Raw genomic sequence first — 57,671 nt, 5'->3', positions numbered from 1 at the left:
CCGGAAACGCCCTTCCCCGTCTTCCCGGATTCCTTCCTTCAGTCGTTCACCGGCATCGGCGATGGGCTCGCCCGGGACCAGGCGATAAAACCGGTTCTGTCGGATAACGTACTGCGGGGGCTCCGCTTCGATCGAATCCGTGCTTATGCCCCCATTGGATGCACCGGTTCGACCGCGAGCATCCTCGCCACAGGCTGCCAGCAGCCATAAAGAACCCAAACCCATCAGCAGCAGAAAATTGCGCATCGTACCGTTTGATTTAGAACCTGTGTAACCTTCCAGCCTCGGGCGTTGTTTGCGCCATTTTGACCCGGCGGGCGGTAAACCGCCAAGTCTCCGGGTAATCGTAATTTTGCCCCATGTCTACCATCGGTACCGTTTCCTTCTACACCCTGGGCTGTAAGCTAAATTACAGCGAAACCTCCGCCATCGGCCGTCAGTTCGAGGCAGCCGGATACCGGGAGATTCCCTTCTCCGACGGGGCCGACGTCGTCGTCGTCAATACCTGCTCGGTTACGGAATTCGCCGACCGGAAGTGCCGCAATGTAGTGCGTAAAGCGTTGGGCGCGAACGCAGGTGCAAAAATCGTCGTGGTAGGCTGTTACGCCCAACTCAAACCCCAGGACATTGCCAATATCGAGGGGGTCGACCTCGTCCTGGGCGCGGCCGAGAAGTTCCGGATCCTGGACTTCATCGACGGGATCGGCGGCGGCAGCGGAAAAGGGCTGGTCCGCGCCGGCGAGGTGAAGGAAGCCGATACCTTCGTCTCCTCCTTCAGCTTCGGCGACCGCACCCGCTCCTTCCTGAAGGTGCAGGACGGCTGCAGCTATTCGTGCACCTTCTGCACCATTCCCCTCGCCCGGGGAGCGAGCCGGAGCAGTACCGTCGACCAGATCGTCCGGGACGCGGAGGCCATTGCCGCCCGCGGCGTGAAGGAGATCGTGCTGACCGGCGTCAACATCGGCGACTTCGGCAACGGCACCCAGGTGATCGAGGGCAAACGCCCCCGTAAAGAGGCCCTCTTCGTCGACCTGGCCCGTGCACTAGACCGGGTCGACGGCATCAACCGCTTCCGCATCTCCAGCATCGAACCCAACCTCTGCACCGACGAGGTGATCGATTTCGTCGCGAACAGCGAACGTTTCGCCCCCCACTTCCATATGCCCCTCCAGAGCGGCAACAACAAGCAACTGGCCCGGATGCGCCGCCGCTACCGCCGGGAACTGTACGCGGAACGGGTGGCACACATTCGCTGGGTGATGCCTCATGCCTGTATCGGGGTCGACCTGATCGTAGGCTTCCCCGGGGAAACGGAAGCAGATTTTCTAGAGACCTACCGCTTCGTGCAGGAGCTGGACGTCACCTACTTCCACGTTTTCACCTATAGCGAGCGGGCCAATACGCCCGCCGCGGACATGGACGGCATTGTCCCCCTACCGGAGCGCCGCCGCCGAAACAAAATGCTGAACATCCTCAGCGAAAAGAAACGGCGGGCCTTTTACGAGCGCCACCGGGGCGCAGTACGACCGGTCTTGCTGGAGCAGGGAAAAGAGGATGGCGTCCTGTATGGCTTCACGGACAACTACATCAAAGTTGAGTTTCCAGCCGACGACAGCTGGGTAAACCATATGGTGGAGTTGGAGCTGGACCCCAACGGCAACATCCGGGGCAAGGGCAACGCGATGACGATCGAGGCCCGGGTGCTCGAGGCAAGCTACCCGGACTAATCCCGCCAGTCTTCCAGGATACGGTCCACGTGCGGGAGTTTATCCAGCACATAGGCGGCCGTCAGAATGGAAACACAAGCCGAGCCCGCGATGGTCAGCGCTGGCAGGCTCGTACTTTCCGCCTTACCGAAAGCAACGGGATATAGGCAGGCTGTAGCCACCGCTACGAGGAAATAGAAAAGTATATCCCGTTCGCCGATGTAGCGAAGGACCGACAGCAAGGCTACCCGTACCTTCTTTTCCGACGGAGTGCGTTTCGTATTCATGTCGGGCGCGTCTTTCGTAAAAGAGTGTGATGGTTCTAAAATACGCCTTTCCCAGCTTTCCACCGCCGGGTGGCGGACCGCTGGCCTACCGGTAAGCCAAATTCACCTTATCCGCCTCTACGATGCGGAACATGTCCTCGCGGAAGTCGGCGTAGTGCGCCGGCGCCACCACGTCCTTCTTCAGCAGCAGGGTGCGGAAGATGGTGAGGCCGTTGTCGGAAGCGGTATACTCGATGGCATAATCCAGGAAATCATTACTGATCTTGATCCCTTCGGGTACTTCGACCAGGGCTTTTCCGGTGGGGTTGATGACTTCGAGGGTCTGCTCGTAGTATTCCGCCTGGAAGGTCTGCCATAGGTCGATGGGTAATTTACGCTCCTGGGTGGTGGTATACGGCGGGGCTTCCATCCGGTCGCTGAGGATCAGCGGATAGATCGTCATACCCCCGATCTTGTTGCCGGGATCGGAAGCGCGGTATTCGCTGTGGTAAGATACCTGGTTGACGGCCAGGTCGTTCAGATCCGCTCCGAACTCCAGCTTGGTCAGCTCGATTCTGGGATAGTCGCCGCTGATGGCTTCCTGCATGTACCGGAGACGGTTATCGGCGCTTTCGTTGCGGTACTGATGGCGGTAGTTGGACGCCACGGAGTTGACCACGCGGTTATCCAGCGAAAAGATCAGGTCGTTCCCTTCGAAGGTGACCTTGCCCTCCCGAATCGTAGCATTGACGCCCCGGGATGGTGGATTGATGCGCCCCGCCGTTCCGTCGAAGGCTTCCCCGCGGCGGGGAATGACCACGGCGAAGGAGTTGTTCACCGACCAGTCACCGGTACCGAAGGGGAGGTTCTCGTCGGTAAGTTCGACGTAGTAAGCCTCGCCGTCCAGTTCGACGCGGGCGATACAGTGGTTGAACCCGATGCCCGGCAGGGCCAGGGGCTGCAGGCTGCGGTCGCGGGTATTGATCAGGACCAGGTTGGCCTCGATCCCGCGCACGTCGCACATGGCTACGAACAGGGAACTCACGTCTTTGCAGTCTCCCTGACGGGTGGCGAGGGTCTTCGCGGCGCGCTGCGGAATGAAGTTCGACTGCAGGAAAGGCACGGAGATGTACCGGATCTTGCCGGCCACGAATTCGTAGATCCGCTGCACCTCCTCCCGCTTCGTTAGGTTGACGGGTGCGTCGGCGAAAAGTTCGGCGACGGCCTCCGTTACGCTTTCGTCCACCCGCACCTTAGCGTACGTCAGCTCACTGTACCAGCGGGCGATGAATTCCCAGTCTTCGATGTTGGATACCCTGACGGTGGGGAGGATGTCGTCGTAATCCGGAGAAACGGCTTCCGGCTGCAAACCGGGCCGGTCGTTCATTTGCCAGACGTACAGATCGCGGCCGTCTACTTTGGTCCGCGTAGGCTCGACGTCGGTATGCTCCATGCCGGTGACTTTCACCTGGAAGGGCGCGTCGGCGGGAACCAGGAGGCTATAGGTGGACTGTACGCTGGGCAGTCCGAAGGCAAGCGGGTGCTCGTTCCAGAATTTACCGCTGAGCCGGCCGTACTTGTAATCCTGCACCCGGTAAACGAGGTGAATGGCACCGCCGGGCTGCAGCCGGTCGAAGACTACGTCGGCCCCCGAGCGGGAGGCATCGTGGCGAGTGCCGTCCGGATTGAGTACTTCGACCTTTTCGACGTTGCCCTGCTGGCTACCGTAGATCGGTATGGTGTACTCCTTCCAGAAATCAACCCCTTCCGGATTGAGCACCTTCACCAGCAAGCTGGTCCGGCTTTCGTTGGCGCCACCTTCGTGGACTACCTGCTGCACGTCGAAGGCCAGGATCACGCTGTGGTCGTCGGGATAGGCTTCGGCACCCTTGGCGGCGGCGTATAGCCCGTAGTAATCGGTTTCGGGGAGCGCGGCAAAGGCCGATGCCGCCTCGCTGCGAAGGGTACGCAGGGCATCGCGGCTACCGTAATCGTAGGAGTTCAGGGACAGGGCTTTTTCGTAAGCCGCCTGGGCCCGCTCCTTATCACCGGCTTCGGAGTATATATCGGCCTGGCTGCTGTACAGGGACCCGCTGTACGGGGCTATGGCCAACGCCCGATCGAGCATTTCCTGGCTTTTCCCGTAGTCGGAAAGCAGGTAATACAAGCGGCTGAGGCGGGAATAGGTATTGACCGATACCGGGTCGTGCTCCAGCATCATATCAAACAGTTTGAGCACCTCGGCGGGCTCGCCCGCCTTGAAACGCAGGTCGATCAATTCCTCCACCACGCTCTCCCGGTAATGGCTTTTCAGGTACTTCTCCAGAATCTTGATGGCGTCTTTCGGGCGCTGGCGGACGCCGGAGGCGATATTCGCCAGGCCGATGGCGATCTCCGCGCTGGCGGGAAACCGATCGTAACCCGCTTCGATCAGGCTCCGCACCTTCTCGGCTTCCGACCGGCCACCGGCCAGGATGAGGTCGTGGCCCAGGGTAAGTTCGCTTTCTCCGAATTTTGCTTTGTATGTATTCAGCAGCTCGGCGTACTGTGGCCAGTCTTCCAGGTTCTGGGCGTCCTTCATCCGCCCGTTGAGCGAATGGTGGTGATCGGGCGCGTCAACTTTGAGCCGCTGTTCCAGTTCGGAGGCCTTGGTCTCGTCGTCCATCTGCCGCAGCAGGGGGATCAGCTGACTTACGATGTGGTGATTCTTCGGGTAGCGCGCGAGGGCTTCCGAAAGTACCGCCTTGGATTCTTCGTGGTAGCCGTTCAGCAGATGAAATTGGGCGAAGGCCAGATAATCGATGTACGTCGCTTTCCCGGAAGCGATGAGCGGTTCGAAGTAAGCAACGGTGGGGTTCTCGTATACGATAACCTTCTCCCCCTCCGCCGGAACGTAGCGCTGCACGTCGCGGGAGTAGGAAAGACCGGGCAGTAACGCTCCCGCCTCGTCGGTGATGCGCAGCAAAAAGTTGGATCCGGTGGAGGTGGTGGCCCCGACCTGGATTAGGATGCGGTTGTAGCCCGCGTTTAGATCGACCGCGAAACGGTAGGTATCGAGGTGGTTGTCGCGCTCGTGGAACTCGGTGAATACCAGCCGGTCGTTCACCCACACCTTGACCGATCCACTGTTTCCGAGCCGGAATACCACGGTCTGGTCCCGGTCGCTTTGGGCAAAGGTCTGAGCGTACGCCACCGCGTTTTCCGTACTCAGGTGATTCCCGAAGTGTAACCAGCCGTGGCGGTCCAACCGCTCAACGGGGAACCAGCTCACCGAAACGCCAAACTTGCTGGTGAACGGAGCACCGGCCCCGGGTTGCGCGAGTACGCCGAAGTCCTGGTCAAACCCACTCTCGGAGATATTTTCGAAGGGACCCGTTATTGACCAACCATCGACCGGACCGAGCTTTTCAAAATTAGCACGGGATTGCTTGAGGTCATCCGTAAAGTAGTAATGTTCCCCGAGGGCGTAGTACGCCAGTGGACGCAGGCGAGAATAGGGATTGCGCGTTTGCTCCTCGACGAAAGCCAGTTGTTCCGCTCCCATTTCCCCATGGCCCGCCGACCACACCGCGTCCAGGTAAGCGTTGCGCCTGGCCGCATCCCGCTCTAATTGCGCGAATTTTATGAAGGCTTCCACCGAGCCGGGCACGTTTTGTAACATGCTTTCGGCAAACGAAAGGGCCATGGCCGCCTCGCCGGCGTGGCTACCGGTCAACTGCGCGGCAAAGTAGTCCCGTGCTTCCCGCTCCCGGTTGTCCGTAAGCAGGTCGTAACCAGTTTGGAGGGGGTTGACTTGGGCGCGGAGGAATGGGCCGCTGAAGAATACCGTAAGCAGAACGGTGATAAAAGATCTCATGTCAAGCATCGGCTAAGGGAAATGCGCCAAAAAAGCGCAGTAAGGTGGTCAAGTTATTCAGTACTCGCCATTTCCCAACTTCCGTTGCTATTATATTAGCATTTCCCGCCTACGATTTAACGGGTTTACCGTACCAGTAGCAGATCGTAGTTCGCCTGGGTGCGGATATCGATACCGAAAGCCTCTTCCGATTCGGTAGCGTCCAGGTATGTTTTGAAATCCAGCGTCAGCCCCTTCTCAAAGGATTCAAGTACCAGGGGTTGCGGTGACGCGAAGTATCCGGTTTCGTTGTACGAACGCAGGCCTACGACGTAGAGGGTATCCCGGCTGAACGACCAGGTACCGGACCCGATACCCGGTACCTCCCTGACCTGTCTTTCCGTACCCGTAGTGATCGTTGCCGTGAAATTGCCGGTCGACTGCCACCGCCCGTTGTCGAGAAAGATCATTTGCAGATCACTGTCGCTAATGCGGCTTTCCCCCCGCTCGGTGACCGATTCCCCGGCAAAGGTGCCGGAAAGCTGGTAGGTATTATCGAATTCCGTGACGATCCAGGTACCCAGGATGTCGGACTCCGTAATGATTTCCTTGTCTTTCTCACAGGATGGATACACCAAAACAAGCGAAAAAAGGAGGAATGGCAAAATTTTGGACATGCAAACAGCTTTAAACCCAACGGTATTACCGAAGCAGGATTCAGTGACGTTTGTCCATGTGTTTACTACGCTTCTCAAACCTACCCTACAGCTCCGTTTAAGCGGAGTTGCAACACATAAAAAACAGAGCCCCCAACGCATTGTTTGCAAACGTTGGGGGCCCGGATAATATTCTAAGCGGTAAGCTCCTCCCGGATCTTGTTCAGGGCGCTACCCGCGGTGACCCAGCCGATCTGAGCTTGGTTGTACGTGTGGGCAACCTCAAAGCTTTCCTGGGTGCCGTCGGCGTGATCCAGTACGACAGTGAGGTTACGGTCCGGTGCCATGGAGGCGAAGTCCGAAATGGTCACTTTATCGTCCTGGCGGATTTTATCGTAATCATCGGCATTGACGAAGGTCAGGGCCAGCATGCCCTGCTTCTTCAGGTTCGTCTCGTGGATCCGCGCGAAGCTCTTTACCAGCACGGCATGCACCCCTAGCCAGCGGGGCTCCATGGCGGCGTGCTCGCGGCTCGATCCTTCCCCGTAATTCTCTTCCCCCACGACGATCTGGCCGATCTGGTTATCGCGGTAGGTCAGCGCACTGTCCGGCACGGCCATGTACTCGTTGGTGACGTAGTTGATCACCGAGTTGGTCTTGTCGTTGTAGGCGTTGATAGCGCCGATGAGGCAGTTCTGAGAGATATTCTCCAAGTGGCCACGGTAGGTCAGCCACGGGCCGGCCATCGAAATGTGGTCGGTGGTACACTTTCCCTTGGCCTTGATCAGCACGCGCATGTCGCTCACCTGTTCGGGACGTATGGGCTTAAAGGGGTCCAGCAACTGCAGGCGGTCGCTTTTGGGATCGACCACCACCTCGATCCCGCTACCGTCTTCGGCGGGGTCCTGGTAGCCGGCGTCCTCTACGGCGAATCCGTTCGGGGGCAGTTCCACACCGGTAGGCGGGTCGAGCATTACCTCCTCGCCGCGCTCGTTGATGAGGGTGTCGGTGAGGGGGTTGAACTTCATGCTACCGCTGATGGCCATGGCCGTCACGATTTCGGGGCTGGCGACGAAACCGCGCGTCTGCGGGTTGCCGTCGTTCCGCTTGGCGAAGTTACGGTTGAAGCTGGTAAGGATGGAGTTGGCGCGGTTGGGGTCATCGGTGTGCCGGGCCCACTGGCCGATACAGGGCCCGCAGGCATTGGCCAGCACGACGCCGCCGATGTCTTCAAATTCCTTCAGCTGCCCGTCGCGGTCCACGGTAAACCGGATCTGCTCCGAGCCGGGGGTGACGGTAAATTCACTCTTCACTTTCAGGCCCTTCTGCTTCGCCTGGCGCGCGAGGCTGGCGGCGCGGTCCAGGTCCTCATAGCTGGAGTTGGTACAGCTGCCGATCAGGCCCACTTCCAGTACGGGGGGGAACTCGAACTTGTCCACCGCGGCGGCGAACTCGCTGATCGGGAAGGCACGGTCCGGGGTGTAAGGACCGTTGATGTGCGGCTCGAGGGTGCTCAGGTCGATCTCGATGACGCGGTCAAAGTACTGCTCGGGGTTCGCGTAGCATGCAGCGTCGCCGGTCAGGTGCTCGGCCACCTGGTCGGCCAGCTCGGCCACTTCGGTCCGGTCGGTGGCGCGCAGGTAGCGGCTCATCGACTCGTCGTAGCCGAAGGTACTGGTCGTAGCACCGATCTCGGCGCCCATGTTGCAGATGGTTCCCTTACCGGTACAGCTGAGGTTTCGGGCACCTTCGCCGAAGTACTCGACGATGGCTCCGGTACCGCCCTTTACGGTCAGAATACCGGCCACCTTGAGGATAACGTCCTTGGAGCTGGTCCAGCCGCTCAACTTTCCGGTCAGCTTCACCCCGATGACCTTGGGCATTTTCAGTTCCCAGGGCATACCGGCCATCACGTCGACGGCGTCGGCACCACCGACCCCGATGGCGACCATTCCCAGGCCGCCGGCGTTGGGCGTGTGGCTATCGGTACCGATCATCATACCGCCGGGGAAGGCGTAGTTCTCCAGTACGATTTGGTGAATGATGCCGGCGCCCGGCTTCCAAAAACCGATCCCGTACTTATCCGAAACGGTGGAGAGGAAGTCGTAAACCTCCTTATTTTCATCATTGGCGCGAGCCAAATCTTCGGTGGCGCCCTCCTCGGCCAGGATCAGGTGATCGCAGTGGACGGTGGAGGGAACGGCTACCTTGTCGCGGCCGGCCATCATGAACTGCAGCAGCGCCATCTGGGCGGTAGCATCCTGCATGGCGACGCGGTCGGGCTGGAAGAAGACGTAATCCTTACCGCGGTTGTACTGTTGCAGGGGGCTCTCGGGGTGTAGGTGCGTATACAGGATCTTCTCGGTCAGCGTTAGCGGCTTGCCCAGTTTTTCGCGCGCCTCGGCGATTTTTCCGGGCAGGTCATCATACACTTTCTTGATCAGATCAATATCAAATGCCATAGTCAGCTGTAATTTTTAGATTCGACTTCTTCTTTTGCTTACTGGGTGAACACGCCAATCCCGCGAAAAGTCGACAAATGTAGCAGGATTGGCCCACTAATACATCGGGCAGCCGCAGTTGCCCGCCCGGCAGCCGGCCAGGAAGAGGACACAAAACAGCAGCAACAACAGGGTCAGGGTACGCAAAATCGAAGTTTGTGGCCCGCAAAATAAGGTTTGCCGGCAGCATGTGCCCCCGGACGGTGGTTTTTGCGCCGGAGCGCGGGTGCAAAACCCGACGGAACCCCGCCGGCCTACCCCAACATGCACACCGCTTCCACCGACCTGGCGGCCACGTGGGCGGCGTAAGCGTTACCCAAGTCGAGGGGCATCACTCCGTACCCCACCCCACCGACGGACACCCGCTCCGAGAGGCAGTCGATCCCGCTGGGATCCAGATAAAAACCCCGCCCGTCGGCCTTCATCACCGCCTCTTTACGGGTCCACAGCCGGAAGAATTCGGCGGCGGGTTCATCCAGCCCGGAGAGGTAAGCGTATTCCCCTTCGGTGAACACCCGCCGGAATTCCGTGATGTCCACCGCTCCGATTCGTTCTACGTCGACGCCCAGCCTGCCCATCCCAGTGGCTCCACCGCATACCACCAGGCCCGCAGTATGGGAAATATTGAAATCGAAATCGGGCATATCGGCCAGGGATGGCCGTTGGTAGGTATCGGTACGGAGCTGACTTAGGTCCGGCACCCGGCCCGTGGCCGCCTGCCCCACCCGGCGCAACAGTAGTTTACCGTAGAGACCGGCCTGGCGATCCTGCCAGCGCCAGTACCCGCTGAGCCCTTCCCGGACCCGGGCCGGCAGCCATGCGACCGCTTCCGCCCAGGCATCGACGGCCAGCTCCGTATCGTTGCAGTGGCTGGCCAGGTAGATCATGACCGACCGGATGTGACATATGCCTCGATCTTGCTGGCCACTTCCTCCACGGCGGGTGCCCGGTACATGTCTTCGTGCCCGCTGTCGATATCGCCCAGCTTCAGGCGGCCGCCCGTTACCCGTTGCCAGGCATTCACGACGTGGTCGTGGGTTTTCCACCGCCGCAGATCGCGGCTGCGCAAGAGCAATACTTCCCCGGCGTAATCCGGCCAGGCGTAGCGGTCGTAGGCATCGATAAGCCCCATCTTCAACCGCCGGGCCCGTAGCCGCAGCCGCAGTTCCTCCCCTAGCCAGGCATCGGGGAGCACATCGCCGGCGAATTGCTCGAAGGCCGTATCCCAAAGCCCGAGCCGCAGATGGCCCCAGTACCAGCGGAGCGATCCCCGCCGCCGCTTTGTCCGCCCCCCCGACTCCGCCGGGGCGTAACCGGGCGGATCGATATCCGTACCCACGATGCGGGGAGCCGGTCGCCCGGAGGCTAAGAGCAGGCGACCGATCTCCAGGCAGATGGCACCGCTGTAACAGTAAGCCACCAAATTCAGGGGGTCGGGAGCGCCCAGTTGATCGATTTCGGCCAGGTAGTGAGCCGCCATCGTTTCGATGCTTCCGTCCAATTCGGATGCACCGTCTATTCCGTTGGGCTGCAAGGCGTACACCGGTCGGTCGGGGTGCAGGTGCGCCAGTAGTTCCTGGTACATCAGCACGTTCCCCTCCCCCGCGTGAAAACAAAAGAGTGGAGGCAACTGCCCCGCCACCCGGATCGGCACGAGGTTGTTCCACCCGTCCGCTTCCCCGGTATCGCTCACCCGCTCGGCCAGCCTGCGTACGCTGCGGTGGTGCAGTAAGATGCTCGGTGATATGCGACGGCCAAAGTGCTGCTCGATGCGGTTGAAAAGCCGTAGGGCTAGAAAAGACGTCCCTCCCAAATCGAAAAAATCGTCGTCGATGCCGATGCGGTCCACCGGCAGTAACCCGGACCAGATCCGGACCAGCTCTACCTGGGTCCGGTTGGCGGGTGGAACGTAGGCCGCCACCCCAGGTCGCGCCCCCCCCCGGGGTGGCGGCCCGAGGTCTTCCCGCGACATTGCCACGGTAAAGGTCGCTCCATCCGCAAGAGCCGTGAGCCGTTCCAGCAATTGCCGGAATCCGTTCAGAAACCATTCCGCCTGCCGCTGCGTGACGCTATCGGTAAGGTGCCGCAGCACGATGGTCCACTCGTCGCGCAGCACGACCACGCAGCTAAGCGGATAGGTAGAGGTCATGTCGCCGTGGTAATCCGTCACGCGGAGGCCGCCACCGGAAAGCGCCTTCCACGGGAAATTTTGGACCGTCAGGAGGTTGTTAAAGGGTGGTGAAACCGTATCGTCGTATAATTCCTCCTCGGTGAGGTAGCTGTACGGCTGGCTCCGGCCGTTCACGAGCTGAATCTCCTGCAAAAAATCACCGGCGGGTTCGAGGTCGACGATTTTGGGGAGCACATGTACGTACATCCCGGCGACCGTCTCGAATCCGGGCATTTCGGGCGGGCGACCGCTGACCGTTGTACCGAAGCTCACCGTCGGCGTACCGAAGTACCGCCCGAGCAGACAGGCCCATACTCCCTGCACGACCGTATTCAGACTCAATCCCCTGGCCCGCGCGTACCGCTCCACCCCGGCTTTCAGGGCACCGGTAACGACCGCCCGGACCTCAACCTGCGAACCCCGTGCCGCCGGGAACAGTGTCGGCCCCCGGTGGCGGTCCAATTGCTGCCGCCAAAAAGCAGTAGCTTCTTCGGGTCGTTGCTGTTGCTTCCACCGCAAATAGTCTTTGTGGGAAGGTATCGGTGCTCCCGCCAGATCCTCGCCGGCGTAAAAACGGAGGACATCCCGCAGGACGACTTCGGCCGACCATCCATCCAGCAGGAGGTGATGGCTCGTCCAGGCGAAATAATGGGTATCCCCGTCGACTGACAGACCGGTAAGGCGGCAAGCGGGGGATTTGGAGAGTTCCAGCGGGGTATTCCGGTCGGCTGCCAGGAAGGCCTGCCATTGATCGGACGGGCTCCGCTCCTGCGCCCCGGCGCCCTCCAACCACTGAATATCTGGGGCCGCCGCCGGGTGAATGACCCACACCGGCTGGGAAATATTCTCCCAGTGCACCGAGGCCCGGAGTACGGGGTGCCGCCGAAAGGTTTGTTGCCAGGCCTCTAGGAAACGACGGCGATCAAGTAGCCCCGTCAATCGAAAATGCACCTGGATGAGCCCCTCGTCGTGAGTAGGATCGGCCCGATGGTGAAACAGCAACGCCCGTTGCAGCTCGTTGAGGGGGTAGACCGCCTCGATCTTTTTATTGGCTTGGGAAGTCATTCTACATCTAATTGGCCGAGCAATCCTTCCAGATCGTCCTGGCTGAGCGAGGCTTCCGGAAAATCGGAGGGGGTGAATTGCTGCTGTTCGCGGGATTGACAGTATTGAACGATGGTTTCCACCGCCTTTGCCAGCTCATTACATAGCGCAACGACTGTGGCACGGTGGTGCAGGGCGTGGCTAAATGACCAGGTGAAGACTAGCTCACCGTCCTCTACCCGGGCGTTAATTTCCCAAACCCGGTTGACCTCCCCCCGCGGGGAACGGAGCCCCTCCGCCACGAAGCGGGGCGGCGGGGTACCGTGCGGCTTTCCCAAACCGGCCTGCCCGAGGTAATTGAAGTACAAGGCGGGCTGCTGCCGCAGTTCCTCGTACCCGGCCAGGTAGCGCAGGACCCCGTAGCCGATGCCCTGGCTGGGAACGGCGCGGAAGGTTTCCTTTACGGCGACGATGTCCTTTCCGATGTCGGTGCCAGACAGCCGGTACGTCAAAGGGTAGGCGGTCGTGAACCAGCCAAGGGTTTCTCCCACCGCCAGGCCGCCGTCGAGGGGCTCCCGGCCGTGTCGCTCGAGGTTGATGCACTGATCCGGGCCGTCGAACCAGGGGCGGGTGACGCGTAGCATCGCCGTCATCAGCAGTTCTTCCGGCCGGGTACCGTAGGCATCGTTGGCGTTTTGGAGTAAGGCGGCGGTAACGGATGCGGATACACGGGCCTCCACGGTCTCCACGCTGGATTGCCGCACCGGCAATTGTCCGGAAAGATCGGTACGGATCGCCCCCCCTTGCTGGCTTTCCCAAAAGCCCCGCTCCCCCTCGAATTTCCCCGTTCTCGCCCAGGTAGTCAGTTGATCGGCCCAGTAATGGTAAGGGGTCCCTCCTGCGTCCCGCTGCCCGGTGAGGCTTGGCAGAATCACGTCCCACGACACCATGTCGACCACCAGGTGGTGGGCCCATACCAGTACCCGGAAAGCATCGGCGCCCTCGAAAACGATGACGCGGAAAAGGGGATCCCGGTCGAGGTCGATCCCGTCCTGAAAGCGGTGGAGTGCGTCCGCCAAATCCGGCTCGCCGACCCGACGGCGCTCGAAGGGTACCGTGACTCCGGCCGGAGCAGTGCGGGCCGTCCACTCGCCCGTTGGGCTGCGGAAAAACTGCTGCCGCAGGGCATCGTGGCGGTCGTACAGTTGCCCGACGGCTTCGCGGATGCGATCGATGGCGGTTTCCTCCACGGGTTCGATCCACCAGCCATGGTTCCAATGGTGGGGGGCGCTGCGGTGCTCGGCGAAAAACCAATGCTGGATGGGCGTCAGCGGCACCGGGCCGGAGTAATCACGGTCGGCGTCCATAGCCCGTTCCGCCTGGATAGCTACGGTGGCAAGCTCCCGGATGGTCTGCCGGTCGAAGATGGCGGTGGCGGGCAATTCGATGCCCGCCTGCCGGGCCCGCGACAGGATGCGGATACTCAGGATCGAATCGCCGCCCAGGGAGAAGAAGTTATCGGTCACGCCGATACGTTCCTGGCCGAGTACTTCGCGCCAGATGCCGAGCAGGGCTGCTTCGGTGTCGTTCGCCGGCGGCGTTTGGCCTTCGGTGACCGGCTCGTTGCGATCGGGCGCCGTTTCCGCCAATTTACGCACGTCTACCTTTCCGTTGGGCAGGCGGGGAAGCGCATCCATTACCTCAAGGCGGGAGGGCAACTGATGGGCTGGCGTGCGGTCCCGGAGCCAATCGGTCAACGCGTCGGTATCGATTGCCTCGCTCCCCACTACGTAGGCGATCAATTGGCTCCCCGCCGGGCTCACCACCACCTCGGCCTCACGCACGGCGGGGTGCTCCAGCAGTTGCCTGCCCACTTCCCCCAACTCCACCCGGTACCCCCGGATCTTCACCTGCCGGTCTTGCCGTCCGAGATACATGATTGCCCCGTCTTGCCGTTGTTGGCCGAGGTCCCCGGTCCGGTACACCCGCGGGCAACGGCCATCCGGCAAGGATAGCGTCGTGAACCGTTCCGCGGTCAGCTCCGGTCGGTTCCAGTAGCCGGCGGTCAATCCTGCGCCACCGATGACGATCTCGCCGACGACGCCTTCCGGGACGAGTTGACCGTTCCCGTCAATGAGGTAAACCTGGTAGTGGGGGATCGCCTCCCCGATGGGAACGGGGCCTTCGTTCGCCCCGGCCCGGATCCGGTGGACGGTCGCCCAGACGGTAGCTTCCGTCGGACCGTATTCATTGTACAACGAGGCGGCGGGCAACCGCTCAAAGTGCCGGGCTACGGTAGCCGGGGTACAGGCTTCCCCCGCGACGATGACGGTTGATAAGGATCCCAGCTGCCGCGGTTCGGCAAACTCCAGCAATTGCCGGTACAGGGTGGGCAACAACAGCGTATGACTGACGGACTCCCGGCGGATCAAATTACCAAGGGCCATCGGATCCTGCTCGGACCGTTCCCCGGAAATGACCAGCTTACCGCCGCCGCACAACGTCCAGAAAATTCCCGCTACCGAGCTATCAAAGGAGAAAGAGGACAACAACAGGAACGCCTGCGGCGCTCCGCCGTACACTTCCCACCGCGCGGCGTTGCTGTACGCCAGGTTCCGGTGACTGACCTGGATTCCCTTCGGCTGACCGGAGCTGCCAGAAGTGTAAATGAGGTAAGCAGGCTCGTCCGCATCACGATCGACCGTCGGCAATGGTCCGGTATCAGTCAGGTCGAGATCGGCGATGTCCGCCCCGGTCACGATAAGACTTGCGCCGCTATCCGAAATCATAAAGCGGCGCCGTGCTTCGGGATAAGCCGGATCCAGCGGCAGATAAGCGGCACCGGCCCGGAGGATACCCAGGATTCCAACGATCGCGTATACACTCCGGTCAACCTGTAAGCCGACGATGTCACCCGACCGGACGCCCCGACGGTGAAGGTGCCGGGCGAGGGCGAAGGACCGGTCGCTTAAGTCAGCATACGTGAGCGCCTGACCGCCACCACTTACAGCCACCCGCTCCGGATGCCGGGCGGCGATATCGAGGATTTGCCGGTCCACCAAATCCGGCGTAGGTAGTGCAGGCTCCGGGGCCGCCGGCCATTCCGCCGCGGTCAGCAGTTGAATGGTACCGACGGGGACGCTCGGGCTCTTCCCGACCTGCTGTACGATCCGGGCGAAGTGGCCGAGCATCCGCTCGATCCGTTCGGCGGTAAACAGGTCGGTGGCGTATTCGAAAATGTAGGTGAAGCATTCCGCCTGATCGGCTACGTAGAGCGTCAGGTCGAACTTCGTGACCCCGAGGTCGAGGGAGCGGCTTTCCAACTGCACGCCCGGCTCCAGCTCCATTGGTTCGGGCACCTTGTGCAGGATGAACATGGACTGAAACAGGGGATTGGCACCCGCCCGGCGCTCCGGATTCAGGGCCTTCACTACGGCGTCAAAGGCTACCTTTTTGTGGGCGAAGGCCTCCAGTACGGTCTTTTGCACTTCCGCCACCAAATGGGAAAACGGCATGTCGGGGCGAAGGACATTTCGAACAACCAGTGTCTCGTTGAAAAAACCGATCAGCCGCTCCTGCTCCACTGAATCGCGGTTGGAAACCGGCGTGCCGACCAGCAGATCGGCCTGACCGGAATAGCGATAGAGCAAGACCAGGTAAGCGGACAAGAGGTAGACATAAGGCGTAACCGACGCCTCCCGACTACGCTCGCGGATCGCTCTGGTCACCGCCGCGCTAAGGGATGCTTCCGCGTACTGGCCGCGGTAGGATTGCTGAGCGGGACGGGTATAATCGGTAGGCAGATCCAGCATGGCGGGCGCGTCCGCGAGTTGGCGCTGCCAGTAACGCAAGGAGGTGTCGGATACTTCCCCCAACTGCCGACTGGCGAATTGCCCGTACTGCTGCGGGATTGGCGTACCGTCAACCGGCTCACCCCGCCGCAGGGCCGTGTAGGCCGCAGCAACTTCCTCGCAGAGAATCCGCATCGACTGTTTGTCCGTAATGATGTGGTGCTGGCTTACCATCAGTAGATGATCGTCGGCATCCAGGCGAACCAACCGAATACGCGTCAGCGGTCCGTTGCGAAGATCGAAGGGACGTTTGGCCCGGGCGAGGATTTCCGCTTCCGCCAGCGGTGCGGGGTGGTACTCCCAGCTGAAACCGGGGCCGGGGGTTACGCGCTGGCGAACCCCGGACTCCGTGCCGTAGAAAGTGGTCCGCAAAATTTCGTGCCGGGCGAAAACAATCGTAAAGGACCGTTGCAGCATGGCCACGTCCACCGCTCCACGGATACGGTACTGTTCGGCGTAATGATAGAACGGGTTATCCGGGGCTAGCTCGGAAAGTACCCACAGCCGCTGTTGCCCGGCCGAGGCGGGGTAATCGCCGGTAAGGGCGGCAGATTCGGGTGGCGGATCAACGGAGGTCTTTTTCCGGTTCAGCCATTTACTTAATAAGGACGATTTGCTCATAGGGCTACTGGAAAATTCCTTTTACCCCTTCCACGATCCAGTAGACGGGAATGTTAACTTCAAAAAACCGCTCGACAAACCAGTACATCGCGATGACGATTAGGCCGATCGACCCACCGTACAACAGGTAACGGTAGAGCCAGGTCCTGCGCAGGAAAAAGAGCAGCGGAAACACGAGACAGATAATCAGTACCTGCGCCAACTCGACCCCCACGTTGAAGCCCAGCAACGACCAGGTCATAAATTCTCCGCGCAACCCTACTTCGCCGAGTACGCTGGCGAAGCCAAAACCGTGGAAGAGGCCGAAAACGAAGGCGATGATCATGCCGTCGTTCTGAAACAGCGGGCGAAGATTATGGGCCGCTGCGAGGGCGATGGAGAGGGCGATGAGCGATTCCACCAGGTAGCCGGGCAGGCTAACGAGGCCGAGGGCGGCCAGGCTCAGGGTGATCGTGTGGGCGATGGTGAAGAAGGTGACGATCTTGAGCACGTACAGGAAAGCCGGCCGGAACCGCTCCACGGGCCGCCATCCCCCACCCTCCGTGCGGTGCACCACGGCCGGCAGGAGCAGCGCGATGAGGAAGAGGATATGATCCAGGCCGATGTAGATGTGGTACATGCCGCTCACGATCATGGCCCACACCCCCTTCCAGATGGAGACATCGCTGAGGTCGAGCACTTTGGGACCATCGTCCCCCGGTGCGAATCGCAGGCTGATCATCGACTCGTTGTCGTGAATGCCCGCCTTCCAGTTGTACTCGATGAGGGCGAAGGTGCGGTGGGTCGGGTCTACGTCGTAGATTGGATTGAAACGTACGTTGAGGGCATCGGGTACGGAGGGGGTATTGCCCAGGGTAAAGCCGTTGCCGACGACGTAGCCATTCCGCAGCTCGAGGGTGATGATTTCATCGGTAAAAGTGATGGGATGCGCTCCCAGGACAGAACTGATTTCCAGTCGCTCTCGTAGGTAGTCCTGCAGGGCTGGCATATAGGGACGGAGCTCCGCTTCGGTCATGCCGTTGACCAGCCCCAGATCCAGGGCCTTGTTAACGTCCGCTACGGTCAGTTGTACCGACCCGTGGATGGAGTCCTGCAGGATCCGAAAATAAACGTAACTCTGGTTCGCCACGTGGGCGTCGGCGCGCGGGGGAACAAAAAACAGGCAAACGATGACCAACCAGGCCCATTTGACCAATTTATTTCCGGGCAATAGCCGGATCGAAAATAAGGCGGTGGTATGCATAGTGTGTGGGGTGAGGTTGAAATACGAAGAATCGGGCTAAGGGGATGCCCCCGGACGAAAGTCCGGGAGGATTTCTCTCCTACAATTTCAGATTTGCAAGTTAAACCAACTAACTTTCATGCCGTTATGCGGCTACTCCGTCACGAAATAGCCGCGTCGGAGAAATGGTTTTCGGCATCTTTTGGTGCCACCGCTCGCTTCCTCACCCTTTGAACGACACTATCCAATATGCACCCCGCCCCCACTACCCTCGTGCTCACCCGTCGGGTGGTCGAACAGACCCTGGCCCACTTTGGGCTGGATAGCGTCATGCGCCGGCTGGTAAGCCGCCTCGAAAAGACCATGATGGCCCACGATGCCGAGCGTACGGTCACCCCGACCAGGAGCGGTTTTCACTACGATACTCCCCACCCCGGATTGGTCGAATGGATGCCGATCCACGAGCGCGGACGCGACGTCACCATCAAGGTCGTCGGCTACCACCCGAAAAACCCGGAGGTCTACGGACTGCCCACCATCGTATCCACCATTTCGGCCTACGACACGGCCACCGGTCACCTGAGTTGCATCATGGACGGCGTGCTGCCAACGGCCATGCGCACGGCGGCCGCTTCGGTCATCGCCACCCGGCAGTTTGCTAATCCCGACAGCCGCACCCTGGGACTGATCGGCTGCGGAGCACAGGCCGTAGCCCACGTACACGCGCTGTCGCTGTACTACGCCTTCGACCGGATCCTGATCTACGACGTCGACGGCCAGGCAAGTGGCAGCCTGGCCGATCGCTGCCGGCACTTCGACACCGTCGCGGATATTGAGCTTTCCACCCTGCCTGACATCCTCAAGTCGGCCGACATCCTCCTGACGGCTACCTCTATCGACGTGGGAGCAGGTCCCCTCTTCGACGTTCTCCCCCACCGCCCCCACCTGCACGTGAACGCCATCGGATCCGACTTCCCCGGCAAGACCGAACTCCCGCTGAGTCTGCTGCAACACGCCTTCGTTTGTCCGGACTTCCGGCCCCAGGCCGTACTAGAGGGCGAATGCCAGCGCCTGGAGGATCGATACATCGGCGACGACATCGTAGCCGTGTGCAAGAACCCCGTGGCGTACCACCATTTGCGGGAGGAATTGACGGTATACGACTCTACGGGTTGGTCGTTGCAGGACCAGGTTGTCCTGCGCCTCTTCGCCGAAATGGCCGCCGAACTGAGCCTGGGCGAATACCTCGAGATCGAAAATATGAGCGGGGACGCCACGAATCCGTACCACTTCCTCAGTGCCGAAGCCGAAGCGATCCCCGTGCGCACCACTGCAACCGCCCGCACATGAACTACCGCCACGAACCACCCGTCAATTTTACCCTACCCCAAGCCTACCTCGATTACCGGGAAACGGTCATTGACTTTGCCCGTCGGGAGCTCCAGGACGACGTCATTACCCGCGACGCCGAGGGCACCTTCTGGCGTGAAGGCTGGCAAAAGTGCGCCGACTTCGGCATCCAGGGGCTGGCGGCCCCCGCGGCGTACGGCGGACAGCAGGACGAATTAGATGTATTCCGCTCCGTCGTGGCGATGGAAGCCCTGGGCTACGCCTGCCCCGATACCGGACTGGTCCTGGCCCTCAATGCACAAATGTGGGCGGTGCAGTCGACCATTGCCCTCTTCGGCACCGAAACCCAAAAGGCGAAATATCTGCCCGGCATGGTCAAAGGGCAGCTTTTCGGCTGTCACGCCCTGACCGAAACGGAGAGTGGGTCCGACATCTTCACGCTGACCACTACCGCCGAAAAACTCGACGGTGGCTACCGGCTGAACGGCGGCAAACGCCTCGTCACCCTCGCACCCGTGGCCGACGTGGCCGTCGTGTTCGCCAGCACCGCTCCGGAACGGGGTAAATGGGGGATCACCGCTTTTCTCGTGGACGCGGATTCAGCGGGATATACCGCCAGCCCGAACCGGAAAAAAATGGGCCTGCGTACCGCCCCCTTCGGGGAGATCACGTTCGAAAATTGCTTCGTGCCGGAAGAAAACCGCATCGGTAAGGAAGGTGCCGGCTTCAGCATCTGCAACCATTCGCTGGAGTACGACCGTTGCTGCATCCTGTCGGGCAAGCTCGGCACCATGCAACGCCAGCTGGAAGAAGCCGTAACATTTGCTAAAAAGCGGAAGCAGTTCGGCAAAGCCGTGGGGGAATTCCAATCGGTATCCAACCGCATCGCCGACATGCGGATGCGGATCGAGATTTCCCGGCTACTGCTGTACCGACTGGCCTCTCTCAAGCTAAACGGCCAGCCCAGCATGATCGAATCCAGCATGCTGAAGCTGTACCTAAGTGAGGCGTTCGTCGAGTCAAGTCTGGACGCTATCCGCATCGGCGGCGGCAACGCCTACCTGACCGACTTCGGTACCGAACGCGACCTGCGCGACGCGGTGGGCGGGGTACTCTATGCCGGCACCTCCGATATTCAGCGAAACATCATTGCTCAACTTACCGGCCTGTAGCCCGATGCACTACCTGCTCTTCCATCCGATCGACCGGCACGCTGCCGCGTCCCCCGACCGCACCGCCTTCCGCTGCGGCAAGCAGGCCATTACCTACGCGGAGCTGGCCGAACGCACCAACCGGCTCGCCCATTTGCTTCTGGCGCAGGGGGTGCAGCGCGGCGACCGGATCGGCATCTACTTACCGCGGTCGCTCGATGGGGCGGCGGCCGTGCACGGTATCCTGAAGGCGGGTGCGGCCTACGTACCGCTCGACCCGGAAGCGCCGGTGGCCCGGACCCGTCGGTTGATCGACGACTGCGGTATCAAGGTGGTATTTGTTGCTCCCGCGCTCCGGCGCAATTTTACTGCTCTTTTCGCCGCGCCTAGTCCAGTTAACCGGGTCGTTGGCGGCGACGTGGAGGGGGTAATCAGCCTGGAATGGGATGCGCTCGCTGACTATCCCGCCACGGCACCGGATCTACGCATCCTGGGCGATGACCTGGCCTACGTCATGTACACCAGCGGCTCCACCGGCGAGCCCAAGGGCATCATGCATACCCACACCTCGGGATTAGCCTACGCCCGCCTGAGCCGGGACCTTTATAACGTGCAGCCCGACGATGTGATCGGCAATCACTGCGCCCTGCACTACGACATTTCCACCTTCGGCTACTTCACCGGGCCGCTGGCGGGGGCTACGACGGTGATCGTCACGGACGCCCACACCAAATTCCCCACCAGCCTGCTGCAATTGGTCGAACAGGAGCGCATCACGATCTGGTACAGCGTGCCCCTGGCCCTGCTGCAAATGCTCCGTTCCCCCACCCTTGGCGAGCGCGACCTCTCCGCCCTGCGCTGGGTACTCTTCGGCGGCGAAGTCTTCGCGCCCCGCCACCTGCGCGCCCTCATGGAACACGCCCCGAACGCCCGGGCAAGCAACGTGTACGGACCCGCGGAAGTGAACCAATGCACTTACTTTCACCTCGCCGAGGCGCCCGATACCGACGATCCCCTACCACTGGGCCACGTGTGGAACGATACGGAGACCCTGATACTCGACCCCGATGACGGGGAAGTAGCGGAAGGGGAGATCGGCGAACTGCTGGTCCGCAGTGCCACCCGGATGAAGGGCTACTGGAACCGAGCCGACCTGACCGCCCGCGGATTCTACTACCGCGAACGCATCCCCGGCAACCGGGAAACCTTTTACCGTACCGGCGACCTCGTGTACCGCGACGCGGACGGCCTGCTGCAGTTCATGGGGCGCAAGGACCGCCAGGTGAAAATCCGCGGCCACCGCGTGGAACTGGAGGAAGTGGAGGCCGTGCTCGCCGCCCAGCCCGGCGTCGGGGAGGCGGCCGTGTACCTCCGCGAGATCGGCGATAACGAAAAAGTTATCGAAGCCCTGGTGGTTGCCGAATCCGACTGGGTGGGCAATCCCCGTACCTGGATCATCGCCATGGGCGATCAATTGCCACCCCACGCGGTACCCGTCCGCATCGACCTGCTGCCCAACCTGCCCCGGAACGACGCGGGCAAGATCGATCGCCTCGCCATCCGGGAGGCGATCACCAAAAGCATGCCCTAATTATGGAAGAACGTATCCTCACCTTTATCAAACGCGAACTCATCGATGACGACCGGATCGACCTGACGGCCGACGACGACCTGCTCGGCAGCGGGCTGATCGGCTCGATGGCCGTTTTTCGCCTCATCGACTTTCTCGAAAAAAGCTTTTCGGTGCGCATTCCGCCCGAGGAGATGACCATCGATCACTTCATGACGGTCCGTGCGATGAGCGATTACGTCCGCGAACGTCAAGCCGTGCAGAAAGTATGAGTCCCGCCGCCCTCACCCCCGCCCAGCTCGTACTATGGACCGGCCAGCACCTCGCGCCGAATTCGCCGCAGTATCACTGCATCTTCACCTTCGAACTGCGGGGCCAGCTAGATATCGATCGCTTTCGTGCGGCCTACGGTGCACTGACGGCGGAGTGCGACAATATGCGAACGGTCTTTCGTACCCACGACGGCGAGCCCCGGCAGGAGGTGCTGCCTACCGCCCTGGTTGAGCTGGCCGTCACGCCCTGGCCGGGGAGCCGCGAAGCGCTGGAAGGGGAGATCGCCGCACGGGGCCAGGAACTATTCAACCTGGACACGGCTTGCGTTGATGCCGTCCTCTGGCAACTCGCCGAAAACCACCACGTCTTCTTCCTCAACCAGCACCACCTCATCGTGGACGCCTGGGGCGTGAGCGTACAGTACCGGCGCTTGGTGGAAATCTACGCGGGCGAGCGGGGCGCGGGAGCAACGCCTTCCGACCAACTTCCTTCCTTTCAAACGTACCGCGAGCGGCTACCCTCCGAACCCGTATCCTTACCCGAATACTGGGACCGAGCCGTCGACCCCGTACCGCCCCGCCTGCTGGGGCGCGGAAATGCCGGGGGTACATCGATCGCACCGCGCATATCCCTTACCCTGGACGCCGACCGCACGAAAGCCCTGCTGGCCCTCGCCGAACGGGACGGCATTCGCCATTGGACGCGGGGCATGACCCTGTTCAATATTTTCGGCACCCTGCTTACGGCCTACGTCCACAAAATCTCCGGAGAACGTGCGATCGCATTCGGCACTCCCGCCGGCAACCGCGGCACGGCCGAAGAACGCCGCCTCCCCGCCCAGTTGATCGAAATGCTTCCGCTGTACGGCTCGGTGGCCGCCGGCGATACCTTCCTCGACTTGCTCGGCCGACTAAAGACCAGCGGCAACGACTTCCTGCGTTCGGCCCGCCCTGGCGTAATTCGTCCGCGCTTGTCCGCCTCCTTTAACGTCGTACTGAATTACATTACGGCGGAATTCGGCGCATTATCCCCCACCATTAGCTGCCGTACCCGCTGGCGCTCTCCCGGCCACGCCGATCCGGGCCACCACCTCCGCTTGCAGGTCCATGATCTGGATGCGACGGGCCGCCTGACACTCGAATTCGACCTGAACGAGGCCGTCTTCCCCGCCGCGGACCGTGATAAGGTAGCCGATCAATTCCTCCGCCTGCTCGATGCAATGACGAGCCATCCGAACCGGGCGATCGACAATATCGACATCCTCGGAAAGGCCGAACGGCAAAGGTTGTTGGCCGCCGGGCAAGGGAAAAACGTAGCGGAAAGGCCCGCTTCGGTATTGGCTGCCTTCCGACTTCAAGCCGACCGGACGCCGGACGCCATCGCCATTGAAAGCCCCGACCGGCAGCTGACCTACCGGGAGCTCGACGAAGAATCCGGCCGGCTGGCCGCTTTCCTCCGGGGCAGGCTCCGCGAGGCCGGAAAGAACGTGGCCCTCTTACTTCCCCGCTCCGCCGATCTGCTGATCGGCATACTGGGCTGCTGGAAAGCCGGGCACGCCTACCTCCCCCTGCCCACGGATAGTCCCGACGCCCGACTGGAGCACATCCTGGGCGAAACCGGATGCGCGCTGATCCTCACCGACCAGGAGCGTTATCCGCGGGTAGAAGCCTTTGCGATCCCTACGGTGCTCTTCGATGCGGACCGGCCGGCCATCCTGCGGCACGACCCCACGGTAGGCATCCACCAACCAGGTGACGCCCCCGCATATATTATGTACACTTCCGGGAGCACGGGTACGCCTAAGGGAGTGGTGGTCGGTCACGCCTCCCTGGCCAACTACATCGCCTACGCCCGCCGCCGTTACGTGACCACCGCGGCGCCGGTCTTCCCGCTGTTCACTACCGTCGGCTTCGACCTGACGGTAACCTCGCTGTTCACGCCGTTGGTGTGTGGTGGCCGGGTGATCGTGTATCCGGAACCGGCACCCGGTACGCCCGATCTGGCGGTGCTGCGGGTACTGGACGACGACCGCTGCGACGTGGTAAAACTCACCCCCTCTCACCTGGCGCTGCTGCGCGGCCGGGATTACCGTCACGCCCGGATTTCCACCCTCATCGTGGGCGGCGAACAACTATCCACCGACCTGGCACGCGAGGTGACGGCAAACTTTCCGGTGGGTGCGGAACTGATTAACGAATACGGTCCTACGGAGGCTACCGTCGGTTGCATCGAAAAAAGCTTTTCCCCGGCGAATGACCGGAGTGGGGCCGTGCCGATCGGGCGACCGATCGATAATACCGAAGCCCTTCTACTCGACGAGGGGGGGCAGCTGGTGCCCGACGGTATGGCCGGCGAATTGTACCTGGGGGGAAGCTGCCTGGCCCACGGCTACTACCGGCGGCCGGACCTGACTGCGTCCCGCTTCGTGGATCACCCTTATCGATCGGACGACCGCCTGTACCGCACCGGCGACCGGGCCCGGCGAAACGACCGCGGGGAATTGGAATTCCTGGGCCGCAACGATCGGCAGACCAAGTGGCGCGGTTACCGCATCGAACTCGAGGAGGTAGAGCACCTGCTAGCCGCCCAGCCGGGTATTGCCACCGCCGCCGTGGAGCTAGTCGACCCGACCGCCTGGTCGCAGGCACCGGTCGATCACTACTGCACCAACTGCGGACTGCCCGCCAACTACCCCAGTGCTTCTTTCGACGAGGAGGGGGTGTGCCAGTTGTGCCGGGGCTTCGAAGCCTATGAATCCAAGGCTAAGGCCTACTTCCGCACCCTCGACGACTTCCGCGCCATCTTCGCCGAGCGGCCCAGCCAGCACGGTACGGAGTACGACTGCATCATGCTGCTCAGCGGCGGAAAGGATAGTACCTACGCCCTGGGCCAGTTGGTCGAACTGGGACTGAAGCCGCTCGCCTTCACCCTCGATAACGGCTACATCTCGGAGCAGGCCCTGGATAACGTGCGGCGGGTGGCGTCCGATCTGGGCGTCGACGTCCACTTCGGCAGCACGCCAGCCATGAACGAAATTTTCGTCGACAGCCTGTACCGCCACTGTAACGTTTGCAACGGTTGCTTCAAAACGATCTATACCCTCAGCACCCAGGTGGCGCTGGAGAAGAATATCCCCTACATCGTCACCGGGCTGAGCCGCGGACAATTCTTTGAGACCCGCCTCACCGAGGAGCTCTTCTGGGAAGACCGCCACGCCGAGGGCAGCATCGACGCCGCCATCCTGGAGGCCCGGAAGATGTATCATCGTGCGGACGACGCCGTACGCAAACTCCTGGATACCTCCGCCTTCGAGACCGACGACGTCTTCGAGCGGGTGCGCTTCCTCGATTTCTACCGCTACACCGACGCCACGCTGGACGAGATGTACGCCTACCTCGACCGCCGCCTTCCCTGGGTACGCCCCACGGACACCGGCCGCTCCACCAACTGCCTGATCAACCAGGTGGGCATTTACGTCCACAAAAAAGAAAAGGGCTATAACAACTACGCCTTTCCCTACAGCTGGGACGTACGCATCGGGCACAAGCAGCGCGACGCCGCCCTGGAAGAGATCAATGAGGAGGTAGATACCGAGGCAGTACAGAAAATCATGGGCGAAATCGGGTATCATCACCCCGGGGAAAACTACGATCGCCGCCAGCTCGTAGCTTATTACACCGGAGGAGAAGACCTCACCCCCGACGCCCTGCGACAACGGTTGCAGCGCCACCTTCCCGACTACAGCATTCCCCAGCTTTTCCTTCCGCTACAGGACATGCCCCTGACGGCTTCCGGCAAGATCGACCGTTCGGCCCTGGCCGCGTTAGGCGGTCGACCCGCTACGGAGAACGTGGCCTACGAAGCTCCCGATGGGGAAATCGAGGAACTGCTCGCCAACATCTGGCGGGACGTACTCCATCTGGAGCGGGTGGGTCGCCACGATCAGTTCATCGACCTCGGCGGGCACAGCCTTACGGCCATTCGCCTGTCGGCCCGTATCGGCGACGCCTTCGCGCTGGAGGTTCCGCTGCACCGTGTTTTCGAATTGCCGACCATTGCCCTGCAGGGCGAATACCTGGAAGAAACCCTTACCCGCTTATTGGCCGAGACCGAAGGGGAGATTTAATATGCTATGAACTTACCCACATCATGACTGAACGCATCTACCTGTTTTTCCTGACCGCCTGCTTCGCTACCGGACTGACCGCACAGACGGTAGAGGGTCGCGTGCTGAGCGCCGATCGTTCCCCGATCATCGGGGCCTACATCATTCACCTCAATTCCGAGCATCACACCCATACGAATGAGCTAGGCAACTTCATGCTGGACGGGGTCGCCCCGGGGGATAGCCTGCAGGTCACCTACCTTGGTTACCGGGCGCAAAAAATCGAAGTACCCGCTGCCGACGAATTCATGGAGGTGGAGCTGGAAGAAAGTTTCTTCGACCTGGACGCCATCACCGTGCGTCCCGACCTTCGCTCGCTTAACGTCGCCACCGACATCGATTCCCGGCTGCGGCCGGTGAATTCCGCCCAGGATATCCTGCGCCGCGTACCGGGCATGATCATCGGCCAGCACGCCGGTGGCGGGAAAGCGGAGCAGATCTTCCTGCGGGGCTTCGACATCGACCACGGCACCGACGTGGCCATCTCCGTGGAGGGTATGCCGGTCAATATGGTCAGCCACGCCCACGGGCAGGGCTACGCCGATCTCCACTTCCTCATCCCGGAAACCATCGAGAAGATCGATTACGGCAAGGGGCCCTACTACGCCGACCAGGGCAACTTCGCCACCGCCGGCTACGTCGACTTCTCCCTGAAGGACAAACTCGACCGCTCGCTACTGACGGCCGAGGTCGGCTCCTTCAACACCCTGCGGGCCGTGGGCCTTTTCGACCTGCTCAACAACGAGCGCAGCAGTGCTTACCTGGCAACGGAGTACATCCTCACCGACGGTCCCTTCGAGTCCAGCCAGCACTTCAACCGCCTAAACCTCATGGGTCGCTACACCGCCGAACTTCCGGGCGGCAGTAAGCTCTCGCTCCTGGCCAGCCACTTCGAAAGCAAGTGGGATGCTTCGGGGCAGATACCGGTACGGGCGGTGGAAAGCGGATTGATCGGTCGCTTCGGAGCCATCGACGACACGGAGGGGGGCTACACCGGCCGGACCAACCTGGCGGGCGAGTTCCTGCGCGTCGTCAACCGCAGTACCTTCATTAAAACCAACGCCTATTACTCCCGCTACGACTTCGAGCTGTTCTCCAATTTCACCTTCTTCCTCGAAGACCCGGTGAACGGCGATCAGATCCGCCAGTCCGAAGACCGGGAGATCTTTGGCTTCCAGTCGGAAGTCAACCACGCCTTCACCACCGGCGGCGGCGAAGCCAGCCTCAAAGGCGGCATTGGCCTCCGCTACGACAACAACGACGACGTGGAGCTCAGCCGTACCCGCAACCGCGAAGAGCTGCTGGAACGGATCCAGTACGGCGACATCGACGAAAGCAATCTATTCGCCTACGCCGGTGCCGATTTCGAGTTCGGGGACCTGCTGATCAACCCCGCCGTTCGCCTCGACCACTTCGTCTTCAATTACGTCGATAAACTCCAACCCACCTACGACCGCCAGGAACAGCGCAAAACCGCCGTCAGCCCCAAATTGAACTTCCTGTATACCCTGAATGATCGCACCCAGCTGTTCCTGAAAACGGGCGTCGGCTTCCATGCCAACGATACCCGGGTCGTACTCGACCAGTCGGCCGCCGAAATTCTGCCCGCGGCCTACGGCGCCGATCTGGGAGGCATTTTCCGGCCCACCGGCCGTCTGTTCCTGAACGCCGCACTCTGGTACCTCTACCTGGAGCAGGAATTCGTATACGTAGGCGACGCCGGCATCGTGGAGCCCAGCGGGGAAACCCGTCGCCTCGGGGTGGACCTGAGCGCCCGCTATCAGCTGACCGACTGGCTCTTCGCCGACGCCGACCTGAACTACGCCTTCGCCCGCAGCATCGGTGAACCCGAGGGAGCTGATTACATTCCCCTGGCGCCCGACCTCACCAGTTCCGGCGGCCTGAACGTCCTCAACAGCCGGTGGACCGGCGGCGTGCGCTACCGCTACGTAGCGAACCGGCCGGCCAACGAAGACAATTCCATCGTCGCCGAGGGCTACTTCATCCTCGACGCCAATGTCAACTACGCCATCGGTCCCGTTTCCCTCGGTTTGGTCGTGGAGAACGCCCTGGATGCGGAGTGGAACGAAACCCAGTTCGCCACCGAGTCGCGGCTGTTCTCCGAAACACAGCCGGTGGAGGAGATTCACTTCACGCCGGGTGCCCCCTTCCTGCTGCGCGGAGTCGTGCGGTATAAGTTTTAGATCGCCTCCACCGCATTTCTCGCGCCAACGCTACGGAAGCGCCTACCGTCTAACCGCATGGAATAATACCACTACCCCATGCGCGCCGTCCCCCTGCTCTTGTTATGCGCACTTTTTGGATGCCAAAAGGAAGACGATGACCTCCTCCCCGCTTGCGTCGTCGAGGTGCTGACGGAGAAGGAAGTACTGCACTACATCCAGATAGAGCGCTGGGCCCTCGACGATGGGGAGTATTATTATTTTACCGCCGATTGCTGTGATTTCCCCAACCCCCTCTACAACGAGCGCTGTGAACGCGTCTGTTTCCCCGATGGCGGATTCACGGGCGGCGGGGACGGCAACTGCGGGGAGTTCCCCCAGGATTTCGAACGGACGGTCGTCTGGCGGCGTCCGGATTAACTATAGTTAGCACGCACGGCCCCGGGGGCGAAAACAGTTGTAATGGGTATGACCGGCGCCGCCGACCACCTACAAACCCTCACCCTCGACCAGCTGATCGAACTGCTCGAGGAAGCCCAACTGCACCACCCCGAGACCGTGGTAGCGGCCTGGGCGGAGCTGGAAAAGCGCGGCATCCCCCTACAGGAAATCCTCAATCGCCGACGCGCGCTGGCCGGGCGGATGGAGATGCACAAACGGGTGCCCCGCCCCTGGGTCGGGTCGGTAGCTCCTTCCGCTGAGGGCCCCGATGTACGTCGTATGGCTTCTGACTGGCTGGATGTAGGCCCGGTCAGTACGGAGGCCATCCTGAGCGCGCTGACCATTCTCATGGGGCTGCTGGCCTGTCTGCAACTGTACGGCTTATTCTTCAGCGGACTGATCCTGCTCCGACCCGCCGACTCGGTGGATGGCTTTACGCTGTACATTACGCTAATCGGGTGCGGGGCGGCCGTCGTATGCTTGCTGGCGGCCCTCCGACTCTGGCAGCGCCGCCGGGTGGGGTGGGTGCTTTCCTTCGCCTTTCTGCTCTTTCAGTGGCTTACCCCGGTTTCGGACCTGATCCGCTACGCGCTACTGGGCACCACCGACGTGTTCGCGGCGCGCACGGATCCGTCTCCCCTGCATCACGCCATCACCCTTTTTGCAGTGGGTAGCCTGCTTTACGGCCCGGGGCTTTATCTGCTCCTGCGGGTCCGCGTACGCAAGGTGTTCGACGTCCGGCAAGGTGCCGCACTGCGTACCGGATTGGTGGCCTGCGCGGTGCTGGTTGCCTTTAAATTATTGCTGTTCGGAGGCTGAGGCGGCGGGCAGTATGAGGGCGCCGGGGCGCGGGAACGATGCCGGTGACACCGGTCGGTGGATCGGACAGCTATTTTACTACATACAAATGCCATGAGGCACCATACAACTCGTCCTTTCGCTTTTTTTAGTTGGAGCCCGGCTAACGGTAGAAAAAGAACAACGGAATCCGGGTGCTGGGCAGGGTTCCCTTCGACAACCCCTCCGGTGCCCGCCGTACTTCCTTTTCGGACTTACCTTCGGAGCGGAAAAGGCGGAGTCCCCTCCGCGGAGCTCTCGGTGTTCGTCCGGTAATTTCATGGCCGACCAGCCATTCCTGCAGTGAGTTAAAGGACGTATTCCCCATGCCCTACACAAAAGGAACCATAGGATGCTGCCTGGGAGCTTTACTGCCACCTCGGCCCCGCAAACTTGCGCGGCCGGTGGAGGTTTGATAAAAAACGTGACTACTTGCGCGACCTCGACGCCCGTTCCGAACATACCCTGATCTGCTGCCTCGACTGGGGGCTGGGACACGCCGCCCGTAGTTTGGCGCTCGCCCGGCAACTGCAGCATGGAGGGTTGCGCATCAGTTGGGCGAGTAGCGGTCCGGCCGCGGAGATGCTGCGGCGGGAATTGCCCGACACCGAGATTCACGAACTGCCCCCTTACCGCGTACGCTACGATACCAAGTCCATGGTATGGAACGTAGCCCGACAGGCCTACTTCTGGCGCAAAACCATCAAGGCGGAACACCGGGCGACGGCGGAACTCGTGAAGAAGCTGGGTATCGACCGGATCATTTCGGATAGCCGCTTCGGCTGCTACCATGCGGAGGTCCATTCCGTCTTTCTGACTCACCAACTGCACCCGATCACTCATTTCGCGCCTGCCACGACCGTTTACCGGTGGCAGCTGGGCCGATTTGACGAGTTCTGGGTGCCGGATCATCCGGGGCACGATCGGCTGAGCGGCAAGCTTTCCGATCCGGCGGGCTACGAGAACGTCCAGTTTATCGGCCCCCTGCCCCACATCATGCCCCGGGAGGGCCAACCGGAATACGATCTGCTGGCCCTGCTTTCCGGACCGGAGCCGATGCGCAGCCGCCTGGAGGAGATCGTCGTACCCCAGCTCGAATCGCTTGCTCAATCCACCCACATCGTGCGGGGCTTACCGGCTACGGCGCAATCACTGCATACTTCGCTGGATTACACCAACTTCACGGATACGGCTACCCTATCTCCCCTGCTGACGGCTGCCCGCTTCGTAATCGCGCGACCGGGCTATTCCACGCTGATGGATCTGCGGGCCCTGAACAAAAAGGCGATCCTCATTCCCACTCCCGGCCAAACCGAGCAAATGTATCTGGCACAGCGTGCGCAGTTACAGGGTTGGGCGGTGGCGGTGATGGACCAGGACAAACTGGACGTGGAAAAAGCTTTGAAACGGCTGATGCAGAGCGGCTAGCCTTCACGGACCGGCAAAATACCCTATCTTCTCTTTGTCGCACCTAAAGGTTGGCTTGTGAGAGGTTATCTGTCCCTGTTGTTCGTCTTAGGCCTAATCGGCACCTTGGCCGCGCAGCGAACCAGGCTAACAGCTGCGTATCCAAGCAGTGGAAGCTTTAGTTTCGGCGTGGCTTATTTCGGCTTGACGGATGAGGTAGGCGGCGGCGTTCATCACCGGGAGCGCACGTACCTCACTAACGTGGGATATAAAATTAGCAGCCGCTGGTCTACGCTAATTCAAGCCAACATTATCCGATCGAATGTAGAGCCCGAGCCACATGTGCAGACCACGGCCCTCCTATTCACCGGAAGCGTACAGCACGACTTTGTTCCCGATAGCCCACACCGGCTGTTCGCGCAGTTGGGGGTGGCAACCGGAGACTTTTGTACCTGCGGCGATCGCCTTCCACGAATTGATCCGGGCTTGGTTTACGTACAATACGGGGCAGGTATTAACGTCAGGATTTGGCGGCAGGTGTATATCGATATTGCCTTCGAGGCCAACACGATATTGTCGGGTCCCGAGGACGCTTACAACTACAATGTTGGGACAGTGGGCCTGCATTTCGAGAACCTTTTTTCGGTAAGGCGGTAGCCGCCGCAACGTAGCCAGGGGCTAGCGAACACGTGGTCCGTCACCTAAGCCCCTGAAGCGCCTCCTTCATCGCCAGGTACTGCTCACGGGCTTTCACCACTTTGGGTGGGGCAGCCCGCACCCGGCAATCCTCGATCGGGCAGCGCTCACAGGTCGTGTTTACGATTACGTGGGGGATGGCCGGGTCGTCCAAAAAGGCAATTTCTTTACGAACGGTATCGGTGATCAGCAAACCCAGCGTGACGCTGACGTTCTTTCCGGGCCGGGGGTAATCGGTGCGGGCTAACGTAAGACAGAGGTACTCGTCGTCGGTGCCGAAGTATTTACTTCGTTGGGCTTCGATCCGTATATCGTTATCCGATTCGGCGGAGAGACGGTGGAGCAGGTTGATACTGATCCAGCGCCGGCAATAATGCTCGAGTAGTCCGTTCTCGTGGGGATGGTGCCGCCGGCTGAGGTGAAGTTCCTTGTCGATTACGAAATCGTCCGTACCCCGATCATGAACGAAGCGGAGGAAAAACATATCCCGCATCCCGAAGAATTCCGGGATAACGTTCGTCAGCCGGTGATAAAACATCTCCGGTGTAGCATTGAAACGCAGCATGAGATCGCGGAAGGCCTGCATATCCCAGCTTTCTCTTCGAAAAAACAGCCGCAACTCTTCCACGAAGGGAAGCAGAGGCAGGTGCAGGGCCACGCTGAAGTAGGTTGCCTTACTGTGGTTGAGCACCTCCTCGAAGATGCGGCCACGGAGGATGCTGCTGGTATTGGCCCGGTCCTTCAGTTTGAGGTGATTGAAGGCGATCTCCTTGCCGAACTGGAAGCCGCGCTGTACGGGCGACAGCTTCCCGTTGAGGAGTAGCCGTTTCGAAGACGGTACGTAAACCGAACGCAGCCCTTCCAGGGCGGGCAGATCGTTGAGTCCGTCGGGAACAATCTCGTAGCCGAAGCGGTCCTCCAGTAATTCGCCGAGTATGCGCGGGGGAAGCGGACGGACGGCCGGCAGATTGAACTGCTCCGCGAAGGTGTCCACGGCACGTTCCAGTTCCGGAAAATAATTAGCGTTGAGCTCGAGGTAAGATCGCAGGGCGGCGAAGTAAAAGTTTTCCTCCCGCAGCGCGTAGCTGCGACTAATTTCGAGCAGCGTACTGATAAACGCGCCGACCTGGAGGGGGGCGGCGGCAATGATTTCGGCTACCTTACTGAGCTCGATCCCAAAAAGTTCCAGTGGCAGTTCGTTCAGAAAGTTGGACTTCAGCAGTTCGCTGACGGGGGCTAGCTCCCGGCCGAGATCGTCGTTGGTGAGTTCATCCGCGGAGGTACCGAGGGCGGTAGCGAGTTGGTGTACCTTATCCCGTTTGGGAAATTTTTTCCCTTTCTCGATCTCGTTCAGGTAAGAGAGCGAAATGCCGGTCTGCTTGGACAACTGGTCGAAGCTGAAGCCCTGCTGTAGGCGCAGTTGCTTGACTTTCAGACCGAAAATGATGCGCTCGTTGGCGGTTTTTGCCCTCATTGGGGGCAATTTACATTACTCCGTCCACTCCAGGCTCTCTACGATCCGGAAGATATCTTTCTTCACGTACGCGACGACCGGCGCCAGGGAATCAGGATCTACCCGGGTATCGAAATAGAGGGCACCCCGAAGAAAGTGATCGGTGGTGTCCGTAAGGAAAAACTGAAAGGGGCTAGCCGCCGGACCCGCGATGTCGAAGGCTACGCCATGGACGTCGGCGTCTTCGCGGTGAACGACGATCTCTTCGATATTGCTGGCCCGCTGGTTGTGTACCCCGACTAGCTCGAAGGCTTCGTCCCGCAGCTCTTCCCATTGGGCGTAGGAACTGACCGGGTAGTAGCTGAAGTGGATGCTGCCGTTCAGGGCAGGGGCCAGCTTTAGATCAAACCAGCACGGATCGGCCGGCGCCTCATCGAAGAAGTTGGTTTCCTGAACGACCTCGGAGGAGGCGGGGCGCTCGAAGGTGAACTGGCAATAATCGGCAGCCAGCGGCAGGTAGGCCCGCTCGGGAAAGTCTACCCGGGGGTAAGAGCGGGGCTTGGGGACGGGCGGGATATCCTCGCCGCAACCGAGCATAAAAAAAGGGAGGCAACAGAGCAAAAGCAATCGCATACGATGCTTAACGTCCCGTACCTCCCTTCGGATTGCCGTGGGGCAAGATTACTTCCAGGCGCTGCACCTCGTGCCGGTTTCGGTCTTGAGAATCACCTGGCGGCGGACGGTGTCGCCCTTCTCGACGGACAGTACGTAGCGACCCGCCGGCAACTTGTCCAGCGACAGGCTGACACCGTAACCATTGTGGTGTTTGACGCGGTCGCTGAAGTATTCGATGTCTTGATCGAGGTTGGTGAGGCGGACGACGGTGCGTTCCTGTTCGAGATTGGCCAGGACAAGCTCCAGCCGGTTATCCTCGACGAAGCTGCGAGTGATCAGGGGTTCTACGGTCGTGGCCGTGGCGGGGACGGTAGTAGCGAGAGCGAGAGCGAATAGTAGGGATTTCATGGCTAATGGATTGTGGGATGATGGTTTGCAACTGAGGCAGTTAGGTTGAATGACGCTAAGGTGGGGGCAGCGTTGCATCGACCACGAATTTTCCCGATGACCCAAGGAAGAATGTCGACGAATTCGGGCTACGGTGGTGGAATTAAGCATTACATACCCTGGTAAAGATGCCTTGCCCACCCTAGCTAGGTCGATCGCCCCCGGTTCAGGCGACGTATTCCCTTGCGAACCCGACTTCGTTTTCCGTCTGCAAATCGATCATTTCCTCCAGGGATGATTTCCTCCGGTGGTGGGCTCCCTGCCGCCCATACCCACGCTGCCAGCCGGAAAAGTGGGGAAAGCGTCTCGCTTCTTTGATGTATGATGTAGCACCCAGTTTTATGTCCTTTACCAGCGAAGCCGGTGCTATCGACCGGTCGAGGGAGCATACGATGGGTAAGTGATCTTCCACCCCACCGACTGGAAAAGACACGCATCGCTTATTTCTTAGGATACCGCAGATACACTTAAACGGCTCCTCCCGGTTCGGCTTCGTGAGGGTTGGCCGCCGGTACTTGGTGGAGAAGACAATCGGGTAACCACTGGAAACGTAAGCGTTCATTTTTTCGGCTAAGGACCGCTTGCTCGCTCTCATGTGGTGAGAGTTGTGTTAAATATGCGCTTTGCCCGGTCTTTTTTACCCGTCTTACGGGATACCGCCCCGGGGTTCGACCGCGCTGCGGTCGGGAAATCGGGCCATTCCCGTAGCGTGGGGTCGTGACCCCACGCTACGGGTCTTGAACCGCGCTGCGGTTCCTCTTACCCGCGGGCCCCTAAAGACCGCAGCGCGGTCAAACCCGAAATCCTACGAAGCATTCGTAGGCGACCAGGCCCAGGTTGTACAAAAACAGCAACCCCGTTCAAAAACCCTTCACCCGCGCCCCGCCGCAAAACGCATTTACTCAGGGTTCTCCGCAAGAAAACTGACCCAAAATGCCATTCCGCGGGTTATACCCCTGATGACTGCCACCTCCCCCCAAACGCTGACGAAAACGCCGGACCTCCAGGAGCGGCTCCGTGCCTTCGATATCTTCCACGAAGTCGACGACGATGCGTTGGCGTGGCTGGTGAAGCAGTCCAGCTACGTTTGCTACCCAAAGGGAACGCATATCTTCCGCTCGGGGGAACCCGCCGACCACATGCAGGTATTGCTGACGGGTAGCTACGTCATTCAGCGGGAAAGCAACGGCCGCCGGAAGGAGCTGGGAATGTGGAAAGCTCCCTACGTTACCGGCGTGCTGCCCTTCAGCCGGATGCACGAAACCGGGGCGGACGGCATCTGCCTGGAAGACACTAAAGTGCTCGAACTACACCGCGGCTGCTTCGTGGAGATGGTCAACGTCAGTTACGACCTGACGCAGGCCCTGGTAGCGGTCATGACCAATCGCGTCCGGGACTTCCAGCAAATGCGGCTCATGGACGAAAAGCTCATGGCGCTGGGGAAAATGAGCGCGGGCCTCGCACACGAACTGAATAACCCGGCTTCGGCGATCGTTCGCAGCAGCCAGGAGCTCCACAAACACCTGGTACAAACGCCGGACCGCTTCAAGTCCGTTGTGACGATGCGCGTAAGTTTGGAAGACATCGACCGGGTGAACGAGGTGCTCTTCGACCGCATCGCCAGCACGGAGCATGACACCGAGGAGGAACTCGGGCTAATGGAGCGGGAGGAGCGCCTGGACGAGCTGCTGGACTGGCTGGAGGATCACGGGGTGGACGAGGCAGACCGCATCGTAGATACCTTCGTCGACTGGAACTTCCGCACCGAGCACTTCGAGCAGCTGGCCGCTGTCATTCCGGAGGCAGCGATTCAACCGCTCTTCTGGTGGATCGAAACCAACCTCACCACGGAAAGCCTGGTCAACGAAATACAGGCGTCGAGCAGTCGCATTGCCGAACTGGTGCAGTCGATCAAATCCTACAGCCATATGGACCAGGAGCCCAGCCTGGAAATGGTGAACGTGCACGAGGGCTTGAAGTCGACCTTCATTATGCTCTACCATGCCTTTAAGAAAAAGAACGTCCGCATCAAGAAGGAACTAGGTAAGGACATACCGCGGGTGAAGGCCCTCGCCGGTGAATTGAACCAAGTGTGGACCAATCTGCTTTCCAATGCGCTGGACGCGCTTCCGGCCGACGGTTCGGGGGAACTGACCTTGCGGACGTTCCAGGAGCGCGATTGCGTATGCGTGGAGTTCGAGGACAACGGGCCCGGTATTCCCGAAGCCATCCAGAGCCGGATCTTCGAACCCTTCTTTACGACCAAGGGCGTCGGCGAGGGTACGGGCATGGGCCTCGACATCGTCCGCCGCGTCATCGACCACCACAATGGATACGTCAATGTCGACAGCGAGCCCGGCCGTACCGTTTTCCGCGTTTGCTTCCCCATTCAGTAGCACTACTAATACACTATGGCTAGAGACCGCAAACCCATCATCCTGACGGTCGACGACGACGAGCAGGTCCTGCGATCACTGAAGCGCGACCTGCGCAATCAGTACAAGGAAGACTACCGCATCGTAACCACCACCAGCGCCGTGGAAGCCCTGGACGCGGTGCAGGACATGAAGAAGAAGGGGGAAACCATGGCGCTCTACCTCTGCGACCAGCGGATGCCGGAAATGCTGGGGGTGGACTTCCTCGAGCAGGCCAAGAAAATCTACCCCAGCGCCAAACGGGTACTCATCACCGCCTACAGCGATACGGACGCCGCCATCAAGGCAATCAACGCAGTTCAGCTGGATTACTACCTGCTCAAGCCCTGGGATCCACCGGAAGAAAAACTTTACCCGATCCTCGACGAGCTGCTCGAAGACTGGAAACTCTCCTACCGTCCGGAATTCGAGGGGATCCGGGTAGTCGGCTACCAGTACTCCCCCAAATCCCACAACATCAAGGACTGGCTGGCCGCCAACCTGCTGCCCTACGAGTGGATCGATGCCCGTAGCCCCAAGGGGGAAGAACTCATCCAACTCCACGAATGCAGGGTGCGGGAATTGCCCCTGGTCATTATGGAGGATGGCGACGTACTAAGCGATCCCGCACTCGACGAACTAGCCGAAAAGCTGGGCATGAGCGCAACGGTCAGCGACGAGCTGTACGACGTGGTCATCATCGGCTCCGGCCCCTCCGGTATGGCCGCGGCGGTGTACGGCGGCTCGGAAGGACTCAAGACCCTAGTGGTGGAAAAACGGGCCCCGGGCGGCCAGGCGGGTAGTAGCAGCCGCATCGAAAATTACCTCGGATTCCCCAGCGGCTTGTCCGGTTCCGAACTGACCCGCCGCGCCATGGCCCAGACCCTTCGCTTTGGCGTTGAGGTGGTCAGCCCCCGCGAAGTGACCGGGATCGAGATCCGCGACGGCTACAAAATTCTCAGCCTGGACGACGACAGCACGGTAAAGACGAAAGCCGTCATTCTGACCACCGGGGTCCAGTACCGAAAACTGAACGCGGAAGGAGCCGATAAATTCAACGGTGCCGGGGTGTATTACGGGGCGGCCATTACGGAAGCGAAGTCCTGCGAGAACCGGAACGTCTTCGTGATAGGTGGTGGGAACAGCGCGGGGCAGGGAGCGGTCTACCTCTCGAAATACGCCCAGTCGGTCACCATACTGATTCGGAAACCCGACCTGACTTCCAGTATGTCCAGTTACCTGATCGACCAGATCGATACCATCGACAACATCACCGTACAGGGCTACCGCGAGGTGGTTAAGGTATGCGGCGACGACGATCACGTGCAACGCCTGGTGCTCGAAAACCTGGAGGATCAATCTACCTACGAAGTGGAAGCCGACGCCCTCTTCATCTTCATCGGCGCCCGCCCCCGCACGGAGTGGCTCGAGCGCGGCCAGATCATGACAGACAAGCGCGGCTTCGTCATCACAGGCCGGGACCTACTCGCCACCGAGGAACGCAGCCACGGCTGGCCCCTGGAACGGAATCCCTACCTGCTCGAAACCTGCCAGCCCGGCATCTTCGCCGCCGGCGACGTACGCAGCGGTGCCATGAACCGCGTCGCCTCCGCCGTAGGAGAAGGTGCGATGGCGATCAAGTTCGTGCATGCGTACCTGGATGATTTTTAGCGGAATAGCGCTCGCTGCGCTCTACCTAAACGCAGCCTCGTAAAGCGCGTAAAGCGCCAAAGCCACCTTCAGCAGCAAAGACAGAAACTCCAGCCAGGGCTTTTTTTCCGCCAATCGGTTGGTTTCCTTAGTCGGAGTGAGGGGATAGGTGACGAAGACGACGATCATATCCCGTATTCGCTCCCGCTCTTTGGGTTGGGCGTCGGTGGTCCGGTCACTTTGCCGTATTTTTTTGCCCCCGGGATCTTGGTCTTCGGTGCGGCTGGGGTTTTTGGTGTTATGGGCTGACATGCTTTGATTTTGAGACGATGACTCCCTAAAGCGGCTTCGGTGTAGGCATTACAAAGCTAATCACTTCTCCCCGTAATTACAACAAATTGTTTTACAAAATACAATTTCAAACAAATTGAAACTTACCTTTCCCAACAGTGCGGGAGTGCAACTGGCCGCCCGCCTGGACTTGCCCGTTAATCGTCACCCTCACGCCTTTGCCCTCTTCGCCCACTGCTTCACCTGCGGCCACACGCTGACGGCCATGCACAACATTACCCGCGAGCTAAACCTGCACGGTATTGCAGTCCTGCGGTTTGATTTCACCGGTATCGGCGAAAGCGAAGGGGATTTTGTAGATACCAGCTTTACCACCAATATCTCCGATCTCGAAGATGCCGCCAACTATTTAGCCGAACACTACGAAGCTCCCGGCCTACTGGTCGGACACAGCCTCGGGGGCGCCGCCGTACTCTGCGCTGCGAACCGTATCCCCTCGGTCAAGGCGGTAGTGACAATCGCCGCTCCCTTTGCGCCGGACCACGTGTCCCAGCACTTTCGCGACAAGATTGAAACCATCGCCAGGGAGGGCAAAGCCACGGTGGACATCGGGGGGCGACCGTTCAAGATCGGCAAGCAATTCATCGACGACCTGGAACATCACCGGTTGGACGATAATATCCAAAACCTCGATGCCGGGCTACTGATTCTGCACAGCCCCCAGGACCGAACGGTATCCATCGATGAAGCAGCCAAGCTCTACACCGCGGCGCGACATCCGAAAAGCTTCGTTAGCCTCGACGGCGCCGATCACCTGCTCTCCGACGGCGCCGATAGTCACTACGCGGGTCGCGTGATCGCCGGCTGGTCGGATCGCTACCTGCCCGTTCCGGAGAAGGATCCGATCCGAAGCAATCATGGCGTGGCCGTCCGCCTGGGGCAGGAAGGATACACCACCGAGATCATGGTCCGCCAGCACTACCTCACCGCCGACGAACCGGTAAAAATCGGCGGTAACGATTACGGTCCCGGCCCCTACGAGCTCATCAGCGCCGGCCTGGGGGCCTGCACGGCCATGACCATCCAGATGTACGCCCGCCGCAAAAAGTGGGTGATCGAAGCAGTGGAAGTACACCTGGACCACCAAAAGGACTACGTCCAGGATATGCAGGACGCCGGCGAGAAGAAGCCGAAAATCGACCACTTCAAGCGCGTTATTATCCTCAAGGGGGATCTCACGGACGAACAGCGGCAGCGATTGTTGGAAATAGCCGACCGTTGCCCCGTACACCGGACCCTGCACGAAACGGTGCAGGTGACAACGGTCTTGCAGGAGGCAGAGGAGAAAGCGCGATAAAACACGGGGTGGAAGCCGGTAGCTTCTTCTCCGAATACATACGTACTCCAAAAACCCTTCCGTAGTCGGTGGTAATCGCTACTCCTCCCCGATCCGATAGGGAATCGTTCGCTACTTCGGCTGGACCCGGAGGAGCAATGCGCGCCCTATCCGTTTTCGCAACTCGTCCGCCGACCTACTTGGCGGATAATCCGGTTACGAGGTGGGTTTCCAATGTCGGGTCGGCCGTTAATTAGCGGATGTAGCGCTCGATGGTGGATTTGACCCTTTTATATTCTTGGCGATATTTCGAAATACTTGAACGAATTAGTTGCCGGTTTGCGCCGCAACATATTCCATAAATCCGCTGACGTAGCTGAAGGGGGCGTTCCAGTTCAGGCAAATTTCGTTGCTGGCGTAGCTCGGCGTCTGATCCGCCCAGCTTTGCATGGGGGCGGCGTTCGGCTTATAGGTGGTTTCCGGCCGATCCTGTTGGGCGGCATTCGGCCCCCCGGAGAGCAGTCCGGGGACCGGTTCGTCGATGCCGTCGCTCGCACTCGGGCGGTGGTGGATGAACATAGGGTGGCGTTCACCGAAGCCCGTCAGGTAACAAACGGCATTGGGGTTGTGCCCCAGGATGTAGTTCATCGAATGACCGATCGCGTCGATGTATTCCCGGCGGGGGCGGCGTAGGTGGGCGGCGGCCATTACCATCGCGGCGTTCATCACGTCCGAATTGCTGCCCCACCCGAATTCCGTAATGGGCTGGAAGTAGGCATTCGACTCGGTCCGTTGCACTAGGCTGTCGGCGAGGGTGACCACCAGGCCTTCCAGATGGTCGTACATCTCCCGGGGCACGCGGTCGGGGAAGCGGAGCAGGGTGAAAGCAGCCATATTGGCCATGTAGCTCGTCCACCCCACCCCGGCGCCGAAGCGCACCCGGGGCGGATGCTCCTGCAAATCGTTGTAGAATTCCTGCTCGCCGGTGGTGGCGAAAAGCTCGGCGGCGGCCCAGGCCTGCTCGTCGTCGGAATTATTGTCCCCGTACTGGCCGGTGCTTACGTCAGCGGGATTGCGGAAAAAAGCATCCGGGTTGTTCCCCGCCCACGACCAGGCCCGGCGGGAAGCCGCGAGCAGGCGGTCGGCGTAGTCGGCGTCGTAATCCCGGTACACCCGCGACGCCTGGGCGGTAGCCGCGGCGAAGTTCAGGGTAGCCGTAATGCTCTTACCCACTACGTAGCGCCGGCCCGACCCCGCTTCCGGCATCACCATCCCGTCGAATGCCAGGGTAGTCAGTTTATGGTAGAGCCCGCCGTCCTCGTCCTGCATGGTGAGCATCCAGTCCAACTCGTACTTCAGTTCGTCGAGGTAGTCGCTCTTGCCGTTGCCGCTTTCGGGAATATTCAGCGCGCCGTCCGCGGCCGGGTCCCCCACGTCTTCGTACAGCGCCAGGTATTGACCGACGGGAAAGGCGCCGTTAACGATGTATTTGTTGTAATCGCCGGCATCGTACCAGCCGCCGGGGCTGCTCAGCGTGCCTTCCGACCGCCCCGAAGAAGGGTGGTAATACACCGTGGTATCCAGATGCCCGGCCGCCCGTGCCCATTTACCGGCGTGTACTTCCGGCAACTCCGCCCCGGCCCGCTGGTAGTACAGGCCACGCATCGAACCCACGAAAACGTCCCGCAGCACACTGTCCTGAACCCGGAACGGGTACGAATACCCGACCTCGGGGACGTAAATGCGGTATTCACCCACCGGCAGGGGATCTACCGTACCGGTCCGGGCGGTGACGCCGGCCAGGTCCTGCCAGTTGACCGAGTCGCTCAGGGTTCCCTCGTAAACGGTCGAATCCCCCTTCGCATCGGTAACGTAAAAAACGGAAGTCGCCACCGCTCCCGGGCTGACCGCCTGGGTATCGGCGCAAGTGAAGCGAATGGGCTGATCGGGATAGAATCCTACCTGGTTCAACTGAATGGCGGGGGTGGTTTGGTCCGCATAGGCGGGAGGTCCCTCGCCCGCGTCCGAGGAGCAGGCAGTGTACAATAGCGTAAGAAAAGCAAACAATAGGGGGAAGCGCATTAGGTGGAAACTTTACGCGGCAATATATGGGCGCCGGAGCGCAGGAAAAAGTGGAACGCAGGCGGAAGTCCCAATTCACGACGCATTGTACCTTCAAGGCATGCGCGCAATCGGCTACCTACTTCCCCTCCTGCTGGCCTGCGGTCGGCCGGCCGCTTCGGTCTCCCCGGCGGTGGAGCTGCCGAACATCGTCCTCATCTTCACCGACGATATGGGCTACGCGGATATCGGCGCCTACGGCGGCGACCACGTCACGACGCCCCACCTCGACGCCCTCGCGGAGGAGGGAGTCCGCTTCACCGATTTCCGGGTAGCCCAGGCCGTATGTACCGCCAGCCGCGCGGCCCTGATGACGGGCTGCTACCCGAACCGGGTGGGGCTACGCGGCGCCCTGGACCATACCGCCAAGGCCGGACTGGCGCCGGAGGAGGTCACCGTAGCGGAAGTACTGAAGGCCGAAGGCTATCGCACGGCGATGGTCGGCAAGTGGCACCTCGGGCACTTCCCCCCTTACCTACCCACTAACCAGGGTTTCGACAGCTATTTGGGCATCCCCTACAGCCACGACATGTGGGGCGGTCACCCCCAGGAGTGGGCCCAAACGTATTTCCCCGCCCGCGTGCCGCTCCTACGGGATACGATGCTGCTCGATAGCCTGTCCGACTTCACCCAACTCAACCGCCTGTACAATCAAACCGCGGTGAAGGTCATCGACGAGCACGATCCGGCCGGGGGTCCGCTCTTTCTCTACCTCGCCCATTCCCTGCCCCACGTGCCCCTGGCCGAAGATCCCGATTACCTCGACCCCACCGGCCAGGGGCTGTACGCCGACGTGATATCCGAGATCGATGCCGGAGTCGGGGAGATCCGGGATAAGCTCACGGCCAAGGGAATGGCGGAAAATACCCTCATCATCTTCAGCAGCGACAACGGTCCCTGGCTCAGCTACGGCGACCACGCCGGGCGTACCCCCTTCCGCGAGGGCAAGGCTACCAGCTTCGAAGGCGGCGTGCGGGTTCCGCTGATCACCCACTGGCCCGGCCATACGCCGGCGGGCAAAGTAAGCGTCGCGAACCTGATGACGATCGACGTCCTCCCCAGTCTGGCTAAACTCGTCGACGCTCCCCTACCCGACCGGACGCTGGACGGGCACGAACGACTGGACGATTTCCTCGGCATCTCCGCCGGTCCCTCCCCCGAACCCTACGCCATCTACTGGCTAGACGACCTGCAGGCGGTGGTGAGCGCGGACGGCCGGTTCAAACTGCATTTACCCCACCGCTACTCGACCCTGGGGGACCAGTCACCGGCCACCGGAGGCATGCCCGTGAAGTACCGGCAGGATTCCATCGGTCTAGCGCTTTTCAATCTGCGGGAAGACCCGGGCGAAGCGAAGAACTTGGCGGATCGGCACCCTGACATTGTTCGGGATTTGACGGCTTTCAGCGTACGAAAAGGGGCGGAACTGCAGTAGACTCCGCGCAAAACTTTTTACCTTTGCGGTACCGATGAAGCAGTTGCTGTCCATATCATTTGTCGCCCTTCTCCTGCTCCAGGCGGGAAGCGAGGCCGTCATGATCCAGTGGCAGCAACACGCCCGCGAAAGCTTCGCCGAGCTGTTCTGCGTCAACCGGGCCCTGGAAGATATCCCCATGTGCTACGGCTCCTGCCAGATGCCGGACCTCTACGCGGGCCTGACCGACGATACCGGCAAGGACGAACTCGCCCCCGGGGCTTCCTCGCCGGCCCAGTCCGTTTATCTTCCCGTCCGCCTGACCGTGCTACCGGCGCGCCCCATGCCACCGGCGCCGTCGCGGCTCGTTCGACCCCGCACGGAACCCGTCCTCCAAGGCGGCGATCACCGTCGGGCTAGTCTGCAGCCACCACTCGCGTAGGCTAGCCGTACGCCCGTATGCCCGCCCGGCCGCACTGGTCGGATAGCCTTTGCTAATGCTGGCGGAGTGCTACGAGCGTGCCGTATGAGTTCCGGCAATTCCGTGCCCGTCCTTCCGCGACGGATCGTTCCGGTGCGCGGTTCCTTTTAATTTCAAGTCTGATTTTTATGCTTTACCGCTATCTCGCGGCACTGGTGATCGCCGGTGTCCTGCCCGCGGCTGCCTACGCCTGCGACGCCTGCGGCTGTGGCATCGGCGGCGGTGGCTTCGGCCTCCTCTCCGTGTACCGCAACAATTACGTGGGGCTCACCCACGGGTACGTTCCCTTCCGCAGCCGCCTGACCAGCGGGGAGTACACGGGGACGGAGGACGTCTTCCACACCACCGAGCTCTTTCTGCGCTACGAGCCCCTCTTCCGCGTACGCGCCGACGTCTTCCTACCCTACCGACACAACCTGCGCCGCGGTCCGGCGGGCGATCAGTCGCTGAGTGGATTGGGAGACGTACGGCTGGGACTATCCTATGTCCTTACGGACGGGCAGCCCCTCGGCGTCGGCCTTTGGTCGGTATACTGGGAAGCCGGCCTGACCGCCTCCCTGCCCACCGGGCGGTACGAAGACGACCTGCTCGACAGCCACTATCTGCCCGACAACTTTACCCCGGGCAAGGGAGCGCTGGGCGTGGGTGCTCAAACGGCCCTGGTGCTATCCAACGGCAAATGGGGGCTGGCCGTCAACGCCCGCCACCAACGCTACGGCAAAAGCTCGCCCTACTACCGCTTCGGGGCCGAAACGGAGGCCGGCGGCCGCGTCTTCGGGCAATTCGTCCACGATCCCCACTGGAAGATCATCCCCTACGTCGGCATCAGCCGCGAGCATACCGCCGCCAACACTACGGTGGGCGAGCAGCCGGTGCACGCTACCGGCGGAGCAAGCTGGCTGGCTAGCGGAGGGGTCAACGTCCGCTACGACGACCTCACCCTCGCCCTGCACGTGGCACAGCCGCTGGGATCGCACTACTCGGACGGTCTGGCGGAGGCCGGCCTGCGCGCTACCGCCTCGGTTCTCTTCAATTTCTAATCCCATCAACCTACCATACCATGAATTCTTCCTTCCCCTACCTCTTTATTTTTCTTAGCCTGCTACTCCTTACGGCCTGCGACGACGACGTCATCACCCCCGCCACCGGCGATACCGGCACGGTGGAGATCGAATTCGAAAACGTCTTCGGACCGCAGACCAACCAACGGAGCTTTGGCCTCGGCGATACGACCGATACGGAGTTCCCCTACGCCAACGCCCTCGACCAGCCCTACCGCGTCACCTATCTGAAGTACTACGTCAGCGAGATCGTACTGGAGGGACCGAACGGGGAACGCTACGAAGAACCGATCGACGTCACCGCCACCAGCGCCCGTGGCTTTCACCTCGTGGACGCTACACGGCCGGAAAGCATGGTCTTCGACCTGGCCGATGTGCCGAGCGGTACCTACAACAGCATGAGCTTCACCCTCGGTGTCGACAGCACCCACGTACTGGAGGGGGCGGCCGGCGGTGACCTCGACCCGGTCGACAGCGGCATGTTCTGGAGCTGGAACGCGGGCTACGTCGCCTTTAAGTTCGAGGGACAGAGCCCGGACAGCCCCGGTGGTGCGCACGGCAACTCCCTGGTGCCGGGAACGCCCAACGGAATGGTCTTTCACCTCGGTGGCTGGAAAGACATCGAGGGTACCGTACTGCGAAATAACAACCAGCGCGTGACGATCGACTTCCTCGACCGGGCGACCGTAAACGACAATCAGAGCCCGACCATTCATCTGGAATTCGACGTCAACTCAATCTTCGACGGCCCCGGCGGCACCATCGATTTCGGACAGAGCAACGTCAACATGCACAGCCCGGTGGACGCCACTCCGCTGATCCGGAATGCCACGGCCGGCTTCCGCTACGACCACATACACCAGTAAGCTGTCGATGTACCGCTATTTACTACCGTACTTCTGCCTGCTCCTGTTCGCCTGTGAACGGGAGCAGGCGGGTCCGGCCATCGACCCGTATACCTTTGTCTCGCCGGAGCATTTCCCACCGGTCGCCTACGATTTCGACCGCAACCCCGTTACCGAGGACGGCTTCAAGCTGGGCAAACGGCTCTTCGAGGATTCGCGCCTCTCCCGCGACGGCTCCGTCAGCTGTTCGAGCTGTCACCAGCAGGTTACCGCCTTTGCCGATCCCCAGCACCGCCTGAGCGTGGGGGTGGAGGACCGCGTAGGGGTGCGTAATGCACCGGGCCTGTTCAACCTCGCCTTCCGCAGCGAGTACATGTGGGACGGGGGAGTGGTCCACCTTGACTTTGCCGGCGTACCAGCCATCGAATCCGAAGTCGAACTGGACAATAGCCTCGCCGTCATCGTGGACCGTCTCCGGGCGGACGCCACCTATCCGGAAGCCTTTCGCCGGGCCTTCGGGACCGACACCGTTACCTCCGGACTGATGCTGCAGGCACTGAGTCAGTACCAAGCCATGCTCATGTCCGACCGCAGTAAGTACGATGACGTGATCACGGGGCGCAACGGAGCGGCATTTTCGGCGACGGAAGCGCAGGGAGAAGCAATTTTCGTGGATCGGTGCGCGGGTTGCCACGCCGGACCCCTGCAAACCGACAACAGCTACCGCAACAACGGACTCGACGAAAGAAACGTCGCGGATTTCGGCCGGGAAACCATAACCCACAATCCCGCCGACCGGGGAAAATTCCGGGTACCCAGTCTCCGCAACATCGCCCGGACACCGCCCTACATGCACGACGGTCGCCTTGCCAGCCTGGATGCCGTTCTGGAGCATTACGCCGAAGGTATCCGCCACTCCCCTACCCTGGATCCTCGCCTGGAAGAGCCGATCCGGCTGACGGAGCAGGAACGAACGGCGCTGATCGCCTTCCTGGAAACGCTGACGGATTGGGAGTTTCTGGCGGACCCGAGATTCTAGGACAAGGTTTCTACCTGCGCGCCGGCGCCATAATGTCCTGCCGGCAAGCCACGTTTCCTTCACGGTGGGTATCGTACCTTTAAATTGCCCTCCAGCCAATGCTGAGCATGAAGGAAAAAGAGATGATCGAAGGATCCCTGCGGGGAGACGAGCGGTGCCAGCGCGCCCTCTTCGATCGGTACGCTCCCCTGCTGCTAGGCGTCTGCCAGCGCTACTGCCGCAACCAGGCCGAAGCCGAGGACGTGCTGCAGGACACCTTCGTACGCCTCTTTGCCAAACTGCACAAGTATGGATTTAAAGGCTCCTTCGCCGGCTGGGCCCGCCGCCTTTGCGTGAACGTAGCGCTGAAGACCTACCAGCGCAAGCGCTTCAGCCTGGAGCAGACGGGCCTGGATAACATTCCCGAGGGGGCCGGCCCACCCACCGCCTACGCAGACCTGGGCGAGCAGGAATTGCTGCAACTGATCCAGCAGCTCCCCGACGGTTACCGCATCGTATTCAACCTCTACGCCATCGAGGGATACAGCCACAAGGAGATTGGCGAGACCCTGGGCATCCAGGAAGCCAGCTCCCGCAGCCAGCTGCTGAAGGCCCGAAAGGTGCTGCAGCAGCAGATCGAAATCCGCAAACGCATCGCTATATGAACGACCTCGACGAACTGTTCCGGGGTGGCTTAGGCGACCGCAAACCGGAAGTACCCCAGGAACTCTGGGATAAAATCGCCGCCCGCCGCACCGCCCTGCCCGAAGGGGAGGAAATCGACCGCCTTTTCGCCAATCGTTTAGCCAACCGCCAGCCCCCCGTGCCGGCCGGTATGTGGCAACGCGTCCGGGCCGCCCGCCGGCGCGCTCCCCTGCTGCCGTACGCCGTACTGGCCCTCCTTCTACTGGGTACCGCCGCGGGCGTGTTTTGGGCGCTGCCGCAGGAGCAAGATTCGTTCGGCCCAACCGATCCACTGGCGACCCGGACTCCCTTTACGATCTCCCCGTCCGCGACCACCGCCCCGAGTACGGGACCGGCCAGCGTGCCCCCCGCCGAACCGGAGTTGATGACCGGGATGCTACCGGAACAGCAAGGCACGGAAAACCTTCTGTCTGCTCGGTACGCCGCCCCCCCCACGCCCGCCAGCGAAGGGACCGCCCCGGTCGCGACGCCCGCCAGGATACCGATTACCGTTTCCGCCACCGTTCCTACGCTACGGACGGACCGGGTTGAGCCGCTGAGCGACACCGCAGTCTTCGCCACCCTACCGCTGCCGGGGCCCGGTCATGCATTCCGCGCTACCGGTGGCCACCGGCTACGGCTGGAATTTCTGCTAGGTGCCGCCTACGCCCACCAGCGATTCGTCCATACGGCGGAGGGTGCCCGCGAACTCCGCAGTGCCCGGGAGGTCAGTGAGTTCCCCCAACTCAGCTATCAGCTCAGCGCCCGCCTGCGGTACCAGCTCCGGCCGCGGTGGCACCTGTTAACGGGGCTTACCTACGTCGACATCCGCAACCAACTGGAATACGAGCGGATGAACAACGGGGCCAAGGAACTGATGCGCAGCAACAACCACCTGCGAATGCTGGAAGTGCCGTTGTTGGCCAGTTACGCGGTATCCGGGCGCCGCCTGCGGCTGAACGTGAACGCCGGGCCGGTAATCAACCTCTTTACCGCCGTGGATGGGGCGTACCTGCATCCGGATTTTGCCGAGCCCCAGTCCTTTGGCGACGAATACCGAAGGAATATAGGCATAGGCTGGACCGCTTCCCTTACCACAACTTACCTGGTCGGGAAAGATCGCGGCACCCAACTGCTGCTGGAACCGTTCTTCAAGTCCTACCCCGGCTCCTTTACGCCGCGGGAAGCGCCACTCAGCGAGCGATACTGGCTAGGTGGCCTGCAGATCGGCCTGCGCAAATCGCTGTAGGCGGGCCGCACCAAGCCGCAAGTCTTCGTACCTTACGCGCGTTAACCCACCCGCTCCCCCATGCCCCTCGATGCGTCCCCGACTACCTTCCCCGCCTCCGACAAGGGCGACTGGCTGGACCGGGTAAAGCAGGAGCTGAAAGGCGACCTCACCCAACTGGATCAGCAGGTGTCCGAGCGGATCCGGCTGTCTCCCCTCTATACCGCCGAAGAAGTGACTATCCGGCCGCCGCTGGAACGGTCCGCGGGTTGGGAAATCGGTGCCTACCTGCGCGCCGGCAGCAACGAAATCATCAACGAGGCCGCCCTGGCGGCCCTCGAGCAGGGAGCCGAAGCACTGTTGTTCCGGCTTTACCACCAGCCAACTCGCGCCGAAGTAGCCGCGCTGCTGGAGGGTATCCGGATGGACTTCGTCTCCATCCACTGCGCCCTGCGGTACCCCGGTCAGGATCCGGCCGAGCTTTTCCGTGACCTGGTGAAGTACCTGCGCCAGCGGGGCTACGACCTGAAGGGTATTCGCGGTTCGGTCGATTTCGACCCGCTGCTCGACTGGAACGAGCCCCCTTTCCCCCCGCTGATCCGCCTGCTGGACTTCGTCGGGGAATACATGCCGGGCTTCAAGGTGCTGCAGGTGAACGCGGCGGGATTCAACAACGGACCCGCCTCCGCCGATAGCGAGCTGGCCCTGGCCGTCGCCAAGGGCGCCGAGTACCTGCAGCAAATCCGGGAACGGGGTTATCCCGCCGATAAGGCCGCCCGCCACCTGCAGTTCGCCTTTACGGTGGGTACTTCCTACTACATCGACATTGCCAAACTAAGAGCCCTGCGCGTCCTGTGGGCCAACGTGTTGAAGGGGTTTGGCATCACGGATGCCCCACCGGTGACCGTCGCCGCCCACTCCGACCTGGCCGTTCTGACCGAAGACCGGGACCAAAACCTCCTGCTGTTAACCACCCAGGCGCTTTCCGCGGTCACCGGGGGTGCGGACCAGCTTTTCCTTTCGCCCGCGGAAGGTGCCGAGAACAAATCGACGCCCTTCGGTCACCGCATGGCCCTCAACATCCAGCATTTGCTCCGCCTGGAAAGCGGTCTGGACGCCTACGCCGATCCGGCCGCGGGCAGCTATTACCTGGAAAAGCTCACCGAACAACTGGTCGACGCGGCCTGGGAACGCTTCCGCGCCATCGAGGCACAAGGGGGATTTGCGGTGGCCACCGAATTTTAACTCGGGGCTAAACCGACGACCCGGCCCACCACGAGGCGATGATCTCCGATTTGGCGGGCTTGCTTGCGCGTAGGAGGACCCTACTTTTGAAACAGATCGGCCGGTGGAGCTTGAGAAGGCTACTTCCGAGCGGCCCGGATCCAGTTGGTGCGCGTGGAATGGCCCAGGTACCCCCCGACAATTCCCATACTCGAAGTGTCCCTGACATAGTCGCCGCGGGGGGCCACGATGACCAGGGGACCGGAGTTCTGCGTCGCTACGATCCGCGGGCCTTCCGGTGCGGATACCAATACCAACGCGCGCCCTTCTCCCGGAACGTAAAAGCCGGATGCTTCGGGGGTGAGCGGTTGGAAGCCGCCGGCCCCACCAAGTAGGACGAGCCCGTTGCCACCGTCCAGGTAGCCCTGACTGCCCTCCCCACCGTAGTCGTTACCGATCAGCAGGATGTCGATGAACCGGTCGCCATTGAGGTCCATGGGCAGCGCCCCGAAGACCGGAAAGCGCTGGGCTGCGGCGGGCAGGGGTCGAACCGAAAAGCCGTCGGATTCATTGATCAAGAGGACCGTCTCCGTGCGGTCGACGCGGTAATGGTAGGCCTCCCGGTCGTCTCCGGGGAAGAAAGTTTCGGGCTTCGCCGCGGCGTATTCGGCATGAGTACCGAATAACCCCTTGATTTTGGTGGTTTGCTTGGCAAAATCGTTGCGGTCGAAGAAAGGATAGGAAGTATGCCCCCCCTGCCGGTCCGGGAAGTAGCGAAAGGGTACGAAATCCATCCGCCCGTTCAGGTCGATGTCGGTCATGATCGCGGTGGCGGGCGTTTCGGCGGAGGCGCGAAGAATGGTGTTCCGCCCGTAGTTCCCGGCCAATACATCCAGGTCGCCGTCATTATCGAAATCGGCTGCCACCAGGCTGTTCCAAAGCCCGTTCCAGTGCTTGGGGAGCGCCTCGGGTGCCTCGGCCCAGCCGCTTGCCCCGTTCGTGAACAGCCGCGGGGGCTCCCATTCGCCTACCGTCAGCAGGTCCGGACGGCCGTCACCGGTCAGGTCGGCAAACAGGGCATCACAAACATTGGTCGCCCGGGCAAGTACCTCCCCCGCCGCGGTGTCCGCCACGAATCGAATAACACCGTCCCGCGTTTCGTTGCGGAGTAGCCGGCTGGCTACCGGACGCGGGTACTGGTGGGGATACACGCGCGCACCGACGAATAGATCCAGGTCACCATCCCCGTCGTAATCGGCAGTACGGACGCAGGCGCCAGAGAAGGATACGCTGCCGTCGGACCAGTTGTCTACCAAATGGAACCGGCCCGCCTCGTTGCGGTAGAGACGGTCGCGGTAGTCTCCCTCTTCCGGACTGTGTTCGTAGCCGCCGCTGACGACGTACAGGTCTTCATCTCCGTCGCCGTCCACGTCGAAGAACAGGCAACCGAGTTCTTCGACGGTGGTATCCTGCGGGGTGGCAAAGCGGGACGCGGTAACGCTAAAGCCGTCCGGACCACCCTCAAGCCAGCTTCCCTCGGTGTACAGACTACCGCTGACATATAGGTCGTCGTACCCGTCGCCGTTCCAGTCCGTAACCGCCACCCCCGGACCCTGCTGGCTGAGTTTGCGCAGGAGCATGGGCTGAACGTTGAAATCGATGAAGTCCAGTTCCCGGTGGACGAATTCCGGCACCGGGAGGCGACGGAGCAGCGTTTCGGCCACGGCAGGGATATCCATGGACGCTCGCCCCCTCCCCGGACTTACGGCTACCGGGCCGGGTCGATCAAAGGGGCCGAATGTTTCCGCCTCCCCGGCTTTCCACCGCACCCGCAGTATGGCGTCCGGCCGCCAGGCGAAGCTGACTTCCCGTCCCTGGCTCGAGAGGTAACCGCGGTGCGGATGGTAGAAGATGGTTTGCCGGTCACCGTCCGCCCCCCCGTAGGCGAACTCGCTGCCCCATAGCTCGGCATCCGTCAGCTCAGCGGGAATTTCCAGTCGGATCGTGGAATCCATTTCCGGCGTAACGATGCGGTCATTGCGGTAGAGATGGGCCGGGTCATCGATGTTGTTGACCACGTAGTCCAGGTCGCCGTCGAGATCCAGGTCCGCATACGCCGCTCCGTTACTGAAGGTAGGCAGCGTGATGCCCCAGTCGGACGTGACGTCCTCGAAGATGGGGACACCCCCATCGTTGCGCTGCTGTCGGTAGGCATAGTTAGCCAATTTTACCGAGGGGATTTTGAGCAGGATCTTGTCCGGACTCAAAAAGCGGGCATTCATCCCGTTGTAGTCCATAAAGTCCTTATCCGTGATGTCCCGCGGAAAACCGTTTGTAATAACGACATCCTTGTTGCCGTCGAGGTCAAAATCAGCCACAAGCGGTGCCCAGCTCCAGTCGGTGGCCGGTATCCCCGACTGCATGGCTACTTCCGTATAGAGCGGCAGGCCCGCCAGGGTATCGGGTCGTAAACCTTCACTAAGCTGCAGGGTATTCCGGGTAAATTGCGGCTGATACCCGTAGCGATCGAGGTTCAGCAGGTAGGTATAATTGTTGGCCGCCATCATGGTCTTTCGCCGCAAGTTGTCCTCCGGCAGCATATCCATTACCACGATATCTGACAATCCGTCGTTGTTCAGGTCGACCACATCGTTGCCCATGGCGCTGTAGCTCGTGTGCTTAACCAGTTGGGCCGCGATTTCCCGGAAATAATGCTTCCCTTCCTCGTCGACGCTATTTAGGTAGACCAGGTCGTTGCTTAGGTAGTCATTGCTGACGTAGAGATCGGGTGCTCCGTCGCGATTCAGGTCGCAAACCGTGACCGCCAGGGCAAAACCCTGGTAGAGGATGCCAGCTTCCTTTCCTACATCGGTGAAGAAGATCCGATCGCCCTCCCGATCCTGACGGTACAGTTTGTCCGTCCGTCTTCCGGAGCCATCGGCGATCTTGCGGCTGAAATCGTTGGGCCGCTTATTGTCCGCCATTTCATTAACCAGCAGGAAGAGGTCGAGATCGCCGTCCAGGTCGTAATCCAGCCAGGCGGCCTGGGTATTGTGACTGGTATCCGCGATACCCATTTCCGGGGCAACGTCCTGGAAGGTTGGGGTGCCGTCCGCGTTGTTTCCCTGGTTGAGAAAAAGCTGGTTGGCCCGGTCGGCCCCTTTATCCCGGATGGTTGCACATACGTAGATATCGTCGCGGCCGTCGCTATTTACATCAACGACCGTAACTCCGTTGTTCCAGCGCTCGCCGCCCCCTACCCCCGCCGTTTCGGTCACGTCTTCGAAGGTCATTTCTCCCCGGTTCAGGTAGAGGCGGTTAGGCACGTCGCAGCCCGTGAAAAACACGTCGGGCCTGCCGTCCGCATCAAAATCGCCGATGCCGACGCCGCCGCCGTTGTAGATGTATTCGTTGGTCAGGATATTAAAGGTATCCGATTCGCCCGTCCGGTTGACGAAGTCGATACCGGTATCGGAAGCCTCCAACCGCGTAAACAATTTCGGTTCGCCTTCCGGGCCGCACCCGGTCAGCAGCACGACAAGCAACAGCAGGAGATACTGTCCGCCGTTCACGCGCTGACTGATTTCAAGCGTGGCGGGGGGCCGCAGGTGCCATGCATTCCGGATACAAGGAAATGAAAACGGCTCGTTCATCTGCTGCTGGGGGTTAGCTGCGTTACGCGGAAGGTCATCAATTCGGCATCGTTACGGGCAACCAGTAAGGTCTTGATTCCGCCGCCGCCTTCGATAAAGCAGGCATCCCGCACCTGGCCGGTCACGTCGATACCGGCTTCCCGGGGCGTCAGGTAGCGCCAGTTTCGATCTCCCTGGTTGACGAGGAGGGTGCCCCTGCCGGCGTCGGCACGGCCTACCTGGGGGGAGAGGCCGTAGAGATTGCCACCCAGCCAGAGGTCCTTTTTCCCGTCGCCGTTAACATCGCCGAGCGCGATAGCGAATTGCGGAGTAAGCTGGGCCTGCCAGGGCAGCGGTTCGATCATGACCTTTCCTTCTCCCAGGTTCCAAACCACGCAGCTTTGCAATTGCGTGGCCCTGCGTTCGATGGCGTCCTTACGTTCCTCGTCGGTAAACAGGCTCTCGTAGGTAGCCTCCGCGAAGTCACTGTACGATAAGGTCCGCTTGCGCAATCCGGGCAACTGGGCGTGTAGCTGCGGCTTCTGCGCAAAGGGAAAAGCCTGGTCGTCAGCGGGCGGATACCATTCCACGATGAATTCCGACTTGCCGTTCTGGTCGAAATCCTTGGTCAGCAGCCGGAGTGGCCGCTCGGTAGAGGCGCGAAATTTACTGTTCAGCCCCCAGTTGGCGAGTACCAGGTCTTCCTTGCCGTCTCCGTCTAGGTCGGCGGCTTCAATGGCGTTCCACCATCCCGCGGAGTTGGGAATTTCGAAGACGTTGCTGATTTCGGCGTTGTTGACCATGAAGGCGATCGTTACGGGCATCCAGTCGCCTACCATGATCAGGTCGGGACGTCCGTCCTGGTTAAGGTCGCTCCAGACGGCGTCGGTTACCATACCGGCCGAGGCGATATCGTCGGGGGTGTTGTTTATCCAAGTACCGTTTTCCCGGGTCAACAGATACGACTGGGGCGTCAGTCCATAGTTGCCGGGCACGGAGCGGCTGCCGATGAAGACGTCCATATCCCCATCGAAATCGATGTCTTTCGGGACGATACAGCTGATCTCCCCGACGACCTGCGGCGCCAGGATTGGATTGTAGACCAGGTTCCCGTCGACGTTCTCGTAGTACCGTACGGCATAGGCGTCTGCCCCACGGGCTAGCTCGTTGCCCCCGCTGCCTAGCATGAGGTCGTTGTCGCCGTCACCGTCCGCGTCGAACAAGGCACCGCAGCTGCTTTCGTACCCGGCGGTCTGTTCGAAGCTGCCGTTGGAGCTGAGCCGGAAATTTCCGTCCGCTGCCTGCAGGTAGAGTTTGTCGGGAGTCCCTATGGATCCGAGCAGCACGAAATCCTCCAGCCCGTCTCCGTTCACGTCGCCCGGAACGACCTTGGGGCCGGGATCGGACAGCTTGCGCAGCACCAGGCCCTCGTGATTAAAATCGTTGAAAAAGGGCTCCACGTGTACCGCCGGGACGTCCAGGAGGGCTGTGTCCGCCGAGAAGACGGTCGCAGCCACGGCAGGGACTTCTCCGACCGCGGATGGATCGGTCGCCGATCGGTGATCCATATCCAGTACGCCGTCCTTTTCGATGGTTTCGCTGCTAGAGACGCTGCCGTCGGGCCAGCGCACTTCCACGGATCGGGGCGTTTCGTCTTCAGCCAACCCGAAGATCAATTCCGTTCCGACCGTACTCAGGTACCCCCTGGTCGGGTACTGTTCCAGTACTTGAGTACCCAGGTTGGTATGAAGGATCACCTTCGCTCCGATCGCGGACCGGTTTGCTTGCGGCCCCTTCAGTCGGACGGTGATTCCATGGCGACCGGTCTCCCGGGCCCCGTTGCGGTAGAGCAGCGGAGCCTGGTTTACGTTATTGATTACCAGGTCCAGATCCCCGTCCCCGTCCAGGTCCCCGTACGCGGCCCCGTTGCTGTAGGAGGGTTGGCCGAGCCCCAACGCTTGCGCCTGATCGTCGAACTTCAACTCGCCGGCGTTGATAAAGGCATAGTTAGCCTGTTGATTGTGGGGCATTAAATTGACAAAATCGCGCCAGTCGTACCGGCCTTTTTCCGCGACTACTTTCTTTACTTGTTCCTTATCCTCGATAAAGTCCACGAAATCGCGATCCGTGATATCCCGGTATATTCCGTTAGCAACGAATATATCTTTTCGGCCATCCATATCCATATCGAAGATCAGTGCTCCCCAACTCCAGTCGGTGGCACTTACGCCGGCATAAGAGGCGACCTCCCGAAACCGGCCGGTTCCATCGTTGAGCTGCAGGCAGTTCTGGAGCAACTGGTGGTGATAATTCGCCTCGTTTTTGATCCCTTCGATCGTGTAGGTATCGAACTGGGTAGAAACCTTGATGCGCTGGTTATCGGCGGGTAGCATATCCGTAGTAAAAATTTCGGGGTGGCCGTCATTGTCCAGATCGCCCACGTCGGATCCCATGGATGAAATGGGTACGTGATCGACGCGCGTATTGAGTTCCTCCGCGAAGGTTCCGTTCTGTTGGTTGAGGTAGAGGTAATCCCGTTCCCAAAAGTCGTTGCTGACGTAGAGGTCGGTCCATCCGTCACCGTTGAAATCGCCGAGCCCGGAACCAAGCCCAAAACCGATGCGCGATCCGTACAATCCGGCTTCCTCGGATACGTCGGTAAAACGAGGTTCCCCACCGGGCCCGGCATCGTTGCGGAGCAGTTTGTCTCCGCCTTCGTAGTCCCGCTGGTTGCGATTTTCACCGTTGGGATTAAGCACCTGCGGATTCAGGAACGAATTGTTGAGGAGGTAGACGTCCAGGTCTCCGTCTCCGTCGTAATCGAACCAGGCCGATTGGGTGCTGTATCCCCGGTCGTCAAGTCCGTAAGCGGCGGCGGCTTCCTCGAAGGTGGGTATGCCTCGGGCGTCGTTCCCGCGGTTGATGAACAGCTCGTTGGCGCGTCGCCCGCCTGCGGGATTGCCTGAATTACAGACGTACAGATCCAGTAAGCCGTCGGCATTCACGTCAATGGCACTCACTCCGGTACTCCAATCCATGGCACCCGCGACCCCGGCGTCCACCTTCTCAAATTGCCAATCGCCCCGATTGAGATAGAGTTCGTTGGGACCCTGGTTGGCGGTAAAATAGAGATCGTTTAGGCCGTCACCGTTCAGGTCGCCGATGGCCACCCCGGCACCGTTGTAGAAGTTGCGGTAGGAAAGCAGGTTGTATTCTTCTCCCTCGGTGACGGTGTTCATGAAATCTACTCCGGTGTCGTCGGCAGTAAGTAAAGTGAACAGCGCGTCGTCGGGCGCCACGTAACCGCTTCCGGAAGATTGGCAGCTGTTGAATCCGAGCACCAGCAAGACCGGGAGGTAAAGTGCGGAATAACGGTAAAGGGCTGGAACGGGCATGAAAGACGCTTATCAGGTAAAGTTAATAAAAGGTAGAGGCTGAACGGAATCGGTCCGCGCGATAAGGCCGCGGACCGACAACGTCCGTCGGTGGAGCCGGGTCGGGAGGCCGCCGGGGGCAGGCTCTGCTTCCGGAAGGGCTTTTCCAGAGCTGCACTACCAGCGACAACAACAAAAGCCCCCCGGTCCGGGACCGGGGGGCTTGCGTGCTTACGGTAAGGGCAAAAGCGTTCCCCTAGCCGAATCGGTCTAGTAACCGGGGTTCTGCTGGAGCGTGGGCACCCCATCGATGCGACTGCGCAGAATGGCGGTCGAAGGAAGTGGGAAGCGAAGATTGGTAGCGGTGGGAAGGTTCGCGGTCTCGAGGTGGGGCCGGCGGGTTCTTTCTACCTGAAGGTAATTCGTCATGGTTTGGAT

Annotated in this window: 39 protein-coding genes (2 of these 39 only partly in view); 21 read left to right on the top strand and 18 right to left on the bottom strand. The window is 60.8% G+C overall.

What is annotated here, in order from left to right:
• Positions 1–246, bottom strand: the beginning of a protein-coding gene (locus CLV84_RS10645) for a hypothetical protein (RefSeq protein WP_104419779.1). It extends 351 nt beyond the left edge of the window; 246 of the gene's 597 nt are visible here — the first part of the coding sequence; the start codon lies at positions 244–246; its stop codon lies off the left edge, out of view.
• Positions 247–359: 113 nt separating this feature from the next.
• Between CLV84_RS10645 and mtaB the strand changes: the two genes are divergently transcribed.
• Positions 360–1,727: a tRNA (N(6)-L-threonylcarbamoyladenosine(37)-C(2))-methylthiotransferase MtaB gene (gene mtaB / locus CLV84_RS10640; protein ID WP_104419778.1), complete on the top strand. Its 1,368-nt coding sequence runs from the start codon at positions 360–362 to the stop codon at positions 1,725–1,727.
• Here the strand turns inward: mtaB and CLV84_RS10635 are convergent.
• The 8 genes from CLV84_RS10635 to CLV84_RS10600 all read right to left on the bottom strand — a co-directional run bounded on the left by CLV84_RS10635 (position 1,724) and on the right by CLV84_RS10600 (position 17,893).
• On the bottom strand, positions 1,724–1,993 hold the full coding sequence (locus CLV84_RS10635) for a hypothetical protein (RefSeq protein ID WP_104419777.1): 270 nt from the start codon (positions 1,991–1,993) through the stop codon (positions 1,724–1,726). The two genes, mtaB and CLV84_RS10635, sit on opposite strands and share 4 nt — an antisense overlap.
• Positions 1,994–2,078: 85 nt before the next feature.
• A complete protein-coding gene (locus CLV84_RS10630) occupies positions 2,079–5,828 on the bottom strand; it encodes a DUF3857 domain-containing protein (RefSeq protein WP_170067665.1) in 3,750 nt (1,249 codons plus the stop codon).
• Positions 5,829–5,953: 125 nt separating this feature from the next.
• Positions 5,954–6,484, bottom strand: a complete 531-nt coding sequence (locus CLV84_RS10625) for a hypothetical protein (protein ID WP_104419775.1) — start codon at positions 6,482–6,484, stop codon at positions 5,954–5,956.
• Positions 6,485–6,657: 173 nt separating this feature from the next.
• Positions 6,658–8,925, bottom strand: a complete 2,268-nt coding sequence (locus CLV84_RS10620; RefSeq protein ID WP_104419774.1) for an aconitate hydratase — start codon at positions 8,923–8,925, stop codon at positions 6,658–6,660.
• A 293-nt stretch (positions 8,926–9,218) separates the two neighbouring features.
• Positions 9,219–9,851 (bottom strand): 4'-phosphopantetheinyl transferase family protein, encoded by a 633-nt coding sequence (locus tag CLV84_RS10615; protein WP_104419773.1) that lies wholly within the window; start codon positions 9,849–9,851, stop codon positions 9,219–9,221.
• A complete protein-coding gene (locus CLV84_RS10610) occupies positions 9,848–12,199 on the bottom strand; it encodes a condensation domain-containing protein (protein ID WP_104419772.1) in 2,352 nt (783 codons plus the stop codon). Before CLV84_RS10610 ends, CLV84_RS10615 begins: the two co-directional genes overlap by 4 nt.
• The gene (locus tag CLV84_RS10605) at positions 12,196–16,650 is read right to left on the bottom strand and encodes a non-ribosomal peptide synthetase (RefSeq protein ID WP_104419771.1); all 4,455 of its coding nucleotides are present in this window, start codon (positions 16,648–16,650) and stop codon (positions 12,196–12,198) included. Before CLV84_RS10605 ends, CLV84_RS10610 begins: the two co-directional genes overlap by 4 nt.
• A 4-nt stretch (positions 16,651–16,654) precedes the next feature.
• Positions 16,655–17,893: a HupE/UreJ family protein gene (locus tag CLV84_RS10600; protein ID WP_104419770.1), complete on the bottom strand. Its 1,239-nt coding sequence runs from the start codon at positions 17,891–17,893 to the stop codon at positions 16,655–16,657.
• Between the two features lie 228 nt (positions 17,894–18,121).
• Between CLV84_RS10600 and CLV84_RS10595 the strand changes: the two genes are divergently transcribed.
• The 9 genes from CLV84_RS10595 (at position 18,122) to CLV84_RS10555 (ending at position 31,270) form a co-directional block, all read left to right on the top strand.
• Complete coding sequence (locus tag CLV84_RS10595; RefSeq protein ID WP_104419769.1) at positions 18,122–19,222, top strand: ornithine cyclodeaminase family protein; 1,101 nt, start codon at positions 18,122–18,124, stop codon at positions 19,220–19,222.
• Positions 19,219–20,394 (top strand): acyl-CoA dehydrogenase family protein, encoded by a 1,176-nt coding sequence (locus CLV84_RS10590; protein WP_104419768.1) that lies wholly within the window; start codon positions 19,219–19,221, stop codon positions 20,392–20,394. The genes CLV84_RS10595 and CLV84_RS10590 overlap by 4 nt, the downstream gene beginning before the upstream one ends.
• Positions 20,339–21,964 (top strand): amino acid adenylation domain-containing protein, encoded by a 1,626-nt coding sequence (locus CLV84_RS10585; protein ID WP_104419767.1) that lies wholly within the window; start codon positions 20,339–20,341, stop codon positions 21,962–21,964. The genes CLV84_RS10590 and CLV84_RS10585 overlap by 56 nt, the downstream gene beginning before the upstream one ends.
• A 2-nt stretch (positions 21,965–21,966) precedes the next feature.
• Complete coding sequence (locus CLV84_RS10580; protein ID WP_104419766.1) at positions 21,967–22,215, top strand: acyl carrier protein; 249 nt, start codon at positions 21,967–21,969, stop codon at positions 22,213–22,215.
• Entirely contained in the window at positions 22,212–26,342 is a 4,131-nt protein-coding gene (locus CLV84_RS10575) for a non-ribosomal peptide synthetase (RefSeq protein WP_104419765.1), read from the top strand. Before CLV84_RS10580 ends, CLV84_RS10575 begins: the two co-directional genes overlap by 4 nt.
• A gap of 23 nt (positions 26,343–26,365) precedes the next feature.
• Positions 26,366–28,585, top strand: a complete 2,220-nt coding sequence (locus tag CLV84_RS10570) for a TonB-dependent receptor (RefSeq protein ID WP_104419764.1) — start codon at positions 26,366–26,368, stop codon at positions 28,583–28,585.
• Positions 28,586–28,663: 78 nt separating this feature from the next.
• On the top strand, positions 28,664–28,984 hold the full coding sequence (locus CLV84_RS10565; RefSeq protein WP_104419763.1) for a DUF6970 domain-containing protein: 321 nt from the start codon (positions 28,664–28,666) through the stop codon (positions 28,982–28,984).
• Positions 28,985–29,026: 42 nt separating this feature from the next.
• The gene (locus CLV84_RS10560) at positions 29,027–29,824 is read left to right on the top strand and encodes a hypothetical protein (protein ID WP_104419762.1); all 798 of its coding nucleotides are present in this window, start codon (positions 29,027–29,029) and stop codon (positions 29,822–29,824) included.
• A gap of 450 nt (positions 29,825–30,274) precedes the next feature.
• Positions 30,275–31,270, top strand: coding sequence for a glycosyltransferase (locus tag CLV84_RS10555; protein WP_104419761.1), 996 nt, complete (start codon positions 30,275–30,277; stop codon positions 31,268–31,270).
• Positions 31,271–31,946: 676 nt separating this feature from the next.
• Here CLV84_RS10555 and CLV84_RS10545 read toward each other — a convergent pair.
• The 4 genes from CLV84_RS10545 to CLV84_RS10530 form a co-directional block, all read right to left on the bottom strand.
• A complete protein-coding gene (locus CLV84_RS10545) occupies positions 31,947–33,419 on the bottom strand; it encodes a helix-turn-helix domain-containing protein (RefSeq protein WP_104419759.1) in 1,473 nt (490 codons plus the stop codon).
• A 15-nt stretch (positions 33,420–33,434) separates the two neighbouring features.
• Positions 33,435–34,031, bottom strand: coding sequence for a gliding motility lipoprotein GldD (gldD, locus tag CLV84_RS10540; protein ID WP_146088779.1), 597 nt, complete (start codon positions 34,029–34,031; stop codon positions 33,435–33,437).
• Positions 34,032–34,079: 48 nt separating this feature from the next.
• On the bottom strand, positions 34,080–34,421 hold the full coding sequence (locus tag CLV84_RS10535; protein WP_104419757.1) for a hypothetical protein: 342 nt from the start codon (positions 34,419–34,421) through the stop codon (positions 34,080–34,082).
• A gap of 205 nt (positions 34,422–34,626) precedes the next feature.
• Positions 34,627–35,022, bottom strand: a complete 396-nt coding sequence (locus CLV84_RS10530; RefSeq protein WP_245911551.1) for a transposase — start codon at positions 35,020–35,022, stop codon at positions 34,627–34,629.
• 397 nt (positions 35,023–35,419) lie between these two features.
• On the opposite strand from CLV84_RS10530, the gene CLV84_RS10525 reads away from it, so the two are divergent.
• Positions 35,420–36,856: an ATP-binding protein gene (locus CLV84_RS10525; RefSeq protein WP_104419755.1), complete on the top strand. Its 1,437-nt coding sequence runs from the start codon at positions 35,420–35,422 to the stop codon at positions 36,854–36,856.
• Positions 36,857–36,871: 15 nt separating this feature from the next.
• Positions 36,872–38,545, top strand: coding sequence for an FAD-dependent oxidoreductase (locus CLV84_RS10520; RefSeq protein WP_104419754.1), 1,674 nt, complete (start codon positions 36,872–36,874; stop codon positions 38,543–38,545).
• A gap of 21 nt (positions 38,546–38,566) precedes the next feature.
• Here CLV84_RS10520 and CLV84_RS10515 read toward each other — a convergent pair whose 3' ends face one another.
• Positions 38,567–38,836 carry a hypothetical protein gene (locus CLV84_RS10515; RefSeq protein WP_104419753.1) on the bottom strand — a complete coding sequence of 90 codons (270 nt, stop codon included), beginning with the start codon at positions 38,834–38,836 and terminating at the stop codon, positions 38,567–38,569.
• A gap of 115 nt (positions 38,837–38,951) precedes the next feature.
• Here CLV84_RS10515 and CLV84_RS10510 point away from each other — a divergent pair, with 115 nt between their 5' ends.
• A complete protein-coding gene (locus CLV84_RS10510; RefSeq protein ID WP_211295246.1) occupies positions 38,952–40,172 on the top strand; it encodes a bifunctional alpha/beta hydrolase/OsmC family protein in 1,221 nt (406 codons plus the stop codon).
• 306 nt (positions 40,173–40,478) lie between these two features.
• Here the strand turns inward: CLV84_RS10510 and CLV84_RS10505 are convergent, their stop codons facing one another.
• Complete coding sequence (locus CLV84_RS10505; protein WP_104419751.1) at positions 40,479–42,233, bottom strand: glycoside hydrolase family 9 protein; 1,755 nt, start codon at positions 42,231–42,233, stop codon at positions 40,479–40,481.
• 100 nt (positions 42,234–42,333) lie between these two features.
• On the opposite strand from CLV84_RS10505, the gene CLV84_RS10500 reads away from it, so the two are divergent.
• The 8 genes from CLV84_RS10500 to CLV84_RS10465 all read left to right on the top strand — a co-directional run bounded on the left by CLV84_RS10500 (position 42,334) and on the right by CLV84_RS10465 (position 50,248).
• On the top strand, positions 42,334–43,707 hold the full coding sequence (locus tag CLV84_RS10500) for a sulfatase family protein (RefSeq protein WP_104419750.1): 1,374 nt from the start codon (positions 42,334–42,336) through the stop codon (positions 43,705–43,707).
• Positions 43,708–43,741: 34 nt separating this feature from the next.
• On the top strand, positions 43,742–44,128 hold the full coding sequence (locus tag CLV84_RS10495) for a hypothetical protein (RefSeq protein WP_104419749.1): 387 nt from the start codon (positions 43,742–43,744) through the stop codon (positions 44,126–44,128).
• A gap of 167 nt (positions 44,129–44,295) precedes the next feature.
• Positions 44,296–45,207: a hypothetical protein gene (locus CLV84_RS10490; RefSeq protein ID WP_104419748.1), complete on the top strand. Its 912-nt coding sequence runs from the start codon at positions 44,296–44,298 to the stop codon at positions 45,205–45,207.
• A gap of 20 nt (positions 45,208–45,227) precedes the next feature.
• Positions 45,228–46,094 carry an MbnP family protein gene (locus CLV84_RS10485; protein ID WP_104419747.1) on the top strand — a complete coding sequence of 289 codons (867 nt, stop codon included), beginning with the start codon at positions 45,228–45,230 and terminating at the stop codon, positions 46,092–46,094.
• A gap of 7 nt (positions 46,095–46,101) precedes the next feature.
• Complete coding sequence (locus tag CLV84_RS10480; protein ID WP_104419746.1) at positions 46,102–47,112, top strand: cytochrome-c peroxidase; 1,011 nt, start codon at positions 46,102–46,104, stop codon at positions 47,110–47,112.
• Between the two features lie 98 nt (positions 47,113–47,210).
• Positions 47,211–47,756 (top strand): RNA polymerase sigma factor, encoded by a 546-nt coding sequence (locus CLV84_RS10475; protein WP_245911473.1) that lies wholly within the window; start codon positions 47,211–47,213, stop codon positions 47,754–47,756.
• A complete protein-coding gene (locus CLV84_RS10470) occupies positions 47,753–49,024 on the top strand; it encodes a hypothetical protein (RefSeq protein ID WP_104419745.1) in 1,272 nt (423 codons plus the stop codon). Before CLV84_RS10475 ends, CLV84_RS10470 begins: the two co-directional genes overlap by 4 nt.
• Before the next feature lie 60 nt (positions 49,025–49,084).
• Complete coding sequence (locus CLV84_RS10465) at positions 49,085–50,248, top strand: methylmalonyl-CoA mutase family protein (protein WP_104419744.1); 1,164 nt, start codon at positions 49,085–49,087, stop codon at positions 50,246–50,248.
• Positions 50,249–50,367: 119 nt separating this feature from the next.
• Here the strand turns inward: CLV84_RS10465 and CLV84_RS10460 are convergent, their stop codons facing one another.
• The 3 genes from CLV84_RS10460 to CLV84_RS10450 all read right to left on the bottom strand — a co-directional run.
• Positions 50,368–53,880: an FG-GAP repeat domain-containing protein gene (locus tag CLV84_RS10460; protein ID WP_104419743.1), complete on the bottom strand. Its 3,513-nt coding sequence runs from the start codon at positions 53,878–53,880 to the stop codon at positions 50,368–50,370.
• On the bottom strand, positions 53,877–57,254 hold the full coding sequence (locus CLV84_RS10455; RefSeq protein ID WP_104419742.1) for a VCBS repeat-containing protein: 3,378 nt from the start codon (positions 57,252–57,254) through the stop codon (positions 53,877–53,879). Before CLV84_RS10455 ends, CLV84_RS10460 begins: the two co-directional genes overlap by 4 nt.
• A gap of 249 nt (positions 57,255–57,503) precedes the next feature.
• Positions 57,504–57,671 carry the 3' end of a RagB/SusD family nutrient uptake outer membrane protein gene (locus CLV84_RS10450; protein ID WP_104419741.1) on the bottom strand. The gene runs 1,512 nt beyond the window's last position, so 168 of the gene's 1,680 nt are visible here — the last part of the coding sequence; its start codon lies beyond the right edge, outside the window — the gene reads right to left on this strand; its stop codon occupies positions 57,504–57,506.

It is taken from the genome of Neolewinella xylanilytica (assembly GCF_002934605.1).
GTDB lineage: Bacteria > Bacteroidota > Bacteroidia > Chitinophagales > Saprospiraceae > Neolewinella > Neolewinella xylanilytica.
Note: the sequence above shows the minus strand (reverse complement) of the source record. Positions and strands in the feature narration are given on the sequence as shown.

What these genes read in the sequence shown, in the direction of transcription:
- CLV84_RS10525 (WP_104419755.1), top strand. Translation starts at nt 35,420, where the DNA reads ATGACTGCCACCTCCCCCCAAACGCTGACGAAAACGCCGGACCTCCAG.
- CLV84_RS10630 (WP_170067665.1), bottom strand. Translation starts at nt 5,828, where the DNA reads ATGAGATCTTTTATCACCGTTCTGCTTACGGTATTCTTCAGCGGCCCA.
- CLV84_RS10615 (WP_104419773.1), bottom strand. Translation starts at nt 9,851, where the DNA reads ATGATCTACCTGGCCAGCCACTGCAACGATACGGAGCTGGCCGTCGAT.
- CLV84_RS10485 (WP_104419747.1), top strand. Translation starts at nt 45,228, where the DNA reads ATGAATTCTTCCTTCCCCTACCTCTTTATTTTTCTTAGCCTGCTACTC.
- CLV84_RS10505 (WP_104419751.1), bottom strand. Translation starts at nt 42,233, where the DNA reads ATGCGCTTCCCCCTATTGTTTGCTTTTCTTACGCTATTGTACACTGCC.
- CLV84_RS10610 (WP_104419772.1), bottom strand. Translation starts at nt 12,199, where the DNA reads ATGACTTCCCAAGCCAATAAAAAGATCGAGGCGGTCTACCCCCTCAAC.
- CLV84_RS10565 (WP_104419763.1), top strand. Translation starts at nt 28,664, where the DNA reads ATGCGCGCCGTCCCCCTGCTCTTGTTATGCGCACTTTTTGGATGCCAA.
- mtaB (WP_104419778.1), top strand. Translation starts at nt 360, where the DNA reads ATGTCTACCATCGGTACCGTTTCCTTCTACACCCTGGGCTGTAAGCTA.
- CLV84_RS10585 (WP_104419767.1), top strand. Translation starts at nt 20,339, where the DNA reads ATGCCGGCACCTCCGATATTCAGCGAAACATCATTGCTCAACTTACCG.
- CLV84_RS10460 (WP_104419743.1), bottom strand. Translation starts at nt 53,880, where the DNA reads ATGAACGAGCCGTTTTCATTTCCTTGTATCCGGAATGCATGGCACCTG.
- CLV84_RS10475 (WP_245911473.1), top strand. Translation starts at nt 47,211, where the DNA reads ATGCTGAGCATGAAGGAAAAAGAGATGATCGAAGGATCCCTGCGGGGA.
- CLV84_RS10635 (WP_104419777.1), bottom strand. Translation starts at nt 1,993, where the DNA reads ATGAATACGAAACGCACTCCGTCGGAAAAGAAGGTACGGGTAGCCTTG.
- CLV84_RS10500 (WP_104419750.1), top strand. Translation starts at nt 42,334, where the DNA reads ATGCGCGCAATCGGCTACCTACTTCCCCTCCTGCTGGCCTGCGGTCGG.
- CLV84_RS10575 (WP_104419765.1), top strand. Translation starts at nt 22,212, where the DNA reads ATGAGTCCCGCCGCCCTCACCCCCGCCCAGCTCGTACTATGGACCGGC.
- CLV84_RS10560 (WP_104419762.1), top strand. Translation starts at nt 29,027, where the DNA reads ATGGGTATGACCGGCGCCGCCGACCACCTACAAACCCTCACCCTCGAC.
- CLV84_RS10480 (WP_104419746.1), top strand. Translation starts at nt 46,102, where the DNA reads ATGTACCGCTATTTACTACCGTACTTCTGCCTGCTCCTGTTCGCCTGT.
- CLV84_RS10465 (WP_104419744.1), top strand. Translation starts at nt 49,085, where the DNA reads ATGCCCCTCGATGCGTCCCCGACTACCTTCCCCGCCTCCGACAAGGGC.
- CLV84_RS10580 (WP_104419766.1), top strand. Translation starts at nt 21,967, where the DNA reads ATGGAAGAACGTATCCTCACCTTTATCAAACGCGAACTCATCGATGAC.
- CLV84_RS10515 (WP_104419753.1), bottom strand. Translation starts at nt 38,836, where the DNA reads ATGTCAGCCCATAACACCAAAAACCCCAGCCGCACCGAAGACCAAGAT.
- CLV84_RS10620 (WP_104419774.1), bottom strand. Translation starts at nt 8,925, where the DNA reads ATGGCATTTGATATTGATCTGATCAAGAAAGTGTATGATGACCTGCCC.
- CLV84_RS10595 (WP_104419769.1), top strand. Translation starts at nt 18,122, where the DNA reads ATGCACCCCGCCCCCACTACCCTCGTGCTCACCCGTCGGGTGGTCGAA.
- CLV84_RS10495 (WP_104419749.1), top strand. Translation starts at nt 43,742, where the DNA reads ATGAAGCAGTTGCTGTCCATATCATTTGTCGCCCTTCTCCTGCTCCAG.
- CLV84_RS10570 (WP_104419764.1), top strand. Translation starts at nt 26,366, where the DNA reads ATGACTGAACGCATCTACCTGTTTTTCCTGACCGCCTGCTTCGCTACC.
- CLV84_RS10455 (WP_104419742.1), bottom strand. Translation starts at nt 57,254, where the DNA reads ATGCCCGTTCCAGCCCTTTACCGTTATTCCGCACTTTACCTCCCGGTC.
- gldD (WP_146088779.1), bottom strand. Translation starts at nt 34,031, where the DNA reads ATGCGATTGCTTTTGCTCTGTTGCCTCCCTTTTTTTATGCTCGGTTGC.
- CLV84_RS10600 (WP_104419770.1), bottom strand. Translation starts at nt 17,893, where the DNA reads ATGCATACCACCGCCTTATTTTCGATCCGGCTATTGCCCGGAAATAAA.
- CLV84_RS10545 (WP_104419759.1), bottom strand. Translation starts at nt 33,419, where the DNA reads ATGAGGGCAAAAACCGCCAACGAGCGCATCATTTTCGGTCTGAAAGTC.
- CLV84_RS10590 (WP_104419768.1), top strand. Translation starts at nt 19,219, where the DNA reads ATGAACTACCGCCACGAACCACCCGTCAATTTTACCCTACCCCAAGCC.
- CLV84_RS10535 (WP_104419757.1), bottom strand. Translation starts at nt 34,421, where the DNA reads ATGAAATCCCTACTATTCGCTCTCGCTCTCGCTACTACCGTCCCCGCC.
- CLV84_RS10470 (WP_104419745.1), top strand. Translation starts at nt 47,753, where the DNA reads ATGAACGACCTCGACGAACTGTTCCGGGGTGGCTTAGGCGACCGCAAA.
- CLV84_RS10530 (WP_245911551.1), bottom strand. Translation starts at nt 35,022, where the DNA reads ATGAACGCTTACGTTTCCAGTGGTTACCCGATTGTCTTCTCCACCAAG.
- CLV84_RS10490 (WP_104419748.1), top strand. Translation starts at nt 44,296, where the DNA reads ATGCTTTACCGCTATCTCGCGGCACTGGTGATCGCCGGTGTCCTGCCC.
- CLV84_RS10625 (WP_104419775.1), bottom strand. Translation starts at nt 6,484, where the DNA reads ATGTCCAAAATTTTGCCATTCCTCCTTTTTTCGCTTGTTTTGGTGTAT.
- CLV84_RS10520 (WP_104419754.1), top strand. Translation starts at nt 36,872, where the DNA reads ATGGCTAGAGACCGCAAACCCATCATCCTGACGGTCGACGACGACGAG.
- CLV84_RS10605 (WP_104419771.1), bottom strand. Translation starts at nt 16,650, where the DNA reads ATGAGCAAATCGTCCTTATTAAGTAAATGGCTGAACCGGAAAAAGACC.